Genomic DNA, 55,644 nt, shown 5'->3' with positions numbered 1-55,644 from the left:
CCTGGCCGTGTTGATCGGCCCGCAGAAGCCGGGGTTGCCCAGCATCATCCTGCCCGATGTCCAGGTGCAGGTGGTCGGTGCGCATTGCGGCCAGGAACATGATCCGCTGGTGCTGCTCGGCAACAAGTTCCAGGTGCGTCCGGCAGACGATTGTCCGTATTCCCACAGCTTCTTGCGCTTTCTCGACGCCGGTCTGGGCAATTACGAGTCGGGCAAGCGGATGGTCTATTCCTGCAGCGAAACCCTGACGCTGTCTTTGATCACGCAAATGGACGGCCTCGGCATGGTCTCGCGGGATGCGGCCCAGCGTAACGGCTTGACCATTTTCCCCGGTTTCGAGGATGCCCTCGAAGTGCGGCTGGCGATCAATAATCCGGAGTTGTCGGGGCAGGCCTTGCACGATGTGGTCGACCTCCCGCTACATGAACGAGCCGAGCGCAATGTACGCAGCCGTTCCCACCGCAACGGAGACAAAGAGGTTTTTGCTGAAATACGCACATAACAACGTCGGAATCGCGGCATAGAATTCCGGGCGATCGAGCTGCACGTGCTGATCCTTGATCAACAACGGCGTAAGGCTGATTGCAGCGACGATCGCCACCGGCAAGTATTCCAGCGCCCGGGCGACGAAGGGCGGCCAATGGTCGGTGTTCACTTGCAGCGGCAACGCACGCGGCAGGAAGGTCACGGCCATCATCAGCGCGACCACCAGGATCAGGAACGTTTGGTCAGGCATACGCCCACCCCGCAGCCCACGAATGTGGCGATGAATACGTTGAAAGGCGAGCTGCCGACCAGGCTCAGCGCGCCCATGCAGGCGACAGCGGCCAGGGCGGCGATGAGTTTGTTACGTGTGTTGCACAGCGACACCAGCACGTAGAGCATCATCGCGGTCAGCGCATAGTCGAGCTGATACTGAATCAAGTGCGCCGCGTACTGCGCGCAAATCGCCCCCAGCAAACCGCCGAGCACCCACGAGGTGTGGCAATACAGATTGAAACCAATCAGGTAACGCACGTTGACGGGCGAGCCTTTACCCAGTTTGACGCTGTGAAAAGCGAATGACTCATCGGTCAACCCACCCGCGTAACACCAGCGCTCCATTCGACTGAGCCCCATCGCTTGCAACGCCTTGGCCATGTAGACCGACATCAGCATGTGCCGCGCATTGATCAGAAACGTGGTGAGGATGATGGTGGTGAGCGAAGCGCCGCTGGAAATCAGCGCCAGGGCGGCGAACTGCGAAGCGCCGGCATAGACGAACAGGCACATGGCGACCGGCAGCCATACGGGCAACCCGGCATTTACCGCCATCAAACCGAACACAAACGCCACCGTGAAGTAACCCGCAACCACAGGGCTGGCCTCGGCGAAGGTGCGCGAAGCGTGGGGCTCGACCATCAGCGGCGGGCTGCTGGACGTCTCATTCATAGGTCCCTCTCAAATGTTCTTTCGCCGCGCGGTTCGCAAAAACCCTGGGCACTCCAGAAGCGCTGGCCGGCAAGGTTAGCATCGTCGACAAACAGGAACATCCGCAGCACGCCCACGCGCTTCATGTCTGAGGACGCCGCTTCAACCAGGCGTTGACCGACGCCTTGGCTGCGGTAATCCGGGCTCACGGCGAGGTGGTTGATCGTGCCGCGACTGCCGAGCATTCCGCCCAACACGGCGCCGACGATTTCGCCGCTGACGTCCAGCGCGATAAACGCGGTGGTGGTCTTTTGCACCAGCACACTGCGCAGGCATTTGGCGTCCTGCCATTCACAGAAAGACACTTCTTCGAATTGCCGAAAGAAGCGTTCCAGGCGCTGTGCATCCTTGGCCGTGGTGCGCCGCAACATCACCGGTGCGGGGCACTCGGCGAGGCTGGTCACGGAGTTGTACTGTTCAGCGAACAATGTCGAAAGCGGTCCCGGGCCGCGAGAAAGAGATCGCCAGAATCTGCCGGTACGCCATGTCGTGAGAATGGGTATTGCGCGCCGGTGTCACGTAGTGACGCATGTCGCGATCGAGAAAGTAGGTGGTGTCGAGGATTTCCTGATACGTCGTCGAGGCCAGGTGTTCCTGGTTTTCCGTGTCGTACAAACGGCTCTCTGCCCCTTCAACGTTATTGCGTCCCCAAAAGTGCACGCCGCTGAACGGATAACCGTCGCAGTGAATACCTTCCGGGGTGATTTCCAGTTGTTTGCCAGGCTTGATCTCGATGCGGATCTGGTGAATCTGGCATTGCCAGATTTCGTCGTGCAACTCAGGTGGCAAAACGTTTTTGTACACTTCGAAGTCGGTGTCGATCAGGCTGCGCATCACCGGCGAACTGATGATCTCATCGGAGAAGTCCTGGAAGTGCCGAACCATCCCGCCAACGTAACTGTTGTTCGCCTTGGACTGAACATACGCGCGGTGTTCCAGTTGCTTCAGGTCGCGCGTGACCGGGTTGTACTCGAAATCGCTGTAGCGACGGTACCGCATGCCCGCCTCGGCCTGACCGTAGTAACTGTCCGGCTCCATGTTTTCCCAACTTCTGGTCAATCTGACGAAGTCGTTGAAATGACCGAAAAGATTGAAGTCAGCACCCCGGACGTTCGCATATTTGTCACGCCGTAGAAATTCGCCCACTTCTTTGTTCAAAACGATCATTTTAAAAATCTCCGTGCATTTAGCTGCCTAATCTAGAGAGCACAGGATTTACGTCCATGAGAAAGAATTTGAGGCATATCAAGCGCTGTTTGAAACGGGGCATGACGTTGCTTTAATTCAACTTTTCATGATCGAAAATGGCCGTTTTATGCGTTTTTCGATGGTTCTCAGGCGAAAAAAAACCCCGAGCCAGTCGGGGTTTTTAGCGAGTGTTGAACACTCAATCGATCATCAGAAGATGTTGATCGGGTAGTCCACGAACACACGCACTTCGTTACCGCTGACGTTGTACTCACTGGATTTCTGCGAAACACGCAGGATCGAGCTGCGCAGTTTCACGCTCAGGTCTTTGGCCGGGCCGCTTTGCACGACGTACTTGAACTGGTTGAAGATTTCGCGCTCGGTGCCGCCTTCGCTGGTGGACGTGGTGATGTTGTCACCGCGCACATAAGCGAAGTTGTAGCTCAGCCCCGGAATACCGAAGGTGCTGAAGTCCAGACCGTAGCCCAACTGCCAGCTGCGCTCGTCTTCGGCGTTGAAGTCGGACCAGTAGGAGTTCGCCAGGTAGATGGTGTTGCCGCCGTCACCAACACGACCTTGACCCTTCTGGTAACCGCCGTAGGCGTAGCCCAGGTTGCTGTCGCCAGTGCTGCGCTGGTGAGCGAGGGTGAACGAGTGCGGGCCGGTGGCAAAAGTCGCAGCCAGGCTCCAGATTTTGTTGTCGTCGCCGGTAGCGCCGCTTTCGCGGACGTAGGCATCATCCAGCTTGGTGCGGTAGCCGTTGAAGTCCAGGGTCAGGGACTGATCCTTGTCGATCGGGAACACGTAGTTGGCGTTCACGTATTGCTTCTTCAACACGTCTTCGACGTCGGAGGCGTACACCGCAGCCTTGAATTGTTCGGTGAACTGGTAGCTGCCGCCCAACACGTTGATCGACTTCAGGCCACCACTGTCACGGCCTTCAGCGCTTTTGCGCGACTCGGCGGTGAAGCGACCGGCGTTCAGCTCCAGGCCTTTGATCTCCTTGGAGGTGATCAGGGTGCCGGTGTAGCTTTCTGGCAGCAGGCGCGAGTTGTCGTAGCTCAGCACCGGCAGGGCCGGCATCTGGTCGCCGTAGGTCAGCGTGGTGCTGGAGAGACGGAACTTGACCGCTGCGCCGCCCTTGGACAGGTCGTCAGCCGCGTTGCCGCTGTCGCCCTTTTTAAAGAAGTCGATACCTTGTGCGCCGGTACGACCCTTGCCGCCATCCAGACGCAGTGCGTACAGACCGAAAGCATCCACACCCACACCGACAGTGCCTTGGGTGAAGCCGGACGAGAACGTACCGATGGCCGCTTGGCCCCACTCGGCTTTGTCCGGGTTGCCGTCTTTGTAATCACGATTGATGTAGGCGTTGCGCAGCAGCACTTTGAGGCTGCTGTCTTCAACAAATCCCTTGGACTCGGCCTGGTCGTTAGCCATGGCCTGTGTAGCGCTCAACATCCCCAGAGCGATCAGGCTGATTCGCTTATTCAACATTTTGTTCTTTTCCTTATTACCGGTTGATACGCGCTGTGTCGAACGGCTGAAACGGCGCTATCGCACTCTTTTTTCACCCAAAACAAAAAGGCCCGCCCACGAAAAAATCGTGGCGGGCCTTTTTATTTTTTATGAGTCATGGCGGTTAGCCACAGGCGTTGGGCGCGATCGTAGCCGCGCCCAGAAGGCTGTGTCAATTTCATGAATCGTCTATGAAAAGGTGAAAATCGTCTAAGAGATTACTTGCCAGCGATTGCCAGTTGCACCGTATGGCTATCGACGAACTGTTCGAAGTGGGTGACTTTGCCTTCGGCCAAGGTCCACAAATGCGCAACGCGAGCGTTCATCGCACGGCCAGTGGCTTTGTAGATTGCGCTGTAATTGCCGTAGGCAAACACCTTGTCGCCCTGTGCGACGTAGTCCTCGATCTTCAACTGAAAATCGTCCCATTCAGTGGCCAGGCGTTTGAACACGTTCTCGACGATGGCGTCGAAACCGACGTAGGTACCGGCGTAAGGGAAGCCTGCAGCTTCGGTCCAGCGGGCATCAGCGGCCAGCGCCGCCTCGGTGTTGCGTGCGTTTTCCTGGGAGTTGGCGCCTTCGTAGGTGCTTTTGATCAGACTCAGGTTGTCCATGGTGACTCCGGATGAATTCAAGGGGCGCAGCCGTCGAGGCCACAGGCTTGCACGGATGTTGATGGAGCTTGTGCGTGAAGCGATTGGCTTAACCATTGCGCGAACGCTTGCGGCTTGCCGAGCCAGGGGCCGATATCTACCACGGTGAATTGACCCTTCTGTTCAAGGACGAAGGTCGGAAAACCCTGGCCGCCTACCTTGGCCAAGAGAGCGCGGGTCTCCCTGATATGGTGATCGGTTTCGGCTGCTTCGAACGCCTGCTGGAACGCTTGGGATTCAAGGCCGATGTCTTTTCCGAGCGCCAACAAAACCGCTTTATCGGCGATGCGCCGACCTTCCACGTAATGAGCCGTCTGCAAAAGCCCCAGCAACTCGAGCCCGCGACCGGCAACCTGCTCGGCGGCCAGCACCGCCGCAATCGGTGGCGTGGAATCGAACACAGCCGTCTCATCGCGCAGCAGGCCTTCGAAATACGCTTCGCCGAATGGTTGGCCGGTGTACTCGGCGATGCGGCGGTCGTGGGGCATCACGTAGTTGCGCAGCTGTGGCGAAACGGTTTGGCGGTTGGCGCCACTCATCATGCCGCCACCGTGAGCGTTCACCGGCAACACGCCTTGAGCCGCTTGCACCAGCGGTTTGGCGCCGTAGCACCAGCCGCATAAAGGGTCGTAAATGTAGTGAAGGATCATGGGAAGACTCCGGCAGCCAATCGGGAAAATTCGATGCCGGCAGACTAATCCTCGAACCGTTTCGGAAAAACGCTGGAATGGCGTTCAGTCTGTTTCATGAATCGGTCGAATAGCCTCGAGGAGCCTCTGTAGCAATCTCGACACAACTCGAAACAATCAAGCAACGGAACTTTTCAGGAATAATTAACGAAAGTAAATAACAAGCATTACCATTCGCACCCTCGAATTCTTTCACCCCTTCGGATGCGCTTCAGATGCCTGCCCCCTTCCGCCTTACGCCCGTAACCCTTGGGCTTTCTGCTTTTCTGTCTGCCGGTTTCACCTGCGCCGCGACCACCGTTTTACCCGAAACCTCGATCAGTGCCGAAGCGGAGGCCGACGACCCGCGAGTGAAGGAAACCAGCACCGCCACCCGCACCGCGACACCGGTACGCTACGTGCCTCAAGCCATCGACTCGATTAAAACCGCAAACGTCTCGGATTACGGCACCAATGATCTGGGCACTGCGTTAAGCGGCATCCCCAACGTCAGCAGCGGTGCCGACACACGTTTCGACAGCCTGCGCATCCGCGGTTTCGACGCGAGCAACGACTTCTACCTCGATGGCATTCGTGACGACAGCCAATACGTGCGCGACTTGCACAATATCGAGCGCATCGAGGTCCTCAAGGGCCCGGCGGCCGTTCTATACGGCCGTGGCAGCCAGGGCGGGATCGTCAACCGGGTCAGCAAACTGCCCGAGTTCGGCCGCCGCTCGACCATCGAAGCCCAGGGCGGCAGCGATGATTTGCGCAGCCTTTATGCCGACCTCAGCACCGATCCGTCCGAAAACATCAGCCTGCGCCTGAACATGGGCAACATGGATCAGAACAGCTTTCGCGATGGTGTCAGCGGCAATCGCCAATTGTTCGCGCCGTCTATGAGCTGGCAACTGACGCCGGACCTGAACTGGTTGGTGCAGTACGAATACAGCCGTTACAACCGCACGCCGGATCGCGGCATTCCTGGGGTAAACGGGCGCCCGGCAGACGTAGGACGCGATACGACCTACGGCAGCGAGCACGATTTCATCGACGACAAGTCGCAATCCCTGCGTTCCAAACTCAGCTATGAACTCAGCGACAACTGGCAGCTGCGCCACACATTGGGTGTGTTCAAGCTCGACAGCGATTTCGACAACACCTACCTGACCGGTTACACCCCGGCGACCAACAAGGTCACGCGCCAGCACTGGCAACAGGACCTGACCACCCGCAACGTCTACAACAACGTCGAACTGGAAGGCGGCTTCAACACCTTCGGTCTGGAGCATCGCCTGCTGACCGGCATCGAGATCGGCAGCCAGCGCCGTGATCCGACCTTGTACAACGCGGCCACTTCCGGGCCGGGGAGCTCACCGGTGCCTGCGCTGGACCTGTACAACCCGAATCGAGATCTGCGTCATACCGGGCGCATGCAGGTGTCCAGCGACAACCACACCGAAGTCGAAAGTCGTGCGGTGTACGTGCAGGATCAATTGCGCCTGAGCGATCAATGGCAACTGCTGGCCGGTCTGCGCTACGACACCTTCGACATCGAATCGACCAACAAGCTGCGGGGCATTTCCGAAGATCGTGACAGCCACAGCACCAGCCCGCGTGTAGGACTGGTCTGGACGCCGCTGCAGAATCATTCCTTCTATGCCTCCTGGACCAAGACGTTCTCGCCGGTGGGCGGTGGTTTGATCGGCATCACGCCGGGCACTGCCGGAAACAGCAACGACTTGAGCCCGGAGCTGACCAAGCAGAAGGAGATCGGCGTGAAGAGCGACTGGCTCGGCGATCGCCTGAGCACCACCCTTGCAATCTACGAACTGGAACTCTATAACCGCCGCACCAGCGATCCGCTCAACCCGACCATCACCTTGCTCTCGGGCCTGCAACGTTCCCGCGGGATCGAGCTGACCGGCACCGGAAAAATCGCTGGCAACTGGTATGTACGCGGTGGTGTGGGCGTGCAAGACGCGACGGTCGAGAAGGACAACAACGGCTTTGAAGGCAAACGCATCAGCAACGTAGCCAAGCACAACGCCAGCCTGTTCCTGACCTGGAAACCAGAAATGGGCTGGTATGCGGAAACCGGGTTGACCTTGGTGGGCCAGCGCTATGCGGATAACCTCAACACCGTCGTGCTGCCGGGTTATGGCCGCTGGGATGCACTGGCCGGTTTCCGGCAGAAGGACTGGGACTTGCGCGCGGCGCTGAACAACATCAGCGACAAGACCTATTACTCCTCCGCCACCAGCGCCGCGCAGATTCAACCGGGTGAACCGCGCAGCCTGGTGGTGACTGGGACCTATAGCTTCTAAAACACCACCGGATGTCCACACCAATCCCCTGTGGGAGCGGGCTTGCTCGCGAATACGGTGGTTCAGTCAACATAGATGCTGATGATCTACCGCATTCGCGAGCAAGCCCGCTCCCACAGGGGGTTGGTGGTGACCAAAAAATCTGTATTTCAAAAAACCATCGCCCATAAAAAAGCGCCGCCATCCCGGCAGCGCTTTATCAATCCTTTGTTTTTTCTTCTTATCCTTCCATCACATCCCACAACGCTTCCAGTTCCGCCTCGCTGAACAAACCAGCGGGGTAACGCTCGATCATCATCCGGCGCGGATCAGGTTCTCTGATCTGACGCGTTCCATTGGACTTCAACCAGTGCGCCAGCACCTGGAGCGATTCGCTATTGACTGCCAGGGGATGCAACGCCCGCTCGCTCACTACGTTCACTTCGGCGTTCATTTCAGCGCTCTCTCCTGATTCCTGAGCGGCTAACTTATCCAAGGTTTATGACAGAACATCGCAGTTCTCCCCCTCCCTGTTTTACGCCTTGAGAGATACAAGAGCTGTGCCAATATTTCCGGGCTGTCGACAAGCGGATACAAAAAAGCCCGCAGCCCATAAGGGCTGCGGGCTTTTACTGTCGATACGGTGGTTGACGTTTGCTCGATTGGCTGAACCATCAACTCACGCTGTTACAACCTCACTCACTCCTTGTGCGGCGCCGGTTGCTGTTGGGTAAGGCAGTGGATATTGCCGCCCCCCAGTAACAGTTCGCGGCCTGGCACCATCACCACTTCGTGCTGCGGGAACAGCCCCTGCAAAATCTCTTTCGCCGGACCGTCCAGAGGGTCGTCGAAGCTCGGTGCGATGATGCCGCCGTTGACAATCAGGAAGTTCACGTAGGAACCGGCCAGACGAACGGTTGGATTACGTTCCTGAGTCCCGTCCACCGGATCCACGCCGGCGCATTCTTCCTCGGTCGCATACAGCGGCCCCGGGATCGGCATCTTGTGCACCGTGAATGGGCGACCTTTGGCATCGGTGCTGCTTTCCAGCACCTTCATTGCCGCCTGGCAGCGCGGGTAGTTCGGGTCCTGCGGATCATCGGTCCAGGCCAGCAAAACTTCGCCCGGACGCACGTAGCAGCAGAAGTTATCCACATGACCGTCGGTTTCGTCGTTGAACAGACCGTCCGGCAACCAGATGATCTTATCCACAGCCAGATGAGCGCTGAGCACCGCTTCGATGCCTGCACGATTAAGGTGCGGGTTGCGATTGCGGTTGAGCAGGCATTCTTCGGTGGTGATCAGGGTGCCTTCGCCATCGACGTGAATCGAACCACCCTCGAGTACGAAGCCCTCGGTACGGTAGCGCTGACTGCGCTCGATCTCGAGGATCTTGCCGCCCACCTGCGAGTCGCGGTTCCACGGCGAGTACAACCCGCCATCGAAACCGCCCCACGAGTTGAAGTCCCAGTTCACACCACGGACTTCGCCACTGTTATTGATGACGAACGTCGGGCCAGTGTCGCGAACCCAGGCGTCGTCGCTGGACATCTCGACCACACGAATATTCGGCACGTCGAGGCGGGCACGGGCGTTTTCGTATTGGCCGGCGGAGACCGCCACGGTCACCGGCTCGAAACGGGCGATGGCTTTGGCGACGGCCACGTGCGCGGCTTGCGCGGGTTTGCCACCCAGGCGCCAGTTGTCCGGGCGCTCCGGCCAGATCATCCAGGTCTGGGTTTGTGGCGCCCACTCGGCGGGCATGTAGAAGCCATCGGCGCGCGGGGTGCTGTTTAAAGTGGTCATGCGATCAGGACTCCAGGGAACCGTCGAGGGTTTTGATCGCATTGTATAGGTTCGGGCGACGATCACGGAATGATCCCCACGCGCTGCGAATGTGCTCCAGTTCGTCGAGGTCGAAGCTCTGAACCAGCACGCCTTCTTCGGTCTTGTCGAGTTCCTGGACCTTTTCGCCGAACTGGTTGGCGATGAACGACGAGCCGTAGAACGTGATGTCGTAGCCGTCCTGTTCTTCATTGCCGATGCGGTTGCTGGCGATCAGCGGCATCAGGTTGGCGCCGGCATGGCCTTGTTGCACGCGTTGCCAGTGGTCGCGGGAAGAAATGGTCTTGTCGTGCGGCTCGCTGCCGATGGCGGTCGGGTAGAACAGGATTTCCGCGCCGAGCAACGCCATGCTGCGGGCGCACTCCGGGAACCACTGATCCCAGCAGATGCCCACGCCGATTTTCGCGTAACGGGTGTTCCAGACTTTGAAGCCGGTATCGCCCGGGTTGAAGTAATACTTTTCGTGGTAACCCGGGCCGTCCGGGATGTGGCTTTTACGATAAATCCCGAGGTTGCTGCCGTCGGCATCGATGATCGCGATGCTGTTAAAACGAGCGCGGCCAGCCAGTTCATAAAAGCTGATCGGCAGCACCACTTGCAGTTCCTTGGCGACGTTCTGGAAGTGCTTGATGGCGACGTTATCTTCAACCGTCGTGGCCAGTTGCAGATAATCGGGGTTCGGCTTCTGGCAGAAGTACGGCGCCTCGAACAGTTCCTGGATCAGGATGATCTGCGCGCCTTTGGCTGCAGCCTCACGGACCAGCTTCTCAGCGGTTTCGATGTTGGCTTCTAGGTCCCAGGAACAGGCCATCTGGGTGGCGGCGACGGTAACGATACGGCTCATGAATCATCTCCGGGCAAGTGCTGTGGGTCGAGCGTGGCCTCGACCGATGACAGAAACGGGAAGCACGGACGCGATGAAACACGCCGTGAGCAATGGCGACTTTATAGCCGATAAAAATCGACTTTAAAAGCAATTAGTCTTCCATCTGTCTATTTTTAAGCACTTAAACCCGATAACAATCGATGTTCTTGAAGAAACCTTCGCGGGCAAGCCTCGCTTCTACAGGTCATGCGCCAATTTTGAAATCGCGCAGTTTCTGTAGGAGCGAGGCTTGCCCGCGAAGGCGATATCAAGCCTTACAACCCTTCATCCAACACCTTCGAGAGCATGTCGACAAAGAAATCCACACTCCGGCGCGAGGTCACCATCGGTGGTTTGATCTTGAGGACGTTCAGGTAATCCCCCGTCGGCTGCATGAAAATCCCCAACTCCCGCAACCGATCACACAGCGCCGTGGTTTCTTCGGTCGCCGGTTCCAGGGTCTCGCGGTTGCGGATCAGCTCGACCCCCAGATAGAAGCCGGAACCATGCACCGCGCCCACCAACGGATGAATATCAATCAGTGCCTCAAGCCGATCCTTGAAATACTCGCCCACCACCTGAGCGTTTTCCCAGAGCTTTTCTTCCTCCATCACATCCAGCACCGCCATGCCGATCTGGCAACTGACCGGACTACCACCGGCCGACGAGAAGAAATAACCCTCGGCCTCCAGCGCTTCGGCGATTTCCCGGCGGGTGATCACCGCGCCCAACGGTTGGCCGTTGCCCATGCCTTTGGCCATGGTGATGATGTCCGGCACCACGCCTTGCTCTTCGAAGCCCCAGAAAAAGTTGCCCATGCGCCCATAACCGACCTGCACTTCGTCGGCGATACACACGCCGCCCTGCGCGCGAACCAGCGCATACACCTGTTTCAGATAGCCCGGCGGCAGCGAGATCCCGCCGGCATTGCCGTACACCGGCTCGCAGATGAAACCGGCCAACTGGCGTTTCTGCTCAGCTATTTTTGCCAGGTTGTGTTCAACGCTGCGCACGTAGTCCGGCGCGCTGCCCGGGCCACGGAATTCGCCGCGATAGGTATTCGGCGCGGTCACCGGATGCACCCAATCCGGGCGGCTGCTCAAGGCTTTCGGGTTATCGGCAATCGAGGTCGAGACCGCGTCCGCGCCCACTGTCCAGCCGTGATAAGCCTCCAGCACGCTAAGCATGTCGCGACCGCCGCTGTAGGCCCACGCCAGACGAATGGCCAAGTCGTTGGCCTCGCTGCCGCTGTTGACCAGAAACACCCGGTCCATGCCTTCCGGCGACAACTTCAGCAAACGCTCGGAAAACTCGGCCACCGCGGCGTAGTTGAAGCGCGAGTTGGTATTGAGCAACGACCACTGACGACTGGCCACCGCCGCCATGCGCGGATGCCCGTGGCCGAGGACTGCGACGTTGTTGAGCATGTCCAGGTAGGAACGGCCCTGCATGTCGATCAGGTGATTGCGCCAGCCGCGCTCGATGCGTGGCGGGTCGACGTAATAGTGCTTTTGCGTGCGCGCGAAACTGGCGTCGCGGCGCGCCAGCAATGTCTGCGAATCGAGCTCGGCTTCAGCATCGCAAGCCAGTCCCAGCAGCGCTGCCGGTGACGGGCACAATGCTTGCCAGGCCGCAGCGCGAGACGGCGTGCAAAACAACGGCGCATCGAACGAAGCGCCTCGGCTCAACTGCACAATCAACGGCCCGCTGACCGCGCCCAACACCTGACCTTTGACCAACGCCGCACCGGAGTGCAGCGACGGCGTCACGCCCCACAACCGCACGTTCAGTTGCGGGCCGTCCAGTTGCAGCACACCCGCCGCAGGCTGATGCACCACGCCGGCAAACGGCGACTCGACCGCCGTGCCGTTTGGCACTCGCAACTCCACGTGCAACGGGCAGGTGTCGGGTTCGCCTGAGCTATCTGGACGAGTACGGGACAGCCGGTATTGACCATAACGACTGGCCGCCAATCCGTGAGCCGCCGCAGCTTCAGTCAGCAAACGCTGATCAATCCCCTCCTGCTCCCAGTTACCCGCCTCAAAATGCGGGCTCAGCACCCCCAGATCAATCAAGGCAAATTCACGCCCCACCAGGCTCGGCAGCAATGGTGCGAAACCTTCGCTGCCAATGCCCGGCAGTGCCTGACCGACCGACGTCAGAATCGCTGCTTCCATCAATTCCAGCGGCAGCGACGTGGCCACGCGGAAGATCTCCCACTCATGGGTCAGGTTGTCGCGGCTGTAGTCATTGCCCGGATCAATGCTGACTTGCTGTTCGCCACTGAGCACCAGCACCGCCGCGCGCGCGACGATCAGCGGCCACAGCGCCAGCAGTTCTTCATGCGTGAGTGGATTGACCGCGTGATAAGCCTGGACCGCCGGCAAAATATAGAACGGATCGCCATCGGCGTGATGCAGCAACGCCGCGCAGGTGACTGACAGATCGGTAATGCGCCAGGTACGGATCAGGTCGCCGAAATCGATCACGCCCTGCAACTGCCACTGGCGTTGCGAGTCCCGCTGCCAGACCACGTTGTCGTCGGTGATGTCCATGTGAATCGCCTGCACCGGCAGCTTGTCCACCAGCGGCTGCAAATGACGTTCGGCCCGTTCCGCCGCTTCGGCGATCAACCGGCGTTGTGCATCATCCTTGATCACCGGCAGCAAATGGCCAATCAGCGCGCTGGCGTGGCGGGCGTCCCACTGCAGCGTGCGCTCAAGGCCCGGATGCTCGAAATCGGTCAGCGCCAGGTCCATTTCGCCGCAGAGTCGACCGAAACCGGCCACCACCGGACCGGGCAAATGATCAAGGTGCGTCAGCGACTGACCTTCGATGTAATCGAGCAGGCGCACATGCACGGCCTGACCACCAACTTCCAGCGTGAGCAGGTCTGCACCGCTCATGGAGGGAATCACTCGCGGCACATGCACGCCGGAGTGTTCACCCAACTGCTTGAGCCCGGCATGCTGGGCTTGCAGCTCCAGCGCCGAATAGTCGCCACGGCAAATTTTCAGGACGAAACGCCCTTGATCGCTGTCGACCCGAAAGTTGAGGTCCTGCTGGCTGCCCAGGGCGTGCAACCTTCCACTCAGCCCGTAATGTCCCTCCAGCAGCTCTAGCGCTTGCTCCGCAGTCACTTGCGGGCTGGGCAAACTGGCGCGGTGAATCAACGTGGCGAGCGGCATACAACGACCTCTGTAATTTTATTAGGTGCTTATATCGCCACTGCTTGAGGCGATACGCAACCCCCCTCTCAAACCTGCAACCTCTTAGCTGAACTTTCCTGCACGAACCCCGGATTGCTTTAATTGACCCCGACTTCATGGAGAAACGAACATAACCACAATGCGTCGCCTTTCACTGTCAAACGGTGAGGCTTGGCTGACGGGCTCAAGTCGCCAATTCTGTCCTGATAAACCACACCACTCGCGCCGGCTGGCACTTTGCGCAAGAATGTCGGCCATCAACGCCAATTGCTGGAGAAAGGATATGAATGTAGTCACCACCGATCTGCCCGGTGTTCTAATCATCGAACCCAAGGTATTTGGTGACGAGCGTGGCTTTTTCTATGAAAGTTTCAACGCGAAGGCTTTCGAAGAAGCGACGGGCCTGGCCACACAGTTTGTTCAGGACAACCATTCCCGCTCGCAAAAAGGTGTGCTGCGCGGCCTGCACTACCAACTGGAAAACACTCAAGGCAAATTGGTGCGCGTCACCGTCGGTGAAGTGCTTGATGTGGCCGTGGACATTCGTCGCAGCTCGCCGCAATTCGGCAAATGGGTCGCCGTGCGCCTGTCCGCCGAGAACAATCGCCAACTATGGATTCCGGAAGGTTTCGCACACGGATTTGTGGTGTTGAGTGATTTTGCCGAGTTTCTTTACAAAACCACTGACTATTACACACCGTCGGCGGAGCGCAGCATCCGTTGGGATGACCCGGACCTGGCCATTGACTGGCAACTGGACGAAGCACCGCAACTGTCCGGCAAAGATCAAGCCGCTGCGTTCTTCAAGGACGCTGACGTCTTTTCCTGAAACGCTGTCCGAATGTTCACCGTACAGGCGTGCCTGCCCCATGGTGCGCAGACTGCGCCGGCAAGCCTAGGCATAATGCGCCGGTACCCACAGGCGCTAGATGCTCATGACTCCGACCCTCCCCCGCAGACCCCGCTGGCGCAGCCTCGCACTGCTTGCACTGTGCCTGGCGCCGTTGCTGTGGCCGCTGGAGCATCTGGCCGAGCGTTATTACCGCAGCGAACTGGCCGGGCAGAACCGTCAGACCCTCGACCTTTACGTCGCCAACCTGCTGGGCACGCTGCACCGTTATGAAGTGTTGCCGCAGATCCTCGGCGACCTGCCGGCCCTGCGCGCGGTGCTCGGGGCGCCGGACGACAGCGTCACCCAAGGCAATGCCAATCGCTTGCTGAAAAACATCAGCGCCCAGACCGGCGCCGAAGTCATGTATCTGATGGACACCACGGGCAAGACCCTCGCCGCGTCGAACTGGGATAAACACGACAGTTTCGTCGGCCGCAATTTTTCCTTCCGTCCGTATTTCAGCGAAGCGATGGCCGGGCGGCTCGGGCGCTTTTTCGGTTTAGGCACCACGTCAGCCAAGCGCGGCTATTTCTTCGCCGCCGCCGTGCGCAACGGCGAGAAAATCATCGGCGTGCTGGTGGTCAAGGTCGACCTGGACCACACCGAAAGCCTGTGGGGCAAAACCCCGGAACAACTGCTGCTGACTGACCATAACGGCGTGGTCATCCTCACGTCGCGGCCTGAGTGGCGATTCCGCTCGACCCGGCCCTTGAACGAAGAAGAAAGCAAAGCGATCACTGCGATCCAGCCGTACCCGACCCGCGATCCGAAACCGTTGAAACTCAACCCCAACGCCTGGCTGACCCAGACGCAGCAGATCGCCGAAACCGGCTGGAATGTCAGCATCCTCGCCCCACGCACCCTGATCGACCGCCCGGTGCGCACCGTCGTCGCCATTGGCGGCGCGACGTTACTGGTAGTGATGCTGCTGCTCGGCTTGATGATGCAGCGCCGCCGCCATTACCTCGACCGCATCGCCTTCGAAGCCAAGGCCCGGCGGGAACTGGAAGGCCGGGTCGCCGAACGGACCAGCGACCTCGAAGGCCTCAACCGTCGACTGAAACAGGAAGTGCTGGAGCGCGAACACGCCCAGCAGGAACTGGTGCACGCCCAGGACGACCTGGTGCAAGCGGGCAAGCTGTCGGCGCTGGGGACGATGTCCGCGAGCATCAGCCACGAATTGAATCAACCGCTCGCCGCCATTCGCAGCTATGCGGAAAACGCCGAAGTGCTGCTCGATCATCAGCGCACCGACGATGCCCGCGGCAACCTCAAACTGATCAGCGAACTGACCGGGCGCATGGCGTCGATCATCGCCCACCTGCGCGCCTTCGCCCGGCGCGATCGCCATGCCCCGGAAAGCGTCGCCCTGCAACCGGCGCTTGATGACGCCCTGGCGTTGCTGGCCAAGCGTCGGCGCAGCATGGAAGTCGAATTGATCCGCGATTTACCGGCGGCCACGCTGTGGGTCGAGGCAGGGGAAACCCGTCTGCGTCAGGTGCTCGGCAACCTGCTGGCCAACGCCCTCGACGCGCTGACCGAAAAAGGCCCGCCGCGTAAACTCTGGTTGAGTGCCCAATCCACTGCGGACGGCGTCATTCTGTACATTCGCGACAACGGCCCCGGCTTTTGCATGGAGGCCCTTGGCCGCGCCAGCGAGCCCTTCTACACCACCAAGACCCGCACTCAGGGGCTTGGGTTAGGGCTGGCAATTTGCGAAACCCTGATGCGCGCCTTCGGCGGTGAACTGTCGTTCGCCAACCACAAGGAAGGCGGCGCCCTGATTACCCTGAAGTTGCGCGCAGGCGCGCCGGGCGTGAGCCTGCAACCGTCCGAGGATCGAAGTGCATGACCATCGACAACCGCATCCAGGTCGTGCTGATCGACGACGATCCCCACTTGCGTCAGGCCTTGAGCCAGACGCTGGACCTGGCGGGCCTTAAAATCCTGCCACTGGCCGAAGCCAAAGGCCTGGCCGCGCAACTGGAGCGTGACTGGCCGGGCGTGGTGGTCAGCGACATCCGCATGCCGGGCATGGACGGCCTCGAACTGCTGACCGAACTGCATGCCCAGGACCCGGATCTGCCGGTGCTGCTGATCACCGGCCACGGCGATGTGCCGCTGGCCGTGCAAGCGATGCGCGCCGGCGCTTATGACTTCCTGGAAAAACCCTTCGCCAGCGACGCGCTGCTGGACAGCGTGCGCCGTGCCTTGGCTCTGCGCCGACTGGTGCTGGATAACCGCAGCCTGCGTCTGGCCCTGAGCGATCGCAATGAACTGAGCACCCGATTGGTGGGGCACTCGGCGCCGATGCTGCGCTTGCGCGAGCAAATTGGCGCGCTGGCGGCGACCAGGGCCGACGTGCTGATCCTCGGCGAAACCGGTGCTGGCAAAGAAGTCGTGGCCCGGGCACTGCACGATCTGTCGAGTCGACGTAACGGCCCGTTCGTGGCGATCAACGCCGGCGCACTGGCCGAATCGGTGGTGGAAAGCGAGCTGTTCGGTCACGAGCCAGGTGCGTTTACAGGCGCGCAAAAGCGTCGCATCGGCAAGTTCGAATTCGCCAACGGCGGCACGCTGTTCCTCGACGAAATTGAAAGCATGAGCCTGGATGTACAAGTGAAATTGCTGCGCATGCTGCAAGAGCGGGTGGTCGAGCGCTTGGGCGGCAATCAGTTGATCCCGCTGGACATCCGCATCATCGCCGCGACCAAGGAAGACCTGCGTCAATCCGCCGATCAGGGCCGCTTCCGGGCCGACTTGTATTACCGCCTGAACGTCGCACCGCTGCGTATACCGCCGTTGCGCGAACGCGGCGAAGACGCGCTGATGCTGTTCCAGCATTTCGCCGATGAAGCCAGCGCCCGCCATGGCTTGCCGCCCCATGAACTGCAACCGGGGCAACGCGCCCTGTTGTTGCGACACACCTGGCCGGGCAACGTGAGGGAACTGCAAAACGCTGCCGAACGTTTTGCCCTGGGCCTGGAACTGGCCCTGGACAATAACGCATCGGATGGCGCTGTCGGTATGAACGTCGAAGTGGTCAGCGGTGGCCTGAGCGAGCAAGTGGAAAACTTCGAGAAATCGTTGATTGCCGCCGAACTGACGCGCCCTCACAGCTCAGTGCGCAGCCTCGCCGAAGCCCTCGGCATTCCGCGCAAGACCTTGCACGACAAACTGCGCAAGCACGGCCTGAACTTCGCCGACGGTGGCGCCAGCAGCCACACCGACGAACTCGATTGAGCTACCGTCCCATCATCATCTTTAAAAAAGAGACCCGTGCATGAGCCGCGACAGTCGTCACCTGGAATCAGTCCTCCATCGCGATATTCCGTTGACCCGGGACATGGGCCTCAAAGTGCTCGACTGGCACGACCAGCAACTGCGCCTGCACTTGCCGCTGGACGCCAACGTCAATCACAAAAGCACCATGTTCGGCGGCAGCCTGTATTGCGGCGCGGTGCTGGCAGGCTGGGGCTGGCTGCATTTGCGATTGCATGAAGAAGGGGTTGAAGGCGGGCACATCGTGATTCACGAGGGGCACATCACCTATCCGCTGCCGGTGACCCTGGACGCGATTGCGATCTGCCAGGCGCCAGGTGCGGCGGTGTGGAAGAAGTTTTTGGCGACGTATCAGCGATACGGACGTGCGCGGTTGGCACTGCATTCGCGGATCGTCAATGCCGATAGCAATGACGATGCGGTGAGGTTTACCGGGCAGTACGTCCTGCACCGGTAAAGACACAAAACCTGTGGCGAGGGAGCTTGCTCCCGCCGGCCGGTCCGCGCTCGGGCGCAGCCGTCTCAAATCAGGCAGCCGGGTTTAACTGATGCTGCGCGGTGTCTGGGTTTTGGGGCCGCTTCGCAGCCCAGCGGGAGCAAGCTCCCTCGCCACAGGTTTGGGTGAACTCAGGATCGGGCCAGTTCCAGTAACTTCTCCCGCCACGCAGCCTTCGCCGGCAGCGCCAAAAAGAACTCATTCAACAACGATTCCCGCGCCGGATAACAAAACGGCTTCCCGCTCAAATCCAGCACCTCACCGCCCGCCCCTTCCAGCACGCCTTGAGCCGCCGCCGTGTCCCACTGCGAAGTCGGCGCCAGGCGCGGATAACAATCCGCCGCCCCTTCCGCCAGCAAACAGAACTTCAACGAACTGCCGATATTCGCCAGTTGCAGCTCACCCAGACTGGCACTCAACCCGGCCAGCAAGCGCTCTTGCTCGGGGCTTGAATGCCGGCGGCTGGCGACCACGGTAAACGCCTCACCCGGCGCCGGCACCTCGCGAACCTGAATCGGCAGCACGTCGGCACCTTTGTCGCCACGCCACGCGCCCAGACCGGCACCGCCGACATAAAACCGCCCGTTGGTCGGCATCGAGACCACGCCAAACACGACCCGGCCCTGCTCGATCAGCGCAATGTTGACGGTGAACTCTTCGCTGCCGGAGATGAACTCCTTGGTCCCGTCCAACGGGTCCACCAGCCACCAGCGCTGCCAGCCGGCGCGCACGCTCTGGGGGATATTGGCGTCTTCTTCGGACAGCACCGGAATGCTCGGGTCCAGCGCCGTCAGTCCGTCCAGAATCAAATGGTGGGCGGCCAAGTCCGCAGCCGTCACGGGTGAATCATCAGACTTTGCAGTAACCGCCACGCCCGAGCGCCAGAACGGCAGAATCGCTTCGCCAGCCTTCAATGCCAGCTCAACCACCGGCGCCATCAATGGATGCGGAAAATTCATGGCACAAACACCCCACGCTGAGTCAGCAGATCACGGGCCAGGTACAGCGCCGCCAAGGCACGGCCCTCCGTGAATCGCGGGTTCTGCGCCAGGGCCGACAGCTCGCGCAGGTTGATCTTGTCCACGCCCATCGGCTCGGGTTCGTCGCCCTCCAGGCGTTCTTCGTACAGATCAGTGGCCAGCACCACCTGGATCTTCTGGCTCATGTAACCGGGGGACAACGACAACTCGGTCAGGTGCTCCAGCTGCCGCGCACCATACCCGGCCTCTTCCTTGAGCTCGCGCTCGGCCGCCGCCAGCACGTCCTCGCCCGGCTCGATCAATCCCTTGGGCAACGACAGCTCATAGGCATCGGTGCCGCCGCAATACTCTTCGACCAGCACGGCATGATCCGCATCGAGCATCGCCACAATCATCACCGCTCCATACCCGGCCCCTTTGCCGACCAAACGCTCGTAGGTGCGCTCCACGCCATTGGAAAAGCGCAGCTTCAGCTCCTCGACGCAAAACAAACGACTGGTGGCGACGATCTCGCGGGCGAGTACGGTGGGTTTCTGGCGCATAAGCGGCTCCTGGGCGATAGCGGGTTACTATACCCGGCCTATCCTGATTGTTGACCTCGGATATCTTTTTTACCGCTGGAGAAGTTTTTTATGTCCCTGCTGCCCTGGCGCGACATCGATACCGTTCTGCTGGATATGGACGGCACGCTGCTGGACCTGCACTACGACAACCATTTCTGGATGGAGCACCTGCCTCAGCGTTATGCCGAGTTGCACGGGGTCAGCCGGGCCATGGCCGAGATGGAATTGCAGCCGCTGTTCGAACGCAACGCCGGTCAGTTGCAGTGGTATTGCCTGGATTTCTGGAGCGCCGAGCTGAAGCTGTCGGTGCGTGAACTGAAACTGGAAACCGCTCACCTGATCGCACTGCGCCCGGACGCGGACACGTTTCTGGCGGCGATCAAACAGGCGGGGAAACGCGTGGTGATGATTACCAATGCTCACCGTGATTCGCTGTCATTGAAACTGGAACGGATTGAACTGGCACCGTATTTCGAGCGGTTGATCAGCTCGCATGACTACGGTTTTCCCAAGGAAAATCCGCAGTTCTGGGATGCCTTGCAGGCCGACATCGGGTTCGACCCGGCGCGTAGCCTGTTTATCGACGACACGTTGCCGATCCTGCGCAGTGCGCGCAGTTTTGGGGTGGCGCATTTGTTGGCGGTGAGTGAGCCCGACAGTCGCAAAGGGCCGAAGGACACGGCGGAGTTTGCGGCGGTGGGGGATTATCGGGAGTTGATTGCAGGGCTTTGAGACCGAGGCGCCTGGTTCGCGGGCAAGCCTCGCTCCTACAAGTCCGTGCCGTTCGCGAAGTCTGCGTACGACCTAAAACTGTAGGAGCGAGGCTTGCCCGCGAAAGCGATCTCAAGATTATTCAGGAATCCGCAATGACTGCCCCGGATAGATCTTGTTCACGTCCTTGAGCATCGGTTTGTTTGCATCGAAGATTTTTTGATACTTGTTGGCGTCGCCGTACACGCGCAGGGAAATCGCGCTGAGGGTGTCGCCCTTCTCAACCACAACGAACTTCGCCTCCACCAGCGTCGCCCCACCGGCGACGGTAATCTGATCATCAACACTACCAACGCCAGCGATATTGCCCACAGCCAGCAGAATTTTTTCCTTCTCCTCCTGGGTTGCCACTTCACCGGTGACGGTGACTTTGTCGCCATCTACCGTGGCCTGCACGTTCGGATTACCCAGGCCGACCTTGCTGATGTGTTCCTTCAACTGCTCACTGGCATTGGCATTGCCGGGTGTCAGCAGATCCAGCAGTTTTTCGCCCGCTTCTTTCACAAAGCTCAAAAGACTCATGATGCACTCTCCTTGGGTTTTAGGTTCCAGACGCAAAAGCCTAGACCAAGCTTCAAACCCCTGGCTCCAACCCGACCAATGACGTTGATCCGGCGCAAGCGCTAGAATCCCCCCTTCACCGCGCCCTGGAGCGAAGATGGACATCAAGCAGCTGAAATTCCTCATCGCCCTCGACGAAACACGCCACTTCGGCCATGCCGCCGCGCGCTGTCATATCACCCAGCCGACCCTGTCCATGCGCCTGCGCAGCCTCGAAGAAGAACTCGACCTGCCGCTGGTCAATCGCGGCCAGCGCTTCGAAGGCTTCACCGCGCCGGGCGAACGCGTGCTGGCGTGGGCGCGCACGGTGATGGCCGCCTACGACGGCTTGCAGGCTGAGGCCGCCGCCTGTCGCGGCAATCTGGTCGGTACGCTGCGGTTGGGCGTGGTGCCGCTGTCGAGTTTCGATCCGCTGCCGTTGATGCAACGCCTGCATGCCGAGCACCCGAACTTGCGCTTTGAACTCTCGGCCCTGAGCTCCGAACAAATCCTCGAGCAACTGGCGAACAACCGCCTGGACCTCGGCGTCTCGTTCCTGGAGCGCCTGGACAACGAGCGTTTCGATTCCCTGGCCTTCAGCGAGACCCACATGGGCCTGCTCTACGATCAGCGCTTCTTCAGCTTCGGCGAGGCGCCGTTGAGTTGGGAGTCATTGATCGAACTGCCCCTGGGCATGCTCACCAGCGGCATGCATTTTCGCCAGTCGATCGATCACAATTTCCACAGCCGCGGCCTGACGCCCCAGCCGCTTCTGCAGACCGACGCCGTCCATCAATTGTTACAAGCGGTGCACGGCGGCCTTTGCTGCGCGGTGATGCCGTTGGATGGCGGTTTGGAAAATCTCACCGATCACTTGCGCCTGCAACCCATCGAAAACGCCCAGACCCTTGCCCGGCTGGGGCTGATCATGCGCCGTAGTGCCCCTCGTTCGGCGCTGGCTGAAGCCTGTTTTGCGATCTATCAGAAATCGCTGACAGCTTCTTGATCGACGTCATCTATCGGTAGATCGGTATAAGCGATTAGACGCGACAAGTTGACGCGCCTAGGCTTAAAGCTGACTAAACCGTCGGTGATGCCCATGAAAGCCAAGCGCCCTGCCTGCGCGGCGCCAGCCTTTGAAGCGCCCGCACCCGCCGCCAGCCAGACTTACAGTTACAGCGACCTTCAGCAAACCGAATCGACCAGCACCGCGCTGGCCGAGGAAGTCGCGTTGGCGATCGCTTATAACGGCATCAGCCAGGCGGTGATGTTGGTAACGCCGACGGACCTTGAAGACTTCATCGTCGGTTTCAGCCTCGGCAGCGGCATCATCGAAGACGCGTCCGACATCTATGACCTGCAACTCAGCGGCTCGGGCTCGGCGCAGTACGCGCAAGTGACCATCGCCAACCGCGCGTTCTGGAACCTCAAGCAACAGCGTCGGCAAATGGCCGGCACCAGCGGCTGCGGGCTCTGCGGCGTAGAGGCTGTTGAACAGGCATTGCCGGACCTCAAAGTGTTGCCCGGAGCGCCCTTGCCACCTGCCGAATGGCTTGATGGTTTGCGCCAGCGCATCGGTGCATTCCAGCCGCTTGGCCAGTATTCCGGCGCGGTGCATGCGGCGGTGTTCATGAACGGTCAGGGCGAGTTGCTGCTGGGCCGCGAAGACATCGGCCGACACAACGCCCTCGACAAACTGATTGGCGGGCTCATCCGCCAGAAGATCCCCACTGAAGGCGGCCTGGCGATTGTCACCAGCCGATGCAGCCTCGAATTGATTCAGAAAGTATTGCGCGCCGGCATCCAGACCCTGGTTAGCCTGTCGTCGCCCACGGGCCTTGCCGTGCAATGGGCCCGTCGCCACAACCTCAACCTCATCCATCTGCCCCAGAAGAATGCGCCGCGGGTCTACAGCCCGGCATTGGAGAATCAAGCGTGAGTCAACACCGTCAAGCCGACCAGAAACCCGTCCCCCGCTACAAGCCCTACAAGGGCCCGGCCGGTGGCTGGGGCGCACTGGCCAGCGTTGCCCGGGCCTGGTTGACCAGTGACAACGCGCTGAAGAACCTGCGCATGATGCTCAAAACCAACAAGAACGGCGGGTTCGACTGCCCCGGTTGCGCCTGGGGCGATTCCAACGAAGCCGGCATGGTGGCGTTCTGCGAGAACGGCGCCAAAGCGGTGAACTGGGAAGCGACCAAACGGCGTGTCGACGGCGCTTTCTTTGCTAAACACAGCGTCAGTTCGTTGCTGGAACAAAGTGACTATTGGCTGGAATATCAGGGCCGTCTGACCGAGCCATTAAGCTATGACGCCGAAACCGATCGCTACCAGCCGATCAACTGGGAAGCGGCGTTCGCCTTGATCGCCAAACATTTGCAAGGCCTGTCGAGCCCTAATCAGGCCGAGTTCTACACCTCGGGCCGCGCCAGCAACGAAGCGGCCTACCTCTATCAATTGTTCGTGCGCACCTACGGCACCAACAACTTCCCCGACTGTTCGAACATGTGCCACGAGGCCAGCGGTGTGGCACTGGCGCAAAGCGTCGGCGTCGGCAAAGGCACCGTGACCTTCGACGACTTCGAACACGCCGATGCGATTTTTGTCTGGGGCCAAAACCCGGGCACCAACCATCCGCGGATGCTCGAACCTTTGCGCGAAGCCGTCAAACGCGGCGCGCAAGTGGTGTGCGTCAACCCACTGAAAGAGCGCGGCCTGGAACGCTTCCAGCACCCGCAGCACCCGATCGAAATGCTCACCAACGGCGACAAGCCGACCAACACCGCCTACTTCCGCCCCGCGCTCGGCGGCGACATGGCGTTGTTGCGCGGCATGGCGAAATTCCTGCTGCATTGGGAGCGCGAAGCGCAGCAGACCGGCAACCCTTCCGTGTTCGATCACGACTTCCTCAATGAACACAGCGCCAACGTGTTGGAATACCTGGGCGCCATTGATGACACGCCGTGGGCGCAGATCGTCGAGCAGTCCGGCCTGACCCTGGTGGAAATCGAGCAAGCGGCGCGCATGTACGCCAAAGGCAAGAACGTCATCATGTGCTGGGCCATGGGCATCACTCAGCACCGCCACTCGGTGGCAACCATCCAGGAAATCGCCAACCTTATGCTGCTGCGCGGCAACATCGGCCGGCCGGGCGCCGGCCTGTGCCCGGTGCGCGGCCACAGTAACGTGCAGGGTGACCGGACGATGGGCATCAACGAACGTCCGCCGGTGGCGTTCCTCGATGCCCTGGAGCGGCGCTTCCAGTTCAAGGTGCCGCGTGAAAACGGCCATAACGTGGTCGAGGCGATTCATGCCATGGCCGAAAGTCGCGCCAAAGTCTTTATCGGTCTGGGTGGCAACTTCGCCCAGGCGACCCCGGACAGCCCGCGCACCTTCCAGGCCCTGAGCAATTGCGACCTGACCGTGCAGATCAGCACCAAGCTCAACCGCAGCCATTTGGCCCACGGTAAAGAGGCGCTGATCCTGCCGTGCCTGGGCCGGACCGACATCGACATACAGGCCGAAGGCGCGCAAGCGGTGACCGTCGAAGATTCGTTCAGCATGGTCCACGCCTCCAACGGCCAGTTGCAGCCGCTATCGAACCAGATGCGTTCCGAGCCGTCGATCATCGCCGGTATCGCAGCCGCCACACTGGGCAGCAAACCGGTGGACTGGAACTGGCTGGTGGCCGATTACAGTCGCATCCGTGACTTGATTGCCGACACCATTCCGGGCTTCCGAGACTTCAACGAGAAGGTCAAGAGTCCGGGCGGTTTCTACCTCGGCAACAGCGCCGGTGCACGCAAGTGGAACACCCCGTCAGGGCGCGCCAATTTCCGGCCGAACGTCCTGCCCAAAGACCTGGTGCACGAACGCACGCGCGCCACTGGCGTGTTGCCGGACCTGATCATGCAGTCGATGCGTTCTCACGATCAGTACAACACCACGATTTATGGGCTGGATGACCGTTATCGTGGCGTGAAAGGTCAGCGGGATGTGTTGTTTGTAAACGAGGCGGACATCATTCGCCTGGGGTTCAAACCAGGGCAGAAGGCTGACATCGTTTCGATCTGGGATGACGGGCGTGAGCGTCGGGTGAAGGGCTTTACGCTGCTCGCGTTTGATATTCCTGCGGGGCAGGCGGCGGCGTATTACCCGGAAGTGAATCCGCTGGTGCCGCTGGAAAGCACCGGGGATCGCAGCCATACGCCGACGTCGAAGTTTGTGGCGATCCGGCTGGAAATGGCGAGTGAGACCGGGTTGATTTTGGCCAAGTCGGCTTAACGGGACAGCAGGTCTGGCCTCTTCGCGGGCAAGCCTCGCTCCTACAGGATCTGTGTCTTACGCATTTTTTTGTACATGACGCGGATCCTGTAGGAGCGAGGCTTGCCCGCTAAGGCGTCCGACATGGCAACTCATGATCGGGACTTTCGGCCACTTTCCAATCGCCCACAAAAAAGGCCGTTTTTTCACAAAAACGGCCTATCCGAAGTAGCTAAAGACCGGCGAAAAATACTTAAGTTCCGCCCAAAAAACAGCAACTTATAGATATGTGTTGAAGTCGTGTTACTCGTCGGATTTCGATTGTCACGACCATGACACAGCCTCAGGATCGCGCCGTCATCCCCTTGAGGTTCCTCTAATGAAGTTCTCCTCGATACTCTTGTTGTCCCTTGGCCTGGTCAGTGGCTTCGCTTCTGCCGGAGGCACCACCGAAGCAGGTGTGGGCGGCGCATTGGGCGGGGTTCTTGGCTCGGTCGTCGGTCAGTCGCTGGGCGGCAATACAGGTTCGACCATTGGCGCGGCCCTGGGCGGCGCGGGTGGTAGCGCAGTCGGCGCAGACAAACGCAGCCGTGGCGAAGCCGCCATTGGCGGTGCGTTGGGCGCAGCAGGCGGCAACGTGGTCGGCCGCAGCATGGGCGGCACCACCGGCAGCCTGATCGGCTCCGCAGCAGGTGGCGGCGCCGGTGGCGCGCTGGGTAACTACATGGGCAACAAGAGCGATGAAGACGATGATCGTCGCTCCTATCGCGGCGGCCGTGATGATCGTCGCTACTACCGTGACGGCCACCCGGGCCGAGGTCATGCCTATGGTCATCGCAAACATAAAAAGCACTATCGTCATCATTGAGGCCTGAACGGCATCGCTGACAGATAAATAAAAAATCGCAGCTCAAGGGCTGCGATTTTTTTTGTCCATCAAGCCACCAGTCGCTCCAATGCGCCGCGCAACCCGGCAGGAATCGTCACCGGCTGATTCGACGCCCGATCCACAAACACATGCACGAAGCGCCCCGCCGCGCAGGCCTCGTCCTCCCCGGCCTTGAACACCGCCAGTTCGTACTGCACCGAGCTGTTGCCCAACTTGCCCACCCGCAGACCGATCTCGATCCGGTCCGGAAAGGCGATGGAGGCGAAGTAATCGCAAGACGAACTCACCACAAAACCCACCACCTCGCCGTCATGGATATCCAGGCCACCGACTTCGATCAGGTAGGCGTTCACTGCCGTGTCGAAAAAGCTGTAGTAAGTGACGTTGTTGACGTGACCGTAGGCGTCGTTGTCGTGCCAGCGGGTGGTGATGGGCTGGAAGTGCGGGTAGTCGGTGCGTTGGTTCATGCGCAGCTCTCGTCTTGAAGTGGATGAAGTCTACCGATCCGCAAACCCTTTACCCACCGCCTCCAACTCGCCAATCAACCGCGCCGGCTTCCAGTGATCACCCTGGCGGGTCTCCAGCGCCATCAAACGCTGATGAATATCCGCCAGCCCTTGCTGATCCGCCCACGCCATTGGCCCGCCCTTGTCCGCCGGGAAACCGTACCCGTTGAGGTACACCAGATCGATGTCGTGCGCCGACCCAGAAATACCTTCCTGAAGGATCTTCGCACCTTCATTGACCAGCGCCAGCAGACAGCGCTCGAGAATCTCCTCAGGGCTTATCTCCCGACGCTGGAAGCCAAGCCCTTCGCTAACATTTAGCACCAGCGCATCGACTTCAGGATCGTGTTCAGCCTGTCGACTGCCCGGTTCATAGTGGTAATAGCCATTGCCGCTCTTCTGACCAAAACGCCCCAATTCGCACAGACGGTTATCCACTTGAACCTCCGGCGCGTCCTGCCCTTCACCAGCCAATTCCCGAGCCCGCCATCCCAGGTCGACGCCAACAACGTCGTACATGCGGAACGGCCCCATAGCGAAGCCAAAAATTTGCAGCGCGGCATCCACCTGGTAGGGATAAGCGCCCTCGAGCAGCATCTTGCGCGCTTCAAGCACGTAGGTATTGAGCATGCGGTTGCCGATGAAACCATTGCAGTTGCCTGCCACCACGCTGACCTTGCCCATGCGCTTGCCCAGCTCCAGCGCCGCATCAAGCACCGCCGGCGAGGTTTGCGCACCGCGAACGATTTCCAGCAATTTCATGATGTGCGCCGGGCTGAAGAAGTGCAGCCCCAGGACCTGAGCCGGACGGCGAGTCGCCGCGGCGATGGCGTCGATATCCAGCGCCGACGTGTTGCTGGCTAGAATGGCTTCGGGTTTGAGCAGACCGTCCAGTTCGCGGAAAATCTTTTGCTTGAGCTCAAGGTTTTCGTAAACCGCTTCGATCACCAGATCAACCTCGCGGATCGACGCATAGTCGGCCGCCACCGTGACCCGTGCAATGCGCGCCTCCGCCTCGGCCTGATCGATGCGGCCCTGGCGCACATTGTGTGCATAGGTGTCTGCCACGGTGACCAGCGCCTGTTCCAGCATCTGCGGATTGTTATCGACCCACTGCACCGGAACGCCGGCGTTGGCCAGGCACATGACAATGCCACGGCCCATGGTGCCCGCACCGATCACGGCGGCGCGCTGAATGTTGAACGGTGTCTGGCTCATGGTTGCTCTCTTGTTGGCGATCCAAAGACAGTCCTCACCATAGTCAGCCGCCGGGTATTTTTGAAATTTATTCCTGTGATGAGCAACATTCAGCGGATGGATCTACCCGCGAATACACCAAAGATCCCTGTGGGAGCGGGCTTGCTCGCGAAAGCGGTGTGACAGTCAGTGATGATGTCGACTGACACACCGCTTTCGCGAGCAAGTCGAATCGTCGCACCGCCGCTCCCACATTGGTCCGCGTTTTAACTCGGCAGATGCGCTTCAGCCCACTCCCGCACCTCGGCATACGGATAATTTTCCAGCGCCGCAAATCCCGATATCGAACGCGCCTTGAGCTTGGTAAACAGCGGCACGCTGATCCCGCACAAAAACCGCGTTACGCGTTCGGCCGACGGTACATTGCCGGTGTGCTGTTCATGCCTGTGGATAAAATCACCGCACAGCGCTTCGAAGTGTTTATCCACAAGTGCCGGCAATTCTGGCGGCGATGGCAGCCGCGCCACTTGTCCATGACACACCGAACAATGCCCGCACTGACGAGGCGCGTTTTCATCGCCGAAGTACTCGGCCAGGCGATAGCCCAGGCAATGGTCGGTGGCGAACAGATCCAGCATCGCGTGAATCCGAGCAATCTCGGTACGTTCATGCTGGGTGAAATAGGCGTGCAGTTCGGCGCTCAGTGCCTGACTGTCGACATTCGCTTGCAGCAGGCTGTAGACCTCGGTCATCTGCTTGCTTTCCAGCTCGACCCAGCCCTTCTCCTGGAAATAATCCAGCGCCTTGACCACCCGGTTGCGCTCGGCTTGATGCTGTTCATAGAGCGCGTCGAAATTCACCGTGGCCCAGGTTCGGGCGCGGCTGGAGGTCTGGATGATGGCAGCGACAAAATCTTTGCGCTCGCCCTCGAAGCGGGCCAGCAAAGCTTCCGGTTCTTGCAAATACTTGAAGCGGTATTCGGCGTAATAGGCGTAACGCGGGGCAATCAAACCACGCAGTTCGAGCTGCACCAGTAAAGTCTTGAGCGGCAACTGACGAATGTTGCTCTGGTCCGACAAGGGCCCCAACAAAAACTCCCACTGCCCCTCAGGCGCAGCAGCTTGCATCTCATCGAGCACACAGCGAATGCCGTCCAGTTCTGGCGTGTCGCCGTAGACGAAGTTTTCCAGCACGTTGAGGCTGTCGCGGTTCGCCAATACCAGGCAGTCGGATGGGTGCCCGTCACGCCCGGCGCGGCCGATTTCCTGGCTGTAGTTTTCGATGGATTTGGGCAGGTCGAAATGCACCACGTTGCGGATGTCGCTCTTGTCGATGCCCATGCCGAAGGCGATGGTGGCGACAATGCAATTCGACTGCCCGCTCATGAAACTCTTTTGAATGGCTTCGCGTTTTTCGTGAGGTAAACCGGCGTGATAGGCCTCGGCCTGGATGCCGTTGCGGCCCAGGTGTTCGGCGATGTGCTCGGCGGTTTTTTGCAGGGTGACGTAGACGATGCTCGGCTGGCCAGGACGTTCGCTCATCCATTCGACGAGTCGTCGGCGTTTGTCCTGACCGCGTACCGGCTCGACCAGCAGATTCAGGTTTGGCCTGTAAAAACCGGTGGTCACCACGTCTTCGGGAGCGATGGCGAACTTCGCCTCCATGTCCGCGATCACTTTGGGCGTCGCAGTGGCGGTCAGCAGCAGCGCCTGCGGAATGTTGAACTGACGCTGGTAGTCGGGAAGCTTGAGGTAGTCGGGGCGGAAATTGTGGCCCCACTCCGAGATGCAGTGAGCCTCGTCCACCACCAACAACGAGATCGGCACCTGCTGCAGAAAATTGCGGAAGCGCTCGTTCTTCAGGCGCTCCACAGAGATCATCAAAATCTTCAGTTCGCCGGACTTGGCCCGGGCCATCACGTCGCTTGCGTCGTCACGACTCTGGGCCGAATCGATGCTGCCCGCTGCAATGCCATGGCGTTGAAGGAACGCCAACTGATCCTGCATCAATGCCAGCAGTGGCGAGACCACCAGCGTCAGGTGCGGCAATAACAGGGCCGGCAATTGATAACAAAGGGACTTGCCCGAGCCTGTGGGAAAAATTGCCGCCGCCGAGCGCCCGGCCAACACCGCGCTGACCGCCGCCTCCTGGCCAGGCCGAAACTGTGGATAACCGAAAACCTGTTCCAGGGTGTTGTGCATAAGCTGTCACTCCGTTGACCGCTGCGAAGCCCAAAGCCTAGCCGGCAAACGCAGCGAGTCGAGAAAAGGTCGGGGGCCAAAACGATACGGGATGATACAGCGGATGCAACGTGGACACGGTCAGGTTTGAGGAATCGGGCGGTGGGCAGATTGCTTTCGCGAGCAAGCCCGATCTCCGCAAAACTTTCGGGATAACTCAGGGTACCAACACAGCCACACGCAACTGCTCATTCAACGCTTGCTCGTGAAAGGTTTGGCTCTTGCTCGCCCAAACCGCATGGGCCGGGCTGATTTCACCCGTGAAAGCGGCCGCCAACTGACGCAAATCGGCGACGCTTCGCACGCGGGGGCAGAAGGGTTCGCCGTCGCAGTTCTGACTGGCGCCGCGGTAAGTGGTCAGTAACCGATCCCACAGCCCGTCACGCACCTGCCTGACCGACTTGAGCTTCACATCCTGCACGCCCAGTCGCTGTTTCAGACTTTGTTCGTCGAGCATTTCGCTGGCCAGCAGTGCCTTGCCGAACATCAACACCTCAGCGCGGGACGCGGTGTCCACGTTCGCCTGGCTGGTCAGGGCATCCGGCCAACCGGTGCGATCCATATTGGCGAGGACCAACGAGTTACCCGTGTCAGCTGCGCCCGCCAAACGACAAACACCCGCCCACAGCAACAAAATCGAGGCCATACGTAGCCATTGCATACTTAATTCCCTTTAAGCGTTGAAGGGACGTTTTTCGAAACGTCCTACAGATTCTGGCGCGCACCATACAGAGGATTGATGCGCTGCGCCTGACAAACACGTAGGAAATTCGACCTCTAGGGGAATTGCTGAAAAAAGCCTCGGGGAACACGTAGGCAAAAGGCCACAACGCAGGTAAATCCCCTACAAACCCCGTCCATTTGCGCTGTATTGCGATGCCTGGGAGCGGGCCTCTATAGTTTGCCGCGCCGCTGAACACAGGACTGACCTCATGCAAGACCGCTATCGCCCGCTCAAAACCAGCTACAGCGAAACGCCCGTGTTGGTCATTGATACCGAGGCCGACCCACACGAAATCCTCGACGCCGCCCGACAACGCATCCGCGCCGCCAGCGATCTGCTCGAAACGCTGTATTGCCTGTGCTTCAAACAGGCAAATGCGGGCGACATCCCCAGCATCGTCAACGCGCTGTACCTGCTCACCCAGGACGGCAACGAACTGCTCGACATCGCCCGGCAACGCTTGCCGAAAATCCCCGCTGGTTAATGCCCGCACGAAAGTCCCTGTGGGAGTCGGGCTTGCCCGCGATGAACGATAACGCGGTGCGCCTGATAGCAAACGAGAGCATTTGCGGCCGGGGATAAATCCGTAGGCAACGCCCTATCAAAGCTTCGTCCCGGTCCTACAAGCGAAGACTCTTTGTCGCCTATCGCGACTTGGCGGCTCACACCTATAGTCGTGACCGTCGCTGCAAAATCAGCGACTCGGGCTTGGTCACCCGATTAGAGAACTCATTTCGCTTCCGTTGTATGCTGCGGCACCTCAAGTGCTGCACGCTATATGGTGGCTGTGTTCGGGACGCCTTCGGGCGTACCGGCAAAGTGAGTTCTCACCGGTTTGACCAACCCGAACACAGTCCGCCTCCATCGCTTGGTCACGCTGGCGGCGGTTTCCCCGATGTACTTGAGAATTCTCACTATGAAAAAATGGAATCCGCTTTCAAACAATCGTTACCTCCCCCTGCAAACCAACCTCACCGATTCCCAGCCCCTGATCATCGACACAGAGGCCAACCCCCACGACATCCTCGAAGCCGCCCTCCAGCGCATTCGAGCCTCCAGCGACCTCCTCAAAACCCTGCACTGCGTTTGCTTCAAACACGGCGACGTCGAAGACATCCCCCACATCACCCACGCGCTCTACCTCTTGGCCCAGGACGGCTGCGACCTGCTCCAAGTCGCCCAACAACGCATGATGGGCTGGAAAGCACCCGCCTGACGCCGAGTGAAAAGATCGTTCCCACGCCCTGCGTGGGAATGCCTCTACGGACGCTCCGCGTTCGGCTCTGGGAACGTCGAGCGTCAAACACCGGAGATAACCATGAGCAAGTTTTTCGATGAGCTAATGGAGAGCGTGCAACAGATGAACGAAATCATAAGCGGTGAGCGTGAGCCTTCTCGCGAATTTCATATCGATGCGCTGCAAGTCAAAGAAAACCGGGCTCGATCGGATGCTTGTGTGGAAGCGAGCAACACATCCTCACTTCCCCCCACGCCTGAAGCCCAATAAGCTCCGCGCAAGCCCAACCGGACACCTGCACCATGAACCTCGCCCCCAACTTCCCCGACGACCACACCATGCACCTGCTTATGCAGCTGCTGCACGAAGAACTCGGCCTGCCCGAACGCAAAACCATCAGCCTCACCACCTCGATCAACTTCGACCTGGGCTGCAACGGCGCTGATGCGCGGCATTTGATGGAGGCACTGGAAGAACAGTTCGGGATTGACCTCGTGGACTACGACGCCTATCGCTACTTTCATCCGGAAGGATTTGATGTGCATCTCAAGCGGAGGGCAAAGGGGCGCGGGGACAAAGTCCCGCTGACCATCGGCATGCTTTACCAGGCGGTCAAAGTACAGCGCTGGGATACACAGGAAATGGAAAGCAAATACTGCAAAAGCTGCGAGTGAAAAGGCCCATAACTGCAATTATTCTGGCGCTATCACCTCAGAAGTGAAGGAATATTAGCTGCATGGCTAGAAAAACAGCGCCACTGCTTCCTCGTACCAAACGACTGCTTACCGAGTTCGGCGAACGCCTGAAACTGGCACGTTTGCGTCGAAGGTTGACCGCTAAAATGGTGGCAGAGCGGGCCGGCATGTCTGTCATGACCTTGCGTTCACTGGAGTCGGGTGGTGCAGGGGTGACGATGGGGGCGTATCTGTCAGTGATGCAGGCATTGAGCCTGGAGCAAGACTTAAACAAGCTTGGCGAATCCGATGAGATGGGACGTCGATTACAGGATGCTCAGTTAAGTCGACCCCCAAGCAAAAAGATCAAAAAACCCAGCCTCGAACATAGCTCCACTGCCGCCAAAGTAAGCAAACCGTGCAGTTCTCCGATAAGTAGTGTTATTCGTAAATCGGATTACAGCGGGATCGATCTTCACGACTTCCCACTGAACACCGAAGCATTTTCCGCTTTATTTACGAAAAAAAAGAAGTCCGAACCCAGCTGATAACGAGCGAGGTGGGTGGTTTCGTGCGCGATGGCCAGCACAAATTCCAATGTTGAGTATATTAAACAAGTGGCGTGGCGGGATAACAGAGATTAGGAGGGCGTTTGATGAAGGTATAGATGTCGATCAAATGCTAGCAAAATGATACCAATCTGGTTTAGTCTCGTGACAGCGTGCTTCAGTATGTAGATAGCACCTCCGACATGGATGAACGAGTGAGCATGACACCACAATGCCATAGTGAACAATACCAAATTATGGCTGATAAAAATCAGCTTTCAAATTTTTGCAAAAAAAACATTCAGTACGATAGATTTCACATAACCCTCTCCACACTAACGAAAACAAAATAATTAATATCCTCAAGGAAATCGAGGTCTAAATTGTCTCTAATCGAATACCATTTATATCGTGTTAAATTCATAAAACCATCTCAACTTCCACTATTCGCGGAAAATCTCTCTCCTTCGGAAATATTCAGACGAGCCCTAGAAGAAAAGCCTTCAATGGAACTACGAAGAGATAACACCTGGCATATAGGAAACATTCAAACAATAAATCATGACGGCGGTAAATTTGCGGTCGGCAGAACGACAAAAACCACAGTTGAAAAATTTGATGAGCTTTCCGGTGATTTCTTGGAAGAAATGGATGATTCCGGGCCATATACGTATGTTTATTTTGACCAAACGATAGGGCTTCTAGGGATTGCCAAAAAATCCAAAGTCGCACCAGATGTAATTTCCATTTCAAAAAAAATAAAGGGCTTGCTAGAAGCAACTAATATAACAGTCGAAATTGGAGTAGAGGTGGTACTCGCACCAATACCAGACCCAGAAACCTTTATAGAGAAAATAAGATCTGCATACGCTATAAAAAAATTTAAAGCGTATTTTACCGGCCCCAACCCTGTAGATGCAGATGCCCTGTTCCAGCGACCGCTTGCAGTATATTGTAAGGACGTGAATGGAAAGTTCGGAAGCGTCGAAGTTGTAGGCGACTCTCTAAACGAGGAAGTCGTTGAAGCAGTAACAAAGTCAACAGCCGCAACCGCCAACACCGTGTCTGCACGCATTCAACAAGCACCAGGTAAAAAGTCCATACCAATTTCATTAAAAGGAGATGCGGTAAAAATCTCAGTTGACCCACTGACTAGCGACATAGACGTCCTTAAGGAAATGCAGAACAAATACAATGAGATAAGATATGATCATTGACGAACATATAACATCGATGGACACTCTGATCCAAAGGCTAAATGAGCTACCTAATAATTTTGTTTATCGTGGACATGCGGATTCAGACTGGAATCTAGCTTCCACTTTAGAAAGAGTACTAGGAAAAAACTGGAGCGCATATAACGCAAGACTTTTTGAAGAGCGCTCCTTAAGCACCTTTATTTCGAAATATCATATATACAACAAATCTGAACACACTCCAGTTTCAAAGCTATCGTGGCTCTCCGTAATGCAGCACTATGGCACCCCTACCAGATTGATCGATTTTAGCGAAAGCCCATATATTGCATTATATTTCGCTCTTGAGAACTACAATCCTTCATCCAACAAAGATCTATCTATTTTTGCCCTTGACTATGTGGCGATAATGGATAGATCCATATCCTACATTCAAAGTGTCGATGCGAAATTTTCAGAAACCAACACATCCATTAGTAGTAAACCTGACCAGGTATTTGAAGAGGTTGTTGATAGATTTGCATACGATATACTCTGGATAACTGAGCCCTTAGAGCTAAATGCTCGAATAGACCGACAGTCAGGTACCTTTTTGATATCTGGAAACAGAGAAAAAACCATCGATTCAATTATTAATTCAGAATTGTATTCAGATTGCAAAATGCACAAAATAACCATAGACAAAAGCCTTTATGTAGCCTGCTATGCCGCGCTTAGGAAGATGAGCATCAATTCAAAGTCTATTTATGGCGATTTGTCTGGACTCGCTCGAGCAATCCGAATGGAGCTACAAGTCTATACCTCATAACGCTCAACAAACTAATCACTAAGAAATATAACAATAAAAAGCCGCCCAAAGGGGCGGCTTTTTCATTCGCTAAATCCAAGCCTTACAGCTTAGGACCCGCAGCCTTGATCGCGTCACTAACCTCAAACTTCTTGAAGTTCTCAACAAACAACCCAGCCAGTGCCTTAGCCGCTTCATCGTAAGCAGCCTTGTCAGCCCAGGTATTACGTGGGTTCAACAGGCCAGTCTCAACGCCCGGCACTGCCAACGGCACGTCCAGGTTGATGGTGTCGAGGTGCTCGGTTTCAGAACCAATCAACACGCCGCTCTGGATCGCTGCAATCACGCCACGGGTGGTCGGGATGTTGAAGCGTTTGCCAACGCCGTAGCCGCCGCCGGTCCAGCCGGTGTTGACCAAGTAAACCTTGGAGCCGAAGCCGCGGATGCGCTTGATCAGCAATTCTGCGTATTCGCCGGCCGGACGCGGGAAGAACGGTGCGCCGAAGCAGGTGGAGAAGGTCGACTTGATGCCGCTGCCGGAACCCATTTCGGTCGAGCCCACCAGTGCGGTGTAGCCGGACAGGAAGTGGTAGGCCGCTTGTTCTTCGCTGAGGATCGACACAGGCGGCAGAACGCCGGTCAGGTCGCATGTCAGGAAGATCACCGCGTTTGGCTCGCCACCGAGGTTATTCTCGGAACGCTTGGCAACGTGCTCCAGCGGGTAAGCGGCGCGGCTGTTCTGGGTCAGGCTGACGTCGGCGTAGTCGGCGTGCTTGGCGTCATCGATAACGACGTTTTCCAGGACTGCGCCGTGTTTGATGGCTTTCCAGATAACCGGCTCGTTCTTCTCGGACAAGTCGATGCACTTGGCGTAGCAGCCGCCTTCGATGTTGAAGACAACGCCTTCGCCCCAGCCGTGTTCGTCGTCACCGATCAGGTAACGGCTTTCGTCGGCGGACAAGGTGGTTTTACCGGTGCCGGACAGACCGAAGAACAGGGTTACGTCGCCCGCTTCACCGATGTTGGCCGCGCAGTGCATTGGCAGCACGTCAGCGGCCGGCAGCAGGAAGTTCTGCACCGAGAACATGGCTTTCTTCATTTCACCGGCGTAGCGCATGCCGGCGAGCAGCACTTTCTTCTGGGCGAAGTTGATGATCACGCAGCCGTCGGAGTTGGTGCCGTCACGCTCTGGAACGCACTCAAAGTTGGCGACGTTCAGAACTTGCCACTCATCACGACCGGCCGGGTTGTACTGAGCCGGGTTGATGAACAGGCAACGACCAAACAGGTTCTGCCAGGCAGTCTGGGTGGTCATTTTCACGGCGAGGTAGTGCTCTTCAGCCGAACCAACATGAACGTGGGAAACGAAATGCTCTTGCGCGTTGTTGAAGGCCTCGACGCGGTCCCACAGGGCATCGAACTTGTCGGCCGGGAACTTGCGGTTGATCGGGCCCCAGGCAATGGCGGCCTGAGTGGACGGCTCTTCAACGATGAAACGGTCGACTGGCGAGCGGCCGGTACGGTGACCGGTGCGAACAACCAGCGCGCCAGTGTCGGCAAGCTCGCCTTCACCGCGATTCAAGGCTTCTTTTACCAGATCATCAACACTCAGATCGGTATACACGGCGTTATTGGCTTGCGTCATGAGATTCCCCGTCGGCCAGTGGCCGAGTGTGCTCCAAACGTTTTGTAGTAGAAAGTCGTGCACTACTACCGCGACAAAAAGTGGGCCGGATTATGCCAGAAACGCCCAAAAAAAGTAGGGCCCTCCCGTCAGAACGGCGTTATTCCGGCGCTATCCAGTGAATTTACCTGCGCTGAACCGTTTTAGTGCCGGGTATCTGACGGCGTATCGACACCCGCTCCCGCGAACAATTGACTGATATCGGCCGCATCAAACAGGTAGCGCTGGTTGCAGAACTGGCAATCGATCTCGATGTGGCCGCCGTGCTCGATCACCAGCGCCTGCGCGTCTTCCATACCCAAGCTGACCAGAGCATTGGCCGAACGTTCGCGCGAGCAGCTGCAACGGAAACGCAGTTTCTGCACATCGAACAGGCGCACTTGTTCTTCGTGGTAGAGGCGATGAAGCACGGTTTCGTTGTCCAGGCTCAGCAGTTCATCGGCGGTCAGGGTGCTACCCAGCGCGGTGATGTGCTGCCAGCTGGCGGCGCGTTCTTCTTCGTCTTTCAGGCGGTCGGCAGGCAGTTGCTGCAGCAACAGGCCACGGGCGCGACGGCCGTCGGCGTATAGCCAGAAACGAGTGCCAACCTGTTGCGACATGACGAAGTAATTCGTGAAGCACTCCGACAGGGTTTCGCCATCCAGGTCGACAATACCTTGGTAACGCTGACCCTGGGTCGGATCGACGGTCAATGCCAGCACGCCGTTGGGCATCAAGTCGGCGAGGGTCGCGTCGGGGGCAATCCGGTCGGCTTCATAACGGGCCAGGCCACGGATTTCACGCTCGCTGGAGCACTCGATCATCAGCAGCGGAATCGGGCCATCGGAACGGGCCTGAAGAATCAGCAAGCCATCGAACTTCAAGGTGCCGACCAGCAACGACGCCGCCGCCATCAGCTCGCCGAGCAGTTGCGCGACCGGCTCCGGATACGGGTGTTTGGCGAGGACTTCGGCGTAACTACGCTCCAACGAAACCAGCTCGCCGCGGGTGTCGCTGTCATCGAAGATGAAGCGTTGGGTGTAGTCGGTATCCGGTAGATCGGTCATAGGTCTGGGTTCTGAAGTAATGACAAAATGGTTACAGATCGTGAAAATTGCGCCTTTGCAGCACCATTTTGGTGCGCGATGTTCAGCCATGGGAGGCATTTTATGAACAATCCGGGTTTGTTCCAAGCAAGGTGGAATCTGCGCCGGTTGGCTCTGTGCAATTTTGTGCCTCTGGCACTGCTGGCCTTCTGGTTATGGCCTACGGGTCAGATGCTGTGTGTGATTTTCGACGAGTGGCTATTTCATCTGCTGAATGCGCCGCTGGCCAGCAACCCGATATGGCTACGCCTCTGGGCGATTGCAAGTCTGCGCCCATTCGATGTGGGGAGTTTCGCGGATGAGTGTGGTGTTTAGCGCCTGATTTTGTGGTGCTGCCGGCGAGTGCTGCGCACTCGATCGCGAGCAGGCTCACTCCCACATCGGTCTGCGCAATACCTGTGGGAGCGTGGCTTGCCCGCGAAGATGTCAGCCCAGACGACACAGAAGCATCTACCTCACTCGTCGTTACTGCTGCCCCGAAACTTGAACAAATCCCGTCGCTGTTTCTTGCTCGGCTTGCCATCGGTGCTCACGCCCAACGCGCCAGCCTTGCGCATGGCCGCGGCCGCTTCGCGCTTGGCGATGCTGGCATCGGTTTCCGCATACAACGCCTGAGCTTCAGGGGCGCCACGGCGCACAATCGATAGCGCCTGAACCACCACCGTGCGTTCCTCGAACCCTACGCGAATCTGAAACTCATCGCCGATCCTCAGCTCCTTGCCCGGTTTGCAACGCTCACCCCGACAATGCACCTTGCCGCTTTCAATCGCCGCTTTCGCCAAGGCACGTGTTTTATAAAAACGCGCAGCCCACAACCACTTATCGAGACGGACCTTGTCGTCCTCTTCCTGTTTTTGTGCCACTGGAATTCCTCTTTCAGCCGATAGTCGGAACTGTACTACCGTTTCTGTCGGGCGCAAGAACTCGCTCCTCCAGATAGACTGTGATCTTGGCCGGCTCACCAGCATGGAGTAATCGATTGACTATATTCCCGTCTACATTGACCTCGCCGCAGGGCGGTTGCCAGGGCTGCCAGCAAAGCGAGCCGCTTGGCTTCGATTTTTCTTTTGCCTACCAACCGATCGTCGATCTGCGCGACCGGTCGGTTTTTGCTCATGAAGCGCTGGTCCGCGGCATTGCCGGGGAAGGTGCCCTGTCCGTACTCGACCAGGTCAACGAGGAGAATCGCTACCGCTTCGACCAGCTCTGCCGGACCCGCGCCATTGAAGGGGCGGCCAATCTAAACATGCAGACACACTTGTCCATCAACTTCATGCCCAACGCCGTGTACCGCCCGGAGCTGTGCATCCGCACCACTCTGGAGGCCGCGAAAAAACACAACTTCCCCATCAACCGTCTGATTTTCGAAACCCTGGAAAGCCAGCACGTAGATAACTATCGCCATTTGACTAATATTCTGCGTGAATACCGCGAATTCGGCTTCAAGACCGCCATCGACGATTTCGGCGCGGGCTACTCGGGGCTCAATCTGCTGGCTGATTTCCAACCGGACCTGATCAAACTCGACATGGCACTAATCCGCGATGTCGATCGCGACCGTGTTCGTCAGGCTATCGTTCGAGGGGTTGTCACAATCTGTGCGGAGTTGAACGTTACAGTCATCGCCGAAGGCATCGAAAGCGCCGGAGAACGGGATTTCCTGGCGGACTGTGGAATATTTCTGATGCAGGGTTACTGGTTCGCCAAGCCTGCATTCAAAGCGTTGGCCCAGGTAACACCTGAGGCCTGGACGCGTTAATCGCCGGTTTTTTCCTATTGAAGACATTTGACCATTTGACCGTTATCGGTCTGCGCGAGTGGGTGGCGCTTCCGGATCTGGGAGTCGCGGGCCTGCGCGCAAAGATCGACACCGGCGCCAGCACCTCAAGCCTGCATGCCACCGACATCGAGCCGTTCGAGCGCGACGGTGAAAGCTGGGTGCGCTTCACGGCGCACTTGGGCACGGTGGTGCAATTGCGTCATCGACGCTGCGAGGCGCCTTTGGTGACGCGCAAAACCATTAAAAGCTCCAACGGTCACGCGCAGATGCGTTACGTGGTCAGCACCACACTGGCCCTGGGTGATCGGGTATGGCGGGTGGAATTCACCCTCGCCTGCCGCAAGTCCATGCGTTATCGCCTGCTCCTCGGTTCCAAAGCCCTGATCGACGGCCAACTGGTGGTCAATCCGGGCATTAAATATGTACAAGACAAGCCGGTGTTCCCGGTATCTACCTCTTCCACAGGTGTTGCATGAAGATCGCTGTGCTGTCGCGGAACCCGCGTCTGTATTCCACTCGTCGTCTGGTCGAAGCCGGTACCGAGCGTGGCCATGAAATGGTGGTGATCGACACCCTGCGCGCCTACATGAACATTGCCAGCCACAAGCCGCAGATCCACTACCGCGGCAAGCCGCTGGAGGGTTTCGACGCGGTGATCCCGCGGATCGGTGCGTCTGTGACGTTTTATGGCTGCGCGGTGTTGCGCCAGTTCGAAATGATGGGGGTTTTCCCGCTCAACGAATCGGTGGCCATTGCCCGCTCGCGGGACAAACTGCGTTCGCTGCAATTGCTCTCACGCCGCGGGATTGGTTTGCCGGTGACCGGGTTTGCGCACTCCCCGGATGACATTCCCGACCTGATCGACATGGTCAACGGCGCACCGCTGGTGATCAAGGTGCTGGAAGGTACTCAGGGCATCGGCGTGGTGTTGTGTGAAACGGCGACGGCGGCAGAGTCGGTGATTGAGGCCTTCATGGGCCTGAAGCAGAACATCATGGTTCAGGAATACATCAAGGAAGCCGGTGGTGCAGACATTCGCTGCTTCGTGGTCGGCGACAAGGTGATCGCGGCGATGAAACGCCAGGCCAAGCCGGGGGAGTTCCGCTCCAACCTGCATCGCGGTGGCAGTGCCAGCCTGATCAAGATCACTCCGGAAGAACGCATGACGGCGTTGCGTGCGGCGAAGGTCATGGGTCTGGCGGTGGCGGGCGTGGATATCCTGCGCTCCAATCACGGACCGCTGGTAATGGAAGTGAACTCCTCGCCGGGGCTGGAAGGGATTGAGACCACCACCGGGAAGAATGTGGCGGGGATCATCATCGAGCATCTTGAGAAGAATGGCGGGCCGAATATGACGCGGACCAAAGGCAAGGGTTAAGCCCGGAATCATGTGGCGGTAGGGACACCGCCTTCGCGAGCAGGCTCGCTCCCACATGGGAAACGCATTCCAATGTAGGAGCGAGCCTGCTCGCGAAGAGGCCATCAGTCTCAGCAAAAATGCCAGCTGTTAAACCGCATCCCGAGGCAGCATCAACCCAAGCGGCAACCGCACCCGCGCTTCCAGCCCGCCACCCGACCGATTGCGCAACTCGACATTACCGCCATGCATCGAAGCAATCCGCTTCACGATGGCCAGCCCAAGTCCTGTCCCCTTTCCGCCCCGAGCACGATCACCCCGAGTGAACGGGTTGAAGATCGCCTCCAGCTCCGACGGATCAATCCCTGCCCCACGGTCCATGACGCTCAGCACCACATACGGGGCGCTGGTATCGCCGGAGACATAAGCCGCCACCTCAACCCCGCTGCCAGCATGGTGCAAGGCGTTGCCGATCAAATTGTTCAGCAATCGCTTCATCGACACCCGACGCAGCGGAAACGGCTGGATCGGCTCCAGGCGCAACCGCACTTTTTCTTCGTTCTGGTTGTAGGGCGCAGCGACTTCACGAACCAGGTCGCTCAGGTCCACTTCTTCGACAGACTCGTCACGACCATCGCGGATAAACGCCAGGAACTGGTCAAGAATCGCGTCCATGTCTTCGATGTCGCGCACCATCGCGTCGGTGAGGTCGTTGTGGTCGCCCATCAATTCCAGGGACAAGCGCAAACGGGTCAGTGGTGTACGCAAGTCGTGTGATACCCCGGCCAGCATCAGCTCACGCTCGCGACCGGCTTGCTCAACGTCTTCCGCCATTTGGTTGAAGGCGCGATAAACCTCGGTCATCTCACTCGGTGTGTCACTGATCGGCAGGCGCACGCTACGACCCTGGCCGAGTTGCCGTGCGGCATAGACCAGACGTTTCAACGGTTGATTGAGCTGGCTGACGAAGATCCACGCCGAGGCGGTGGACAGCAAGCCGATAGCAAGGAACCAGCCGAGCACGTTCCAGATTTTCTGGCCGCGCAACGGATGCGGATACAGCGGCACTTTCAGCCAGCCATCGCCCAGGCTAGGTGCCCGAACCCACAGGGCCGGCGGTGAGTGCATACGTAATCGCACTTCGGTGTCGGCACCCAGCTCCGCCTGCATCTGCCGCTGATAGATCTCGCTGTAGGGCCAGTGTTGCTCGCCTTCCGGCACACCCGCACCCACGACCCGGATCAGGGTGGCGGCATCAGCGATCTTCTCTCGGTTTTTTTCATCGGCAGCCCAATAGGCGCGCAGCGTCAGGGCGACGCCGTGGCTGTATTGGCGATCCACCAGCACGTCTTCGTTCATCAACAGATAAACCAGGGTCAGTGCCTTGGAAAACAGGACGACGATCAGCACCAGCCACAGGGTGCGGGAGAAAAAACTCTGGGGGAACCAAACGGGGGTTTTCATGAATAACCGCTACACACTTGCAGGAGCGAGCGATGCTCGCATATTGCGGATCGCGAGTCTGCGGACAATTGTCCGCAAGACCCGCTCCTACAAATCGCCGATCACTTGGTGGCGGCGCCATCCGGAACGAACACGTAGCCCACGCCCCAGACCGTCTGGATGTAACGCGGTTTGGACGGATCAGGCTCGATCATCCGGCGCAGACGGGAAATCTGCACGTCGATGGAACGCTCCAGGGCATCCCATTCGCGGCCACGGGCCAGGTTCATCAGCTTGTCGCGAGTCAGTGGCTGACGCGCGTTCATGACCAAGGCCTTGAGCACCGCGAATTCACCGGTGGTCAGCATGTGCACTTCGTCACCGCGCTTGAGTTCGCGGGTGGCCAGGGACAGCTCGTAGTCACCGAAGGTCACGCTTTCGTCTTCGCTGCCCGGTGCACCCGGCACAGGTGTCGACTGACGGCGCAGGACCGCTTTGACACGGGCCATCAGCTCATCCGGGTTGAAGGGCTTGGCCAGGTAATCGTCGGCGCCCAGTTCCAGGCCCTTGATACGGCTCAGCTCATCGCCCTTGGCGGTCAGCATGATGATCGGGATCTGATTGTTCGCCGTGCGCAGCCGGCGGCAGGCGGTGAGTCCGTCTTCGCCGGGCAGCATCAGGTCGAGGACGACCAGGTTGAACACTTCACGCGCCAGCAGGCGATCCATTTGTTCGGTGTTCGGCACGGCGCGGGCGCGGTAGCCCTTGCTGACGAAAAAACGTTCCAGCAGGCTGCTCAGCCCTGGATCGTCATCAACAATAAGAATTTTTTCGCCTTCAGCATTGTTTGCAGTGCTGCTCATTAGATGCTCCTTTGATCTCGGCGCGCATTATGGCGTAGCTGCCGTTATACGCACCGTGTGCATTGTTAGCAGATTTTTCCTTCACCGCCAGAAATCCGGCCTTCGCGCTACCGCCTGCGATGCCCCTGAATGATAGAACGCTGGTTATAATGCGCGGCCTTTTGTGTCAGGCAACGTCTGATCATTACTGTAGGTGGCCGTTTTTTATTTTCATGGCACAGGCAGTAATTGTTCGATTTCACGGGTCAACGGGATACCTGTTGATCCAGGTAGCGGCGCACGCCAGGCCGCTCAACCAGACTCGCCGAGCCTTTATCCCTGCGCCTGCGAGCCTGCTTTCACAATTTGTCAGGTGGTTTTATGGACAGCATCAACAGCCGCATCGCCGAGGAACTCGGTGTACGCCCACAACAGGTCGAAGCGGCCGTCGCGCTACTCGATGAAGGCTCTACCGTTCCCTTCATCGCCCGCTACCGGAAAGAAGTGACCGGCAGCCTCGATGACATCCAGTTGCGTCATCTGGAAGAGCGTCTGCGCTACCTGCGAGAACTCGACGAACGGCGTATCAGCATCCTTGCCAGCATCGAAGAGCAGGGCAAGCTGACCCCGCAACTCGAACGCGACATCAAACTCGCCGACACCAAGACCCGCCTCGAAGACTTGTACTTGCCGTACAAGCAGAAGCGCCGCACCAAGGGCCAGATCGCCCTGGAAGCCGGCCTCGGCGAGCTGGCCGACGGCCTGTTCAACGACCCGACCCTGACGCCAGACGCCGAAGCTGCACGCTTCGTAAACGCCGAAAAAGGCGTGGCCGATGTGAAGGCGGCCCTTGAAGGCGCCAAATACATCCTGATGGAACGCTTCGCCGAAGACGCCGGCCTGCTGGACAAGCTGCGCAGCTACCTCAAGCAGGAAGCGACCCTCAGTGCCCGCGTGATTGCCGGCAAGGAAGAGGAAGGCGCCAAGTTCCGCGATTACTTCGAACACGACGAACCGCTGAAAAGCATGCCGTCGCACCGCGCGCTGGCGATTTTCCGCGGCCGCAACGAAGGTATTCTCAGCTCCGCACTGAAGGTCGGCGAAGAACTGCCGGGCGCCATGCATCCGTGCGAAGGCATGATCGGCCAGCAATTCGGCATCCAGAACCAGAACCGCGCCGCCGACAAATGGCTGGGCGAAGTGGTGCGCTGGACCTGGAAGGTCAAGCTCTACACCCACCTCGAAACCGACCTGTTGGGTGAACTGCGCGACGGCGCGGAAACCGAAGCGATCAACGTGTTCGCTCACAACCTGCACGACTTGCTGCTATCGGCCCCGGCCGGCCCGCGTGCCACCCTGGGCCTCGACCCCGGTCTGCGCACCGGTTGCAAGGTGGCCGTGGTCGATTCCACCGGCAAACTGCTGGATCACGCCACGGTTTACCCGCACGTCCCGCACAACAAGTGGGACCAGACCATCGCGATTCTGGCGGCCCTGTGCGCCAAGCATGCAGTGGACCTGATCGCCATCGGCAACGGCACCGCCAGCCGTGAAACCGACAAGCTCGCCGCTGAGCTGATCAAAAAATACCCAGCCATGAAGATGACCAAAGTCATGGTCTCCGAGGCCGGCGCATCGGTTTACTCGGCGTCGGAACTGGCTTCCAAGGAATTCCCGGACCTCGACGTGTCGATCCGTGGCGCCGTGTCGATTGCCCGTCGCCTGCAGGATCCGCTGGCAGAACTGGTGAAGATCGATCCGAAATCCATCGGCGTCGGCCAGTACCAGCACGATGTGTCACAGTTGAAACTGGCGCGTGGCCTGGATGCCGTGGTCGAAGACTGCGTGAACGCCGTGGGCGTCGACGTCAACACCGCCTCCGTGGCGCTGCTGGCACGCATCTCCGGCCTCAACGCGACCCTGGCACAGAACATCGTCAGCCACCGCGACGAGCACGGCGCGTTCAAAACCCGTGCAGCGCTGAAGAAAGTCGCTCGTCTGGGCGAGAAAACCTTCGAACAGGCGGCCGGTTTTCTGCGCGTGATGAACGGCGACAACCCGCTGGATTCGTCGGCGGTTCACCCGGAAGCCTATCCGCTGGTGCAGCGCATTGCCGCTGAAACCGACCGCGACATTCGCTCGTTGATCGGCGACGCGAGCTTTCTCAAGCGTCTCGACCCGAAGAAGTACACCGACGAAACCTTCGGTCTGCCAACGGTCACCGACATTCTGCAAGAGCTGGAAAAACCGGGTCGTGACCCGCGTCCCGAGTTCAAGACTGCCGAGTTCCAGGAAGGCGTCGAAGACCTCAAGGACTTGCAGCTGGGGATGATCCTCGAAGGCGTGGTGACCAACGTGACCAACTTTGGCGCGTTCGTCGACATCGGCGTGCATCAGGACGGTTTGGTGCATATCTCTGCGCTTTCGGAGAAGTTCATCAAGGATCCGCGCGAAGCAGTGAAGGCCGGTGACGTGGTGAAAGTGAAGGTCATGGAAGTCGATATCCCGCGAAAACGCGTGGGTCTGTCGATGCGCATGAGCGACACCCCGGGCGAGAAAATCGACGGCGCTCGTGGTGCACGTCCGGGGTCGGCGCCACGCCAGTCCCAGAACACCGCACCACGCAAAGAAACCACGGCAGCGGCCCCGGCCAATAACGCCATGGCTTCGTTGTTCGCCAACGCCAAGCAGTTGAAGAAACGCTGATGGAGATCCCCGCCGGGCTGACCGAAAGCGCTTTTTTCAAGCTGCTGGGATGTCGCTTGCACAGCCTGGAAACCGGGGTGGCGCAAGTCGCCCTGGGGCTTGCGCCAGCGCTGCGCAATCGCGGCGGCAAGCTGCACGGCGGGGCCTTGTTCAGTCTGGTGGACATTGCCATGGGGCTGGCCTGTTCCAGCACCCACGGCTTTGACCAGCAGAGCGCGACCATCGAGTGCAAGATCAACTACATTCGCGCTGTTTCAGACGGTGAAGTGATGTGCACGGCGCGGGTGATTCACCCGGGCCGCCGCACGCTGGTGGTCGAAGCCGACGTGATGCAAGGCGACAAACTCGTCGCAAAAGCACAAGGCACGTTCGCTGTCCTGTAGCTACCCACCCTCGATTTGAGTTAATTTCGGCGCTATGAAAGCGGCGCCGGGATTTTCTGTGGGAGCGGGCTTGCTCGCGAAAGCGATGGGTCAGGCGACTTAAATGTTGACTGACATGCCCTCTTCGCGAGCAAGCCCGCTCCCACAGGGTCCGTGGCGACTGATCCTTGACCGACTGGCATGAGGTCTGTGCTGCTCAAAAACCAGGCGAAAACGCCAGTTTCAACTTCACCCTTGTAGACCGTCTTGCCCACCCCCATATTGGGGCGACTGACGCGTGAAGGAATCCAACTTGAGCGAACTTCTCAACCGCCGCCTGGCTCTGCTCGGCGAGCGCGCTAACCTCTCTCTGCTCGAACAGTGCCTTCACGGCATCGAACGTGAATGCCTGCGCGTGACCGGCGAAGGTCGCCTGGCGCAAACGCCGCACCCGGAAGAATTGGGTTCCGCGCTGACCAATGAACAAATCACCACCGACTATTCCGAGTCGTTGCTGGAGTTCATTACCCCGGCCCTGCCAGACCCGGCCGATACGCTGGCGAGCCTGGACAAGATCCACCGTTTTGCCTACAGCAAGCTCGGCAACGAGTTTCTGTGGAGTCCATCGATGCCGTGCCCGTTGCCGGCCGAGGAAGACATCCCGATCGCCTATTACGGCACCTCCAACATCGGTCAGCTCAAGTACGTCTACCGCAAGGGCCTCGCCCTGCGTTACGGCAAAACCATGCAGTGCATCGCCGGGATCCACTACAACTTTTCCCTGCCGGAAAAGCTCTGGCCGCTGCTTAAAGAAGCTGAAGGCTTTGTCGGCACCGACCGCGACTATCAGTCGTCGGCCTACATCGCGCTGATCCGCAACTTCCGCCGCTACAGCTGGCTGCTGATGTACCTGTTCGGCGCCTCCCCTGCGCTGGACGCCGGTTTCCTGCGCGGTCGTTCGCACCAGTTGGAACAACTGGACCCGGACACCTTGTACCTGCCATACGCCACCAGCCTGCGCATGAGTGACCTGGGTTACCAGAGCAACGCCCAGGCCGGCCTGACGCCGTGCTACAACGATCTGGCCAGCTACACCGACAGCCTGCGCAAAGCGGTCGCCACGCCGTATGCGCCGTATGTCGAAATCGGCACGCATCAGGACGGTGAGTGGGTTCAGCTCAACACCAACATCCTGCAGATCGAAAACGAGTACTACTCCAACATCCGCCCGAAACGCGTGACCTATACCGGCGAGCGGCCGATCCAGGCGCTAGTGGCCCGCGGCATCCAGTACGTCGAAGTGCGCTGCCTGGACATCAATCCGTTCCTGCCGATGGGCATCGACCTCATCGAGTCGCGGTTCCTCGACGCGTTCCTGCTGTATTGCGCGCTGAACGACAGTCCGCTGCTGACTAACACCTCGTGTGGCAACGCGACCTCGAACTTCCTCAGCGTGGTCAAGGAAGGTCGTCGTCCGGGCCTGCAACTGCAACGCGACGGTCAACCGGTCGACCTGAAGGAATGGGCCGGTCAATTGCTGGAGAAAATAGCGCCACTCGCGGCGATGCTTGATCAAAGCCATGGCGGCGACGCCCACAGCAAGGCATTGGACGCGCAGCTGGCCAAGGTCAAGGACCCGTCCCTGACGCCATCGGCCCAGGTGCTGGCGGCGATGGCCGAGCACAAGGAGAGCTTCGCTCAGTTCTCCCTGCGTCAGAGCCAGGTGCATGCCGAGTTTTTCCGCAGCGAACCTTTGAACGGCGAAGATCAGGCGAAGTTTGAAGACCGCGCGCGTTCCTCGCTGGCTGAGCAGGTGGAGCTGGAACAGAACGAAGTCGGCGATTTCGATGTGTTTGTCGGGTCGTATCAGGCGAGCATTCTGTCGATCAGTAACTAACCTCTGAAGGTCCTTCGGACCTTTTCGCGGGCAAGCCTCGCTCCTACAGGTTCGGGGTCGAGTCACAAATGGGTGACCGACACAACTGTAGGAGCGAGGCTTGCCCGCGAAGGCCGCACCGCGGTCTCCCTTAGAATTTTCCGCTCATAAGCTCATTCGAAAAAGTTATTTATATTCGGATTCTTAGATCATTTAGTCTCCTTTTCACGCCGACTCTCGGTCGCCTGACAAGGAGCTTCTCAATGAAACTGAATTTCCCTCTTCGCCTCCTGGCGGCCGCGTCTCTGGCTGCGGCGAGCTTCTTTGCCCAGGCGGCAGACGTCACCGTCGCCTACCAGACCACCGTTGACCCGGCGAAAGTCGCCCAGGCCGAGGGCGCCTACGAAAAAGCCACTAATGCCAAAATCGACTGGCGCAAATTCGACAACGGCGCCGACATCATCGCCGCCATCACCTCCGGTGACGTGCAGATCGGCTACCTCGGTTCCAGCCCCCTGACGGCGGCGATCACCCGCAAAGTCCCGGTAGAAACCTTCCTCATCGCCACACAGATCGGTGCCGCCGAAGCCCTGGTCGCCCGCGACGGTTCCGGGATCAAGACCCCGCAGGACCTGATCGGCAAAAAAATCGCCGTGCCGTTCGTTTCCACCGGCCACTACAGCCTGCTGGCCGCGCTGAAACACTGGAACATCGATCCGTCGAAAGTCACCGTGCTCAACCTCGCTCCGCCCGCCATCATCGCGGCGTGGAAACGCGGTGATATCGACGCCACTTACGTGTGGGACCCAGCCCTCGGTGTGGCCAAGGAAAACGGCAAAGTGCTGATTACCTCCGGCGAACTGGCCAAGTTCGGCGCGCCGACCTTCGATGCCTGGATCGTGCGTAAGGACTTCGCCGAGAAGCACCCGGAAATCGTCACCGCGTTCGCCAAAGTGACCCTGGACGCCTACGCCGATTACCGCAAAGACCCGAAAGCCTGGCTGGCCAATCAAAGCAACGTCGACAAACTGGTGAAACTCTCCGGTGCCAAGGCCAGCGACATTCCGTTGCTGCTGCAAGGCAACGTCTTCCCGCTGGCGGCTGACCAAGTGATCACCCTCGGCGCACCGACCACCAAGGCCATTACCGACACCGCCGCGTTCCTCAAGGAACAAGGCAAGGTCGAGGCTGTGCTGCCGGACTACGCCCCTTACGTCAGCGCCAAGTACATCACCAACTGATCGGGAGTTAACCGCAATGGCTTTGCTACAGCTGGAGCGCATCAGCGCACAGTACCCCGGCAGCCCGGAACCGGTACTGGCGGATATTTCCCTGAGCCTGGGCCCCCAGCAGTTGCTGGTTGCCCTCGGCCCTTCCGGCAGTGGCAAGACTTCGCTGTTGAACCTGATTGCCGGTTTCGTCGAGCCCAGCGCCGGGCGCATCACCCTTGACGGCGTGCCGGTCAAAGGCCCGAGCGCCGAACGCGGCGTGGTGTTTCAGGACGACGCCCTGCTGCCTTGGCAGGACGTGTTGGCCAACGTCGGTTTCGGCCTGGAGCTGGCCGGCGTTGCCCGGGACAAACGCGAAATCCGTGCTCGGGAAATGCTCGCACTGGTGGACCTTTCCGGTTTCGAAAATCGCCGCATCTGGCAGCTCTCGGGCGGCCAGAAACAGCGCGTCGGCCTGGCCCGCGCCCTTGCTGCTGATCCGCGCGTTTTGCTGATGGACGAACCCTTCGGCGCCCTCGACGCCTTCACCCGTGAACAGATGCAGGAGCTGCTGCTGCAAGTCTGGCAGCGCACCGCCAAACCGGTATTCCTGATTACCCACGACATCGAAGAAGCGGTGTTCCTCGCCACGGATTTGATTCTGCTGGCGCCAAACCCGGGGCAAATCGTCGAGCGCCTGAGCCTGGATTTCGGTCAGCGTTACGCTGCCGGTGAGTCGGCGCGAGCGATCAAGTCCGACCCGCGCTTCATCGAAACCCGCGAACACGTGCTCGCCAAAGTGTTCTCCCAACGCAGCACCGCCCAGCGGCAGGAGCGCGCATGAGCAGTTATCAGATTCCCGCCGTTGCGGTGAAGCCAGGTTCGACGGTCATCCCGGTTCGTCGCAAGCTCAGCACTCGGTGGATCAGCGTGCTGACGCTGGTGGCGCTTGTTGTCATTTGGTGGGCCGTCACCGCCACAGGGATGATCGAACCGCTGTTCCTGCCGCCACCGTCCGCCGTGCTGCAAAAAGGTTGGTTGCTGGTGACCAGCGGCTACATGGATTCAACGTTGTGGCAGCACTTGGGCGCCAGCCTGAGTCGAATTGGTCTGGGCCTGGGTTTCGCGGTGCTGACCGCCGTGCCCGTCGGCATCGCCATCGGCCACAACCGCATCGCGCGCGGCATTCTCGATCCGTTGATCGAGTTTTACCGCCCGATTCCGCCACTGGCTTATCTGCCGCTGATCGTGATCTGGTGCGGCATCGGTGAACTGTCGAAAGTCTTGCTGATTTACCTGGCGATCTTCGCCCCGATCGCCATCGCCACCGCCACTGGCGTGCGCACGGTTGACCCGGCCAAGTTGCGGGCCGCTCAGTCGCTGGGCGCAACCCGGGCGCAGTTGATTCGCCATGTGATTCTGCCGAGTGCCTTGCCAGACATTTTGACCGGTGTGCGCATCGGGTTGGGCGTGGGTTGGTCGACGCTGGTCGCCGCCGAATTAATCGCTGCCACCAGCGGCTTGGGTTTTATGGTGCAGTCGGCCGCGCAATTCCTGGTCACCGATGTGGTGGTGCTGGGGATTCTGGTGATTGCCCTGATCGCCTTCGCCATGGAAATGGGCCTGCGCGCCCTGCAACGCAAACTGGTGCCGTGGCACGGCCAGGCCCACTGAAAAATCATCATGTGACAAACCCTGTGGGAGTGAGCCTGCTCGCGAATGCGTTGAGTCAGTCACTGCGATGTTGCCTGACAGACAGCTATCGCGAGCAGGCTCACTCCTACAAAAGCTCAGCGCTCCGGATTGAAGAGAATCACCATGAGTAACCTGACCATCGTCCCCCTCAGCTCGGCCCTCGGCGCCCAAATCAGCGGCATCGACGTCAGCCAGCCACTGAACCTTGAACAGCGCGACGCCGTCGAGCAGGCGTTGCTCAAGCATCAAGTGCTGTTCTTCCGCGACCAGCCGATCACGCCGCAACAGCAGGCGCGATTCGCTGCGAATTTTGGCGATCTGCACATCCATCCGATTTACCCGAATGTGCCGGAACAGCCCGAAGTGCTGATCCTCGACACTGCCGTCACCGACGTGCGCGACAACGCGATCTGGCACACCGACGTGACCTTCCTGCCGACCCCGGCCATGGGCGCGGTGCTGAGCGCCAAGCTGCTGCCGGAATTTGGTGGCGACACGCTGTGGGCCAGTGGCATCGCGGCGTATGAAGCGCTGTCCGCGCCGATGAAAAGCTTGCTAGAAGGCCTGACGGCAACTCACGATTTCACCCGCTCGTTTCCGCAGGAACGTTATGGCAACACGCCTGAAGCCCTGGCCCAGTGGGAAGAAGCACGCCGCAAAAATCCACCGCTGTCGCACCCGGTGATCCGCACACACCCGGTGAGCGGGCGCCGGTCGTTGTTCGTCAATGAAGGCTTCACGTCGAAGATCAATGAGCTGTCGGACACCGAGAGCGAAGCGATTTTGAAGTTTCTGTTTGCTCACGCAACGCGGCCGGAATTTACGATTCGCTGGCGTTGGCAGAAGGATGACGTGGCGTTCTGGGATAACCGCGTGACACAGCATTACGCCGTGGACGATTACCGACCGGCGCGGCGGGTGATGCAGCGGGCTACGGTGTTGGGGGATGTGCCGTTTTTTAAGTGAACCCTGATTTCTTCATTGACTGGTCTGGCCCCTTCGCGAGCAAGCCCGCTCCCACATTCGACCGCGTTCTTATTTGAGGACGCGGTCGAATGTGGGAGCGGGCTTGCTCGCGAAGGCAATCTGACAGGCGCCGGTAGACCCGGCGCCGAACACTTACTCAGCCGTCGAAGGCTTCTCCCAAAGATTGATCCCGCCTTCCTGAGCAAACCGGTCAATCTCCGCCAGTTCTTCCGCGCTAAAGCTCAAATTCTTCAACGCCCCGACGTTCTCGATAATCTGCTCCGGCCGGCTCGCACCGATGAGCGCCGAGGTCACGCGCGGATCGCGCAACGCCCACGCCAACGCCAGTTGCGCCAGGCTCTGACCGCGACGCTTGGCGATTTCGTTGAGTCCGCGCACATGGGCGATGTTGGCCTCGGACAAGTGCGCAGACTGCAATGAACCACCGCCCGGACGATTGACCCGCGCATCCTTCGGAATGCCATTGAGGTATTTGTCGGTCAACAAGCCCTGCGCCAACGGCGTGAAAGCAATCACGCCGGTGCCGAGTTCGTCGGTGACGTCCAGCAGATCCTTTTCAACCCAGCGATTGAGCAGGTTGTAAGCCGGTTGGTGAATCAGCAACGGCACTTTCCACTCTTTCAACAGCGCCGCCATCTCACGGGTTTTCACCCCGGAATACGACGAGATACCGATGTACAGCGCCTTGCCCTGCTGCACGGCGGTGGCCAGCGCACTGGCGGTTTCTTCCAGCGGTGTATCCGGGTCGAAGCGGTGGGAATAGAAGATGTCCACGTAGTCCAGGCCCAGGCGTTGCAGGCTCTGATCAAGGCTGGCCAGCACATATTTGCGCGAACCGCCGCCCTGGCCATAAGGACCGGGCCACATGTCCCAACCGGCCTTGCTCGAGATGATCAGCTCGTCGCGGTACTGCTTGAAGTCTTCACGCAGCAAACGACCGAAGTTGATCTCGGCACTGCCATACGGCGGGCCATAGTTGTTGGCCAGGTCGAAGTGGTTGATGCCCAGGTCGAAGGCGGTGCGCAACAGCGAGCGCTGAGTGTCGATCGGCGTGCTGTCGCCGAAGTTGTGCCACAGGCCCAGGGACAGCGCCGGCAGCACCAGACCGCTGCGGCCTACACGGCGGTAAGGGATAGAGTCGTAGCGGTTTTCGGCAGCGGTGTAAGTCATCGAATCCTCTCTTGTCTGTCTTGAAGTTGGTATCGACTGTTTCGCAAGTTGCCCAGCATACGCCCAGACAAACGCCGATAAACCTCGGACTCGAGAAAATGCTGAAACGTTTCACAGATTTTTAATCCTTCAACGTTTAAGCCGACAACTCACGTAGCGCGGCGGCCGCCAAAAAGCCAGACCTTGAGCTATATCGCTGATCCCGCCGGACAGTCTGGTCGATACGCTCAAGCAACTGCTCAGGCAGAGTGGCATTGAAGCGCACTGACTTACCGAAGTAAGGCGTGATATCAAATTCGACCACACCCCACACACCACCCGCGTAATCAGGGTTATCGAGATGAGCATCGATTTCGTGTATCTGCGGAAGTGGATCGCCGTCAGCGACCAGGCCTTCGTAGTGCAGCGACAACGCTTCCTTCACGTTTTCAAATGCCTGCGCCACAGTAGCGCCCGCGGAGAAGCAACCCGGTACGTCCGGGATAATCACTCCGTAGTCTGAGTCGGCATCCTTGTGCAGAACGACCGGGAATTTCATTTCGGTGAGCCCTTCCTGTGATATGGCCCCTTCGAGGCTCTCGTTTCCGATCTCGGGCCTCCTTTCAGACCCGCCTGTTTCAATAGGCTGTTGATCGTTCCTTTTGGAAGATCCGAGCCAGGGTGTTTGACCGTTACCCTTCCAGCCTTGCACGGATGCTTGTACTGATGGTGGCTGCCTTTCACGGCGACCAGATACCAACCGTCCTCCTCGATCATCCTGATCATTTCTCGACTTCGGATCACTTTCGTCCTTGTGGGCAGCTCCTTATGCGAAAGTTACGCGACGTACGATTTTTTAATACACACCATACACACTCTGACAAATATTAGCCGTTCTGGCCCAACGCTATTTCGCCCCCGGACCAACGGCTACCGAGCCCCGGCGAACACTTCCCCCAACCAATCCACAAACACCCGCACCCGTGGCGACATGTGTCGGTTGTGGGGGTACAGCACCGACACCGGCATGGGGGGGTGGCCTCCGCTTGAGCGTCTCGGTCAGCCGGAGGATATTGCTCGCGTAGTGTCTTTTTTGGTTGGGCCGGATTCGGCCTGAGTCAATGGACAGATTCTGCGGGCTAATGCTGGATTGGTTTAAGCTGGTTTGCAGGCAGGCCAGACGCCTTCGCGGGCAAGCCTCGCTCCTACAGGGGTTGCGCGCAATCTGTAGGAGCGAGGCTTGCCCGCGAAGTCGGTCTTGAGGGCAGCACACATCTGAAGGGAGAACACGCATCATGCACACCACGATCATCATCACCTTCGGCCTGATCCTGCTGGCACTGATGCTGTTCATCGGCGAGAAAATCGGCTTCAGCCGCCAGACCCTGGCCTACAGTTTTGTGGTGCTGTGGCTGGCACTGACGCTGATCAACGGCGCGGTCGGCATGGTCCATGCCGGCCAGCCGTTGAGCACGGAACTGGTCGTCGGCAGCGCCGTGTTCGGTGTCCCGGTGGCGGCGCTGGTGCTGTTCATGGTGTTGACCACCGAGACGTGAGTGCTCGATCAACGCACCAAATGCAAAAACTGCATATGCCGTTCGTACTGGTCGAGGATGTCGTTGATGATCTGCTCCTTGGTGTAACCCACCAGATCGTAGTCCTGACTGCCCTCTGCAAGATGCACTTCAGCCCGGTAATAACGACGGTTGTTGAGTTCCTTGGAACCCATGCCGCCACGAGCAAACGACGGCGTGAAGTAGCCACGCATCTGCACCTGATAGATAAACGGATGCTCCTCGCCGTGACCGATTTCCAGGCTGACGTTGTCGTTGGCCGGGTCCGGCTGAGTGACCACGTTCAACCCTTTCTCGATGAACACGGCGCTCACTTCTTCGATCGCCGGGCGCACCGTCGTGTCGAGGAAGCGATAGACCTCATCGCGAGACGGGAAATGCACGGC

General features: G+C 58.9%; 55 protein-coding genes and 4 pseudogenes (2 of these 59 only partly in view). 31 read left to right on the top strand and 28 right to left on the bottom strand.

The features are described 5' to 3' along the window. A protein-coding gene (locus ACA068_RS01340) for a LysR family transcriptional regulator (protein WP_497307012.1) crosses the window boundary here: on the top strand, positions 1–502 show its 3' portion. Its footprint begins 425 nt before the window's first position; the window shows 502 of its 927 coding nt (coding positions 426–927); its start codon lies beyond the left edge, outside the window; the stop codon is at positions 500–502. Here the strand turns inward: ACA068_RS01340 and ACA068_RS01335 are convergent. The 7 genes from ACA068_RS01335 to ACA068_RS01305 all read right to left on the bottom strand — a co-directional run bounded on the left by ACA068_RS01335 (position 419) and on the right by ACA068_RS01305 (position 5,479). Continuing rightward, the gene (locus tag ACA068_RS01335; RefSeq protein ID WP_497307010.1) at positions 419–736 is read right to left on the bottom strand and encodes an AzlD domain-containing protein; all 318 of its coding nucleotides are present in this window, start codon (positions 734–736) and stop codon (positions 419–421) included. The two genes, ACA068_RS01340 and ACA068_RS01335, sit on opposite strands and share 84 nt — an antisense overlap. Further along, complete coding sequence (locus ACA068_RS01330; protein ID WP_497307009.1) at positions 715–1,431, bottom strand: AzlC family ABC transporter permease; 717 nt, start codon at positions 1,429–1,431, stop codon at positions 715–717. The genes ACA068_RS01335 and ACA068_RS01330 overlap by 22 nt, the downstream gene beginning before the upstream one ends. Then, on the bottom strand, positions 1,428–1,841 hold the full coding sequence (locus ACA068_RS01325) for a GNAT family N-acetyltransferase (protein WP_169857613.1): 414 nt from the start codon (positions 1,839–1,841) through the stop codon (positions 1,428–1,430). Before ACA068_RS01325 ends, ACA068_RS01330 begins: the two co-directional genes overlap by 4 nt. 46 nt (positions 1,842–1,887) lie before the next feature. Continuing rightward, entirely contained in the window at positions 1,888–2,637 is a 750-nt protein-coding gene (locus ACA068_RS01320; protein ID WP_094469618.1) for a 2OG-Fe dioxygenase family protein, read from the bottom strand. 231 nt (positions 2,638–2,868) lie between these two features. Next, positions 2,869–4,155: an OprD family porin gene (locus tag ACA068_RS01315; RefSeq protein ID WP_497307007.1), complete on the bottom strand. Its 1,287-nt coding sequence runs from the start codon at positions 4,153–4,155 to the stop codon at positions 2,869–2,871. A 239-nt stretch (positions 4,156–4,394) separates the two neighbouring features. Then, positions 4,395–4,790, bottom strand: a complete 396-nt coding sequence (locus ACA068_RS01310; RefSeq protein WP_497307005.1) for a nuclear transport factor 2 family protein — start codon at positions 4,788–4,790, stop codon at positions 4,395–4,397. A gap of 17 nt (positions 4,791–4,807) precedes the next feature. Next, a complete protein-coding gene (locus ACA068_RS01305; protein ID WP_497307003.1) occupies positions 4,808–5,479 on the bottom strand; it encodes a DsbA family protein in 672 nt (223 codons plus the stop codon). A gap of 254 nt (positions 5,480–5,733) precedes the next feature. Between ACA068_RS01305 and ACA068_RS01300 the strand changes: the two genes are divergently transcribed. Next, positions 5,734–7,827 carry a TonB-dependent receptor gene (locus ACA068_RS01300; RefSeq protein ID WP_497307001.1) on the top strand — a complete coding sequence of 698 codons (2,094 nt, stop codon included), beginning with the start codon at positions 5,734–5,736 and terminating at the stop codon, positions 7,825–7,827. A 220-nt stretch (positions 7,828–8,047) separates the two neighbouring features. Here the strand turns inward: ACA068_RS01300 and ACA068_RS01295 are convergent, their stop codons facing one another. The 4 genes from ACA068_RS01295 to ACA068_RS01280 all read right to left on the bottom strand — a co-directional run bounded on the left by ACA068_RS01295 (position 8,048) and on the right by ACA068_RS01280 (position 13,704). Beyond that, positions 8,048–8,260, bottom strand: coding sequence for a hypothetical protein (locus ACA068_RS01295; protein ID WP_094469623.1), 213 nt, complete (start codon positions 8,258–8,260; stop codon positions 8,048–8,050). 245 nt (positions 8,261–8,505) lie between these two features. Continuing rightward, positions 8,506–9,612: an agmatine deiminase gene (gene aguA / locus ACA068_RS01290; RefSeq protein WP_497307000.1), complete on the bottom strand. Its 1,107-nt coding sequence runs from the start codon at positions 9,610–9,612 to the stop codon at positions 8,506–8,508. Positions 9,613–9,616: 4 nt separating this feature from the next. Then, positions 9,617–10,495: an N-carbamoylputrescine amidase gene (gene aguB, locus ACA068_RS01285; RefSeq protein WP_497306998.1), complete on the bottom strand. Its 879-nt coding sequence runs from the start codon at positions 10,493–10,495 to the stop codon at positions 9,617–9,619. A 296-nt stretch (positions 10,496–10,791) separates the two neighbouring features. After that, positions 10,792–13,704, bottom strand: coding sequence for an aminotransferase (locus ACA068_RS01280; protein WP_497306996.1), 2,913 nt, complete (start codon positions 13,702–13,704; stop codon positions 10,792–10,794). 304 nt (positions 13,705–14,008) lie between these two features. Between ACA068_RS01280 and rfbC the strand changes: the two genes are divergently transcribed. The 4 genes from rfbC (at position 14,009) to ACA068_RS01260 (ending at position 18,356) form a co-directional block, all read left to right on the top strand. Then, positions 14,009–14,554: a dTDP-4-dehydrorhamnose 3,5-epimerase gene (gene rfbC / locus ACA068_RS01275; RefSeq protein ID WP_497306994.1), complete on the top strand. Its 546-nt coding sequence runs from the start codon at positions 14,009–14,011 to the stop codon at positions 14,552–14,554. Positions 14,555–14,660: 106 nt separating this feature from the next. Beyond that, on the top strand, positions 14,661–16,469 hold the full coding sequence (locus ACA068_RS01270) for a sensor histidine kinase (RefSeq protein WP_497306993.1): 1,809 nt from the start codon (positions 14,661–14,663) through the stop codon (positions 16,467–16,469). After that, positions 16,466–17,860 (top strand): sigma-54-dependent transcriptional regulator, encoded by a 1,395-nt coding sequence (locus tag ACA068_RS01265; RefSeq protein ID WP_497306991.1) that lies wholly within the window; start codon positions 16,466–16,468, stop codon positions 17,858–17,860. Before ACA068_RS01270 ends, ACA068_RS01265 begins: the two co-directional genes overlap by 4 nt. Positions 17,861–17,900: 40 nt before the next feature. Beyond that, positions 17,901–18,356, top strand: a complete 456-nt coding sequence (locus tag ACA068_RS01260; protein WP_497306990.1) for a YiiD C-terminal domain-containing protein — start codon at positions 17,901–17,903, stop codon at positions 18,354–18,356. 170 nt (positions 18,357–18,526) lie between these two features. Here ACA068_RS01260 and cysQ read toward each other — a convergent pair whose 3' ends face one another. Together cysQ and nudE are read right to left on the bottom strand one after the other, a co-directional pair. Further along, positions 18,527–19,354, bottom strand: a complete 828-nt coding sequence (gene cysQ / locus ACA068_RS01255) for a 3'(2'),5'-bisphosphate nucleotidase CysQ (RefSeq protein WP_497306988.1) — start codon at positions 19,352–19,354, stop codon at positions 18,527–18,529. Further along, complete coding sequence (nudE, locus tag ACA068_RS01250) at positions 19,351–19,917, bottom strand: ADP compounds hydrolase NudE (protein WP_497306987.1); 567 nt, start codon at positions 19,915–19,917, stop codon at positions 19,351–19,353. Before nudE ends, cysQ begins: the two co-directional genes overlap by 4 nt. A gap of 90 nt (positions 19,918–20,007) precedes the next feature. Between nudE and yrfG the strand changes: the two genes are divergently transcribed. Continuing rightward, complete coding sequence (gene yrfG, locus ACA068_RS01245; protein ID WP_497306985.1) at positions 20,008–20,670, top strand: GMP/IMP nucleotidase; 663 nt, start codon at positions 20,008–20,010, stop codon at positions 20,668–20,670. 117 nt (positions 20,671–20,787) lie between these two features. Here the strand turns inward: yrfG and lysM are convergent, their stop codons facing one another. Continuing rightward, positions 20,788–21,231: a peptidoglycan-binding protein LysM gene (gene lysM / locus ACA068_RS01240; protein WP_497296969.1), complete on the bottom strand. Its 444-nt coding sequence runs from the start codon at positions 21,229–21,231 to the stop codon at positions 20,788–20,790. 136 nt (positions 21,232–21,367) lie between these two features. On the opposite strand from lysM, the gene ACA068_RS01235 reads away from it, so the two are divergent. The 4 genes from ACA068_RS01235 (at position 21,368) to ACA068_RS01220 (ending at position 26,380) form a co-directional block, all read left to right on the top strand. Then, positions 21,368–22,255, top strand: coding sequence for a LysR family transcriptional regulator (locus ACA068_RS01235; protein WP_497306983.1), 888 nt, complete (start codon positions 21,368–21,370; stop codon positions 22,253–22,255). Positions 22,256–22,348: 93 nt separating this feature from the next. Further along, the gene (gene fdhD / locus ACA068_RS01230) at positions 22,349–23,188 is read left to right on the top strand and encodes a formate dehydrogenase accessory sulfurtransferase FdhD (protein WP_497306981.1); all 840 of its coding nucleotides are present in this window, start codon (positions 22,349–22,351) and stop codon (positions 23,186–23,188) included. Next, the gene (locus ACA068_RS01225) at positions 23,185–25,533 is read left to right on the top strand and encodes an FdhF/YdeP family oxidoreductase (RefSeq protein WP_497306979.1); all 2,349 of its coding nucleotides are present in this window, start codon (positions 23,185–23,187) and stop codon (positions 25,531–25,533) included. Before fdhD ends, ACA068_RS01225 begins: the two co-directional genes overlap by 4 nt. A 358-nt stretch (positions 25,534–25,891) precedes the next feature. Beyond that, the gene (locus ACA068_RS01220) at positions 25,892–26,380 is read left to right on the top strand and encodes a glycine zipper domain-containing protein (protein ID WP_145309130.1); all 489 of its coding nucleotides are present in this window, start codon (positions 25,892–25,894) and stop codon (positions 26,378–26,380) included. A gap of 68 nt (positions 26,381–26,448) precedes the next feature. On the opposite strand, the gene ACA068_RS01215 is transcribed toward ACA068_RS01220, so the two are convergent. From ACA068_RS01215 to ACA068_RS01200, 4 genes are all read right to left on the bottom strand, one after another. After that, positions 26,449–26,868: an acyl-CoA thioesterase gene (locus ACA068_RS01215; RefSeq protein WP_497306977.1), complete on the bottom strand. Its 420-nt coding sequence runs from the start codon at positions 26,866–26,868 to the stop codon at positions 26,449–26,451. A gap of 30 nt (positions 26,869–26,898) precedes the next feature. After that, a complete protein-coding gene (locus ACA068_RS01210) occupies positions 26,899–28,125 on the bottom strand; it encodes a 3-hydroxyacyl-CoA dehydrogenase (protein ID WP_497306975.1) in 1,227 nt (408 codons plus the stop codon). Positions 28,126–28,370: 245 nt separating this feature from the next. Beyond that, on the bottom strand, positions 28,371–30,305 hold the full coding sequence (locus tag ACA068_RS01205; RefSeq protein ID WP_497306973.1) for a RecQ family ATP-dependent DNA helicase: 1,935 nt from the start codon (positions 30,303–30,305) through the stop codon (positions 28,371–28,373). Between the two features lie 196 nt (positions 30,306–30,501). Continuing rightward, the gene (locus ACA068_RS01200; RefSeq protein ID WP_403104372.1) at positions 30,502–31,005 is read right to left on the bottom strand and encodes a polysaccharide deacetylase; all 504 of its coding nucleotides are present in this window, start codon (positions 31,003–31,005) and stop codon (positions 30,502–30,504) included. Positions 31,006–31,276: 271 nt separating this feature from the next. On the opposite strand from ACA068_RS01200, the gene ACA068_RS01195 reads away from it, so the two are divergent. The 7 genes and pseudogenes from ACA068_RS01195 to ACA068_RS01165 all read left to right on the top strand — a co-directional run bounded on the left by ACA068_RS01195 (position 31,277) and on the right by ACA068_RS01165 (position 35,531). Next, positions 31,277–31,552 carry a hypothetical protein gene (locus ACA068_RS01195; protein ID WP_497306972.1) on the top strand — a complete coding sequence of 92 codons (276 nt, stop codon included), beginning with the start codon at positions 31,277–31,279 and terminating at the stop codon, positions 31,550–31,552. A gap of 432 nt (positions 31,553–31,984) precedes the next feature. Next, complete coding sequence (locus ACA068_RS01190; RefSeq protein ID WP_497310522.1) at positions 31,985–32,284, top strand: hypothetical protein; 300 nt, start codon at positions 31,985–31,987, stop codon at positions 32,282–32,284. Between the two features lie 102 nt (positions 32,285–32,386). Beyond that, positions 32,387–32,506: pseudogene (locus ACA068_RS01185) on the top strand (transcriptional regulator); the annotation flags it as partial. A 101-nt stretch (positions 32,507–32,607) separates the two neighbouring features. Beyond that, entirely contained in the window at positions 32,608–32,979 is a 372-nt protein-coding gene (locus ACA068_RS01180; RefSeq protein WP_497306970.1) for a DUF1493 family protein, read from the top strand. Between the two features lie 62 nt (positions 32,980–33,041). Beyond that, complete coding sequence (locus tag ACA068_RS01175; protein ID WP_497306969.1) at positions 33,042–33,527, top strand: helix-turn-helix domain-containing protein; 486 nt, start codon at positions 33,042–33,044, stop codon at positions 33,525–33,527. A 383-nt stretch (positions 33,528–33,910) separates the two neighbouring features. After that, positions 33,911–34,744: a hypothetical protein gene (locus ACA068_RS01170; RefSeq protein ID WP_497306967.1), complete on the top strand. Its 834-nt coding sequence runs from the start codon at positions 33,911–33,913 to the stop codon at positions 34,742–34,744. Next, positions 34,734–35,531, top strand: a complete 798-nt coding sequence (locus ACA068_RS01165) for an FRG domain-containing protein (protein WP_497306965.1) — start codon at positions 34,734–34,736, stop codon at positions 35,529–35,531. Before ACA068_RS01170 ends, ACA068_RS01165 begins: the two co-directional genes overlap by 11 nt. 82 nt (positions 35,532–35,613) lie before the next feature. Here the strand turns inward: ACA068_RS01165 and ACA068_RS01160 are convergent, their stop codons facing one another. Together ACA068_RS01160 and hslO are read right to left on the bottom strand one after the other, a co-directional pair. Next, on the bottom strand, positions 35,614–37,155 hold the full coding sequence (locus tag ACA068_RS01160) for a phosphoenolpyruvate carboxykinase (protein WP_497306963.1): 1,542 nt from the start codon (positions 37,153–37,155) through the stop codon (positions 35,614–35,616). A gap of 182 nt (positions 37,156–37,337) precedes the next feature. After that, positions 37,338–38,240 carry an Hsp33 family molecular chaperone HslO gene (gene hslO, locus ACA068_RS01155; protein ID WP_497306962.1) on the bottom strand — a complete coding sequence of 301 codons (903 nt, stop codon included), beginning with the start codon at positions 38,238–38,240 and terminating at the stop codon, positions 37,338–37,340. A 102-nt stretch (positions 38,241–38,342) separates the two neighbouring features. On the opposite strand from hslO, the pseudogene ACA068_RS01150 reads away from it, so the two are divergent. Further along, a pseudogene (locus ACA068_RS01150) lies at positions 38,343–38,561 on the top strand (phosphatase PAP2 family protein); the annotation flags it as partial. Between the two features lie 173 nt (positions 38,562–38,734). On the opposite strand, the gene ACA068_RS01145 reads toward ACA068_RS01150, so the two are convergent. After that, on the bottom strand, positions 38,735–39,142 hold the full coding sequence (locus ACA068_RS01145; RefSeq protein WP_497306960.1) for an RNA-binding S4 domain-containing protein: 408 nt from the start codon (positions 39,140–39,142) through the stop codon (positions 38,735–38,737). 116 nt (positions 39,143–39,258) lie between these two features. Between ACA068_RS01145 and rimA the strand changes: the two genes are divergently transcribed. From rimA to rimK, 3 genes are read left to right on the top strand one after another with little or no spacing between them, the layout of a single operon-like run. Then, entirely contained in the window at positions 39,259–40,038 is a 780-nt protein-coding gene (rimA, locus tag ACA068_RS01140) for a S6 modification regulatory phosphodiesterase RimA (RefSeq protein WP_497310521.1), read from the top strand. A 17-nt stretch (positions 40,039–40,055) separates the two neighbouring features. Next, on the top strand, positions 40,056–40,535 hold the full coding sequence (gene rimB / locus ACA068_RS01135) for a retropepsin-like aspartic endopeptidase RimB (protein WP_010464766.1): 480 nt from the start codon (positions 40,056–40,058) through the stop codon (positions 40,533–40,535). Beyond that, a complete protein-coding gene (gene rimK, locus ACA068_RS01130; RefSeq protein ID WP_007949201.1) occupies positions 40,532–41,437 on the top strand; it encodes a 30S ribosomal protein S6--L-glutamate ligase in 906 nt (301 codons plus the stop codon). The genes rimB and rimK overlap by 4 nt, the downstream gene beginning before the upstream one ends. 129 nt (positions 41,438–41,566) lie before the next feature. On the opposite strand, the gene ACA068_RS01125 is transcribed toward rimK, so the two are convergent. Continuing rightward, complete coding sequence (locus ACA068_RS01125; protein ID WP_461978476.1) at positions 41,567–42,880, bottom strand: ATP-binding protein; 1,314 nt, start codon at positions 42,878–42,880, stop codon at positions 41,567–41,569. Positions 42,881–42,981: 101 nt separating this feature from the next. Continuing rightward, on the bottom strand, positions 42,982–43,722 hold the full coding sequence (gene ompR / locus ACA068_RS01120; RefSeq protein WP_010464774.1) for an osmolarity response regulator transcription factor OmpR: 741 nt from the start codon (positions 43,720–43,722) through the stop codon (positions 42,982–42,984). A 360-nt stretch (positions 43,723–44,082) separates the two neighbouring features. On the opposite strand from ompR, the gene ACA068_RS01115 reads away from it, so the two are divergent. The 7 genes from ACA068_RS01115 to tauD all read left to right on the top strand — a co-directional run bounded on the left by ACA068_RS01115 (position 44,083) and on the right by tauD (position 52,514). Further along, complete coding sequence (locus tag ACA068_RS01115) at positions 44,083–46,407, top strand: Tex family protein (protein WP_497306958.1); 2,325 nt, start codon at positions 44,083–44,085, stop codon at positions 46,405–46,407. Continuing rightward, positions 46,407–46,790 (top strand): PaaI family thioesterase, encoded by a 384-nt coding sequence (locus ACA068_RS01110; RefSeq protein WP_497306956.1) that lies wholly within the window; start codon positions 46,407–46,409, stop codon positions 46,788–46,790. Before ACA068_RS01115 ends, ACA068_RS01110 begins: the two co-directional genes overlap by 1 nt. A 292-nt stretch (positions 46,791–47,082) precedes the next feature. Beyond that, positions 47,083–48,666, top strand: coding sequence for a glutamate--cysteine ligase (gshA, locus tag ACA068_RS01105; protein WP_497306954.1), 1,584 nt, complete (start codon positions 47,083–47,085; stop codon positions 48,664–48,666). Positions 48,667–48,908: 242 nt separating this feature from the next. Beyond that, positions 48,909–49,886 carry a taurine ABC transporter substrate-binding protein gene (tauA, locus tag ACA068_RS01100; protein ID WP_497306952.1) on the top strand — a complete coding sequence of 326 codons (978 nt, stop codon included), beginning with the start codon at positions 48,909–48,911 and terminating at the stop codon, positions 49,884–49,886. Positions 49,887–49,902: 16 nt separating this feature from the next. Further along, entirely contained in the window at positions 49,903–50,697 is a 795-nt protein-coding gene (gene tauB, locus ACA068_RS01095; RefSeq protein WP_497306951.1) for a taurine ABC transporter ATP-binding subunit, read from the top strand. Beyond that, a complete protein-coding gene (gene tauC / locus ACA068_RS01090) occupies positions 50,694–51,527 on the top strand; it encodes a taurine ABC transporter permease TauC (RefSeq protein WP_497306949.1) in 834 nt (277 codons plus the stop codon). The genes tauB and tauC overlap by 4 nt, the downstream gene beginning before the upstream one ends. 144 nt (positions 51,528–51,671) lie before the next feature. After that, complete coding sequence (gene tauD, locus ACA068_RS01085) at positions 51,672–52,514, top strand: taurine dioxygenase (protein WP_497306947.1); 843 nt, start codon at positions 51,672–51,674, stop codon at positions 52,512–52,514. Between the two features lie 153 nt (positions 52,515–52,667). Here tauD and mgrA read toward each other — a convergent pair whose 3' ends face one another. The 4 genes and pseudogenes from mgrA to ACA068_RS01065 all read right to left on the bottom strand — a co-directional run. Next, the gene (mgrA, locus tag ACA068_RS01080; RefSeq protein ID WP_497306945.1) at positions 52,668–53,705 is read right to left on the bottom strand and encodes an L-glyceraldehyde 3-phosphate reductase; all 1,038 of its coding nucleotides are present in this window, start codon (positions 53,703–53,705) and stop codon (positions 52,668–52,670) included. A gap of 136 nt (positions 53,706–53,841) precedes the next feature. Next, on the bottom strand, positions 53,842–54,243 hold the full coding sequence (locus ACA068_RS01075) for a type II toxin-antitoxin system HicB family antitoxin (RefSeq protein ID WP_497306944.1): 402 nt from the start codon (positions 54,241–54,243) through the stop codon (positions 53,842–53,844). Then, positions 54,240–54,485 (bottom strand): type II toxin-antitoxin system HicA family toxin, encoded by a 246-nt coding sequence (locus ACA068_RS01070; RefSeq protein ID WP_497310520.1) that lies wholly within the window; start codon positions 54,483–54,485, stop codon positions 54,240–54,242. The genes ACA068_RS01075 and ACA068_RS01070 overlap by 4 nt, the downstream gene beginning before the upstream one ends. 129 nt (positions 54,486–54,614) lie before the next feature. Further along, positions 54,615–54,719 (bottom strand): annotated as a pseudogene (locus ACA068_RS01065) (LysR family transcriptional regulator); the annotation flags it as partial. A gap of 4 nt (positions 54,720–54,723) precedes the next feature. On the opposite strand from ACA068_RS01065, the pseudogene ACA068_RS01060 reads away from it, so the two are divergent. Together ACA068_RS01060 and ACA068_RS01055 are read left to right on the top strand one after the other, a co-directional pair. Continuing rightward, positions 54,724–54,801 (top strand): annotated as a pseudogene (locus tag ACA068_RS01060) (3-ketoacyl-ACP reductase); the annotation flags it as partial. 178 nt (positions 54,802–54,979) lie between these two features. Then, positions 54,980–55,240: a hypothetical protein gene (locus tag ACA068_RS01055; RefSeq protein WP_497306942.1), complete on the top strand. Its 261-nt coding sequence runs from the start codon at positions 54,980–54,982 to the stop codon at positions 55,238–55,240. A gap of 8 nt (positions 55,241–55,248) precedes the next feature. On the opposite strand, the gene betT is transcribed toward ACA068_RS01055, so the two are convergent. Next, positions 55,249–55,644 carry the end of a choline transporter BetT gene (gene betT / locus ACA068_RS01050; protein WP_497310519.1) on the bottom strand. It continues 1,560 nt past the right edge of the window, so 396 of the gene's 1,956 nt are visible here — the last part of the coding sequence; its start codon lies off the right edge, out of view; the stop codon is at positions 55,249–55,251.

The sequence above is a fragment of the Pseudomonas sp. LBUM1660 genome (assembly GCF_059695935.1).
Note: the sequence above shows the minus strand (reverse complement) of the source record. Positions and strands in the feature narration are given on the sequence as shown.

What these genes read in the sequence shown, in the direction of transcription:
- ACA068_RS01235 (WP_497306983.1), top strand. Translation starts at nt 21,368, where the DNA reads ATGGACATCAAGCAGCTGAAATTCCTCATCGCCCTCGACGAAACACGC.
- tauB (WP_497306951.1), top strand. Translation starts at nt 49,903, where the DNA reads ATGGCTTTGCTACAGCTGGAGCGCATCAGCGCACAGTACCCCGGCAGC.
- ACA068_RS01330 (WP_497307009.1), bottom strand. Translation starts at nt 1,431, where the DNA reads ATGAATGAGACGTCCAGCAGCCCGCCGCTGATGGTCGAGCCCCACGCT.
- tauC (WP_497306949.1), top strand. Translation starts at nt 50,694, where the DNA reads ATGAGCAGTTATCAGATTCCCGCCGTTGCGGTGAAGCCAGGTTCGACG.
- tauA (WP_497306952.1), top strand. Translation starts at nt 48,909, where the DNA reads ATGAAACTGAATTTCCCTCTTCGCCTCCTGGCGGCCGCGTCTCTGGCT.
- ACA068_RS01280 (WP_497306996.1), bottom strand. Translation starts at nt 13,704, where the DNA reads ATGCCGCTCGCCACGTTGATTCACCGCGCCAGTTTGCCCAGCCCGCAA.
- ACA068_RS01125 (WP_461978476.1), bottom strand. Translation starts at nt 42,880, where the DNA reads ATGAAAACCCCCGTTTGGTTCCCCCAGAGTTTTTTCTCCCGCACCCTG.
- rimK (WP_007949201.1), top strand. Translation starts at nt 40,532, where the DNA reads ATGAAGATCGCTGTGCTGTCGCGGAACCCGCGTCTGTATTCCACTCGT.
- ACA068_RS01160 (WP_497306963.1), bottom strand. Translation starts at nt 37,155, where the DNA reads ATGACGCAAGCCAATAACGCCGTGTATACCGATCTGAGTGTTGATGAT.
- ACA068_RS01205 (WP_497306973.1), bottom strand. Translation starts at nt 30,305, where the DNA reads ATGCACAACACCCTGGAACAGGTTTTCGGTTATCCACAGTTTCGGCCT.
- ACA068_RS01210 (WP_497306975.1), bottom strand. Translation starts at nt 28,125, where the DNA reads ATGAGCCAGACACCGTTCAACATTCAGCGCGCCGCCGTGATCGGTGCG.
- ACA068_RS01190 (WP_497310522.1), top strand. Translation starts at nt 31,985, where the DNA reads ATGAAAAAATGGAATCCGCTTTCAAACAATCGTTACCTCCCCCTGCAA.
- ACA068_RS01220 (WP_145309130.1), top strand. Translation starts at nt 25,892, where the DNA reads ATGAAGTTCTCCTCGATACTCTTGTTGTCCCTTGGCCTGGTCAGTGGC.
- ACA068_RS01300 (WP_497307001.1), top strand. Translation starts at nt 5,734, where the DNA reads ATGCCTGCCCCCTTCCGCCTTACGCCCGTAACCCTTGGGCTTTCTGCT.
- mgrA (WP_497306945.1), bottom strand. Translation starts at nt 53,705, where the DNA reads ATGACTTACACCGCTGCCGAAAACCGCTACGACTCTATCCCTTACCGC.
- ACA068_RS01295 (WP_094469623.1), bottom strand. Translation starts at nt 8,260, where the DNA reads ATGAACGCCGAAGTGAACGTAGTGAGCGAGCGGGCGTTGCATCCCCTG.
- ACA068_RS01260 (WP_497306990.1), top strand. Translation starts at nt 17,901, where the DNA reads ATGAGCCGCGACAGTCGTCACCTGGAATCAGTCCTCCATCGCGATATT.
- ACA068_RS01110 (WP_497306956.1), top strand. Translation starts at nt 46,407, where the DNA reads ATGGAGATCCCCGCCGGGCTGACCGAAAGCGCTTTTTTCAAGCTGCTG.
- aguA (WP_497307000.1), bottom strand. Translation starts at nt 9,612, where the DNA reads ATGACCACTTTAAACAGCACCCCGCGCGCCGATGGCTTCTACATGCCC.
- ACA068_RS01195 (WP_497306972.1), top strand. Translation starts at nt 31,277, where the DNA reads ATGCAAGACCGCTATCGCCCGCTCAAAACCAGCTACAGCGAAACGCCC.
- ACA068_RS01320 (WP_094469618.1), bottom strand. Translation starts at nt 2,637, where the DNA reads ATGATCGTTTTGAACAAAGAAGTGGGCGAATTTCTACGGCGTGACAAA.
- tauD (WP_497306947.1), top strand. Translation starts at nt 51,672, where the DNA reads ATGAGTAACCTGACCATCGTCCCCCTCAGCTCGGCCCTCGGCGCCCAA.
- ACA068_RS01315 (WP_497307007.1), bottom strand. Translation starts at nt 4,155, where the DNA reads ATGTTGAATAAGCGAATCAGCCTGATCGCTCTGGGGATGTTGAGCGCT.
- cysQ (WP_497306988.1), bottom strand. Translation starts at nt 19,354, where the DNA reads ATGAATTTTCCGCATCCATTGATGGCGCCGGTGGTTGAGCTGGCATTG.
- nudE (WP_497306987.1), bottom strand. Translation starts at nt 19,917, where the DNA reads ATGCGCCAGAAACCCACCGTACTCGCCCGCGAGATCGTCGCCACCAGT.
- ACA068_RS01075 (WP_497306944.1), bottom strand. Translation starts at nt 54,243, where the DNA reads ATGAAATTCCCGGTCGTTCTGCACAAGGATGCCGACTCAGACTACGGA.
- ACA068_RS01310 (WP_497307005.1), bottom strand. Translation starts at nt 4,790, where the DNA reads ATGGACAACCTGAGTCTGATCAAAAGCACCTACGAAGGCGCCAACTCC.
- ompR (WP_010464774.1), bottom strand. Translation starts at nt 43,722, where the DNA reads ATGAGCAGCACTGCAAACAATGCTGAAGGCGAAAAAATTCTTATTGTT.
- ACA068_RS01305 (WP_497307003.1), bottom strand. Translation starts at nt 5,479, where the DNA reads ATGATCCTTCACTACATTTACGACCCTTTATGCGGCTGGTGCTACGGC.
- yrfG (WP_497306985.1), top strand. Translation starts at nt 20,008, where the DNA reads ATGTCCCTGCTGCCCTGGCGCGACATCGATACCGTTCTGCTGGATATG.
- lysM (WP_497296969.1), bottom strand. Translation starts at nt 21,231, where the DNA reads ATGAGTCTTTTGAGCTTTGTGAAAGAAGCGGGCGAAAAACTGCTGGAT.
- ACA068_RS01180 (WP_497306970.1), top strand. Translation starts at nt 32,608, where the DNA reads ATGAACCTCGCCCCCAACTTCCCCGACGACCACACCATGCACCTGCTT.
- ACA068_RS01175 (WP_497306969.1), top strand. Translation starts at nt 33,042, where the DNA reads ATGGCTAGAAAAACAGCGCCACTGCTTCCTCGTACCAAACGACTGCTT.
- hslO (WP_497306962.1), bottom strand. Translation starts at nt 38,240, where the DNA reads ATGACCGATCTACCGGATACCGACTACACCCAACGCTTCATCTTCGAT.
- ACA068_RS01215 (WP_497306977.1), bottom strand. Translation starts at nt 26,868, where the DNA reads ATGAACCAACGCACCGACTACCCGCACTTCCAGCCCATCACCACCCGC.
- ACA068_RS01055 (WP_497306942.1), top strand. Translation starts at nt 54,980, where the DNA reads ATGCACACCACGATCATCATCACCTTCGGCCTGATCCTGCTGGCACTG.
- ACA068_RS01335 (WP_497307010.1), bottom strand. Translation starts at nt 736, where the DNA reads ATGCCTGACCAAACGTTCCTGATCCTGGTGGTCGCGCTGATGATGGCC.
- ACA068_RS01270 (WP_497306993.1), top strand. Translation starts at nt 14,661, where the DNA reads ATGACTCCGACCCTCCCCCGCAGACCCCGCTGGCGCAGCCTCGCACTG.
- fdhD (WP_497306981.1), top strand. Translation starts at nt 22,349, where the DNA reads ATGAAAGCCAAGCGCCCTGCCTGCGCGGCGCCAGCCTTTGAAGCGCCC.
- ACA068_RS01165 (WP_497306965.1), top strand. Translation starts at nt 34,734, where the DNA reads ATGATCATTGACGAACATATAACATCGATGGACACTCTGATCCAAAGG.
- ACA068_RS01325 (WP_169857613.1), bottom strand. Translation starts at nt 1,841, where the DNA reads ATGTTGCGGCGCACCACGGCCAAGGATGCACAGCGCCTGGAACGCTTC.
- ACA068_RS01265 (WP_497306991.1), top strand. Translation starts at nt 16,466, where the DNA reads ATGACCATCGACAACCGCATCCAGGTCGTGCTGATCGACGACGATCCC.
- ACA068_RS01115 (WP_497306958.1), top strand. Translation starts at nt 44,083, where the DNA reads ATGGACAGCATCAACAGCCGCATCGCCGAGGAACTCGGTGTACGCCCA.
- ACA068_RS01200 (WP_403104372.1), bottom strand. Translation starts at nt 31,005, where the DNA reads ATGCAATGGCTACGTATGGCCTCGATTTTGTTGCTGTGGGCGGGTGTT.
- rfbC (WP_497306994.1), top strand. Translation starts at nt 14,009, where the DNA reads ATGAATGTAGTCACCACCGATCTGCCCGGTGTTCTAATCATCGAACCC.
- aguB (WP_497306998.1), bottom strand. Translation starts at nt 10,495, where the DNA reads ATGAGCCGTATCGTTACCGTCGCCGCCACCCAGATGGCCTGTTCCTGG.